The 57,671-nt window shown below is 41.9% G+C and carries 22 protein-coding genes and 1 riboswitch (2 of these 23 only partly in view); all 22 genes read left to right on the forward strand.

Features of this window, described 5'->3' with window-relative positions:
* Positions 1-331, forward strand: the 3' portion of a protein-coding gene (locus tag CD03_RS0103635) for a hypothetical protein (protein ID WP_027292472.1). 740 nt of this gene lie to the left of the window's left edge; only the last 331 of its 1,071 coding nucleotides appear in the window; its start codon lies off the left edge, out of view; its stop codon occupies positions 329-331.
* A gap of 111 nt (positions 332-442) precedes the next feature.
* A complete protein-coding gene (locus CD03_RS0103640) occupies positions 443-1,132 on the forward strand; it encodes a hypothetical protein (RefSeq protein ID WP_027292473.1) in 690 nt (229 codons plus the stop codon).
* A 17-nt stretch (positions 1,133-1,149) separates the two neighbouring features.
* Entirely contained in the window at positions 1,150-1,821 is a 672-nt protein-coding gene (locus CD03_RS0103645) for a hypothetical protein (protein WP_027292474.1), read from the forward strand.
* Positions 1,821-2,576 (forward strand): prepilin peptidase, encoded by a 756-nt coding sequence (locus CD03_RS0103650; protein WP_027292475.1) that lies wholly within the window; start codon positions 1,821-1,823, stop codon positions 2,574-2,576. The genes CD03_RS0103645 and CD03_RS0103650 overlap by 1 nt, the downstream gene beginning before the upstream one ends.
* 12 nt (positions 2,577-2,588) lie before the next feature.
* Positions 2,589-4,286 carry a GspE/PulE family protein gene (locus CD03_RS0103655; RefSeq protein WP_027292476.1) on the forward strand — a complete coding sequence of 566 codons (1,698 nt, stop codon included), beginning with the start codon at positions 2,589-2,591 and terminating at the stop codon, positions 4,284-4,286.
* 14 nt (positions 4,287-4,300) lie between these two features.
* Complete coding sequence (locus CD03_RS0103660) at positions 4,301-5,383, forward strand: type IV pilus twitching motility protein PilT (protein ID WP_044288878.1); 1,083 nt, start codon at positions 4,301-4,303, stop codon at positions 5,381-5,383.
* A 281-nt stretch (positions 5,384-5,664) separates the two neighbouring features.
* Positions 5,665-6,237 carry a prepilin-type N-terminal cleavage/methylation domain-containing protein gene (locus CD03_RS32240; protein WP_044288880.1) on the forward strand — a complete coding sequence of 191 codons (573 nt, stop codon included), beginning with the start codon at positions 5,665-5,667 and terminating at the stop codon, positions 6,235-6,237.
* 47 nt (positions 6,238-6,284) lie between these two features.
* Positions 6,285-6,863 carry a prepilin-type N-terminal cleavage/methylation domain-containing protein gene (locus CD03_RS35730; protein ID WP_052377645.1) on the forward strand — a complete coding sequence of 193 codons (579 nt, stop codon included), beginning with the start codon at positions 6,285-6,287 and terminating at the stop codon, positions 6,861-6,863.
* A gap of 230 nt (positions 6,864-7,093) precedes the next feature.
* The gene (locus CD03_RS0103675; protein ID WP_027292478.1) at positions 7,094-29,944 is read left to right on the forward strand and encodes an NlpC/P60 family protein; all 22,851 of its coding nucleotides are present in this window, start codon (positions 7,094-7,096) and stop codon (positions 29,942-29,944) included.
* A gap of 96 nt (positions 29,945-30,040) precedes the next feature.
* Positions 30,041-30,415, forward strand: a complete 375-nt coding sequence (locus CD03_RS0103680) for a hypothetical protein (RefSeq protein ID WP_027292479.1) — start codon at positions 30,041-30,043, stop codon at positions 30,413-30,415.
* Positions 30,416-30,687: 272 nt separating this feature from the next.
* Positions 30,688-39,243, forward strand: a complete 8,556-nt coding sequence (locus CD03_RS0103685) for a leucine-rich repeat domain-containing protein (RefSeq protein ID WP_027292480.1) — start codon at positions 30,688-30,690, stop codon at positions 39,241-39,243.
* Between the two features lie 259 nt (positions 39,244-39,502).
* Positions 39,503-40,735 (forward strand): fibronectin type III domain-containing protein, encoded by a 1,233-nt coding sequence (locus CD03_RS0103690; protein ID WP_027292481.1) that lies wholly within the window; start codon positions 39,503-39,505, stop codon positions 40,733-40,735.
* Positions 40,736-40,769: 34 nt separating this feature from the next.
* Positions 40,770-40,913, forward strand: a complete 144-nt coding sequence (locus CD03_RS37705) for a hypothetical protein (protein WP_156042758.1) — start codon at positions 40,770-40,772, stop codon at positions 40,911-40,913.
* A 145-nt stretch (positions 40,914-41,058) separates the two neighbouring features.
* Entirely contained in the window at positions 41,059-41,676 is a 618-nt protein-coding gene (locus CD03_RS0103700) for a recombinase family protein (RefSeq protein ID WP_027292482.1), read from the forward strand.
* 120 nt (positions 41,677-41,796) lie between these two features.
* A riboswitch (cyclic di-GMP riboswitch) is annotated at positions 41,797-41,873 on the reverse strand.
* Positions 41,874-42,033: 160 nt separating this feature from the next.
* A complete protein-coding gene (locus CD03_RS0103705) occupies positions 42,034-53,031 on the forward strand; it encodes a hypothetical protein (RefSeq protein WP_027292483.1) in 10,998 nt (3,665 codons plus the stop codon).
* Positions 53,032-53,048: 17 nt separating this feature from the next.
* The gene (locus CD03_RS35735) at positions 53,049-53,573 is read left to right on the forward strand and encodes a hypothetical protein (RefSeq protein ID WP_052377646.1); all 525 of its coding nucleotides are present in this window, start codon (positions 53,049-53,051) and stop codon (positions 53,571-53,573) included.
* An 81-nt stretch (positions 53,574-53,654) separates the two neighbouring features.
* A complete protein-coding gene (locus CD03_RS0103715) occupies positions 53,655-54,491 on the forward strand; it encodes a hypothetical protein (protein ID WP_027292484.1) in 837 nt (278 codons plus the stop codon).
* 266 nt (positions 54,492-54,757) lie between these two features.
* Positions 54,758-55,555, forward strand: a complete 798-nt coding sequence (locus CD03_RS0103725; RefSeq protein ID WP_027292485.1) for a hypothetical protein — start codon at positions 54,758-54,760, stop codon at positions 55,553-55,555.
* 52 nt (positions 55,556-55,607) lie between these two features.
* The gene (locus CD03_RS0103730) at positions 55,608-56,144 is read left to right on the forward strand and encodes a hypothetical protein (RefSeq protein ID WP_027292486.1); all 537 of its coding nucleotides are present in this window, start codon (positions 55,608-55,610) and stop codon (positions 56,142-56,144) included.
* Complete coding sequence (locus CD03_RS0103735; protein ID WP_027292487.1) at positions 56,141-56,650, forward strand: hypothetical protein; 510 nt, start codon at positions 56,141-56,143, stop codon at positions 56,648-56,650. The genes CD03_RS0103730 and CD03_RS0103735 overlap by 4 nt, the downstream gene beginning before the upstream one ends.
* 15 nt (positions 56,651-56,665) lie before the next feature.
* Positions 56,666-57,487: an LPXTG cell wall anchor domain-containing protein gene (locus CD03_RS0103740; RefSeq protein WP_027292488.1), complete on the forward strand. Its 822-nt coding sequence runs from the start codon at positions 56,666-56,668 to the stop codon at positions 57,485-57,487.
* Positions 57,474-57,671, forward strand: partial view of a class B sortase gene (srtB, locus tag CD03_RS32255; protein ID WP_052377647.1) — the beginning only. It continues 531 nt past the right edge of the window; 198 of the gene's 729 nt are visible here — the first part of the coding sequence; it begins with the start codon at positions 57,474-57,476; the stop codon falls past the right edge of the window. Before CD03_RS0103740 ends, srtB begins: the two co-directional genes overlap by 14 nt.

A 57,671-nucleotide genomic window follows, 5' to 3' on the forward strand; every position in this document is an offset into this window, starting at 1 on the left:
AAAAACAATCATGCTGGAGGGGATGAATCTGGATCTTGGAGGTGATACAGAGTACGAATCAGAGATGGAGGAGGAAAAGAATATGATGATACTTTATATGAAGGAAATAAAACAATTCCTGGCATTTCAGAAAAGTGTATTACCGGATCAGCCTGTGGAGAGCATCTATCTATACGGTGAATTTTCCATGCTGTCTAGAATGTGTGAACTGACTGCAGCAATGGTCGATATCCCCACCTCCCATCTTCCTGTTCCCAAAGGGGTAAGAGGGATATATGAAACAGATTATCCAAAGTACGCAGGGGCAATTGGCTGTCTTTTAAAAAGTTAACAGGTTGGAAGAAAAATATGTAAATGGAAGGAAGCCACGCTGTTGTTTTTCCAACTCAATTTATTTGTGGCAGTATAGCAGATGCTTTGCTATATGCATGGGTTATAAATTATGAAAATAAATAGAAGAGATAAAGATATCAATTTTTATGTCAGTTTGCATGAGAATGAAAATCCGGATAAATTTAAAGCACGCCGTTCCAGTAATGCAGTATTTCTCGTTTGTGCATTAATGCTGGGAAGCGTTTTGATCGTATATGCAATGGCGTGGAATCAAAACCTGATGGTAGAACGCGATATTACAGCATCTAAAGCGTACATACAGGATGAAAATAACGTCAAACAGTATAATGAAAAACTGGCAATAAAAGCAAAAACAAAAAAAATAGAAGATTATAATAATGCTTCTTCACAATATTTGAAGCAGTTAGAAGACAGTGCCCGGTTCTCAAGTAAATGGGTGGATTTTTTTACTGCAGAAATGGATAAGGCAATTGGAGATGGCAGTGAAATTACGAATTATAATTATGGAGGTAATTCCTTAACGTTAAATTGCTCTGCTGATGATGAGAAAAAGCCTAAGCTTTTTGCCCAGCATTTAAGTGAATTGAAGAAAAAGGACGGAACACAGATGTTCTCGGATGTGCAGTACACAGGGTTTAAAAATCAGACTGATGTCTTTGGCGATATGGTTTATATTTATGATTTAAAAATAACGCTTTGGCAAGTGGATACTGAGACAGCAGAAGAATCTGAACCAGCAGTTGCTGAAACACAAGTTCAATCTGAAACGGTACAATAAAGAAAGGGGGTTAAATATTGAGTTTTTCTATTACGGAGAGTCAAAAAAAGCTTATCATGCTGCTGTTTACGATTATGTTCAGTGCTTTGATTATCACAATGGGTGTTCAGTCCGTCTATGACAAAATTAAATTAAATAAAGAAGAGCTGGAGACCTTAAAGATCCAGGAAGACGGAATCCGCAGCGTAATTGAAGATGTTACGATAGAACCCAATTATGAAAAGATCAAAAAAGACAGTAAAATGACCTTTGAACAAAATTATAAAAGCTTTAAGGCTAATGAAAAAATCGAAGAAATTGTTACCAGCCTGGGATTGAAACTGAATTCCATAAATATATCTCCTTATACAGAAGTCGATGCTGTTACCTATGAAAGCAGTATTGTACAGCCAAAGAATGCTAAGGACTATACAAAGATGCAGGCGGATATGGGAGGAGAATTAATTAATCTTTTTCTCGTTTCACAAATATCTATATCATTGGATGTAAACGATTCCCAGTGTCTGCAGGTAATTAATGCTATTAATAATATACCACCGGAAGGATTAGGAGAAAAAAATAAAGAGCGCTACTGTCTTCAGATACCTACTGTCGAATTTGAACCTCAGGGGGAAACAGTCAGAGAAGTGTCATTGCAGGTAAATATGTATGGGATGACACCGCCGCCGATAGAGGAGGAAAAACAGTAATGGATTTGAATTATATCATTGCATATGCAGTTATAGCAGGAATTATCGTCGGCAGTTTCTTAAATGTATGTATATACAGAATTCCAAGAGAAATTTCAGTTAATGGAAATCATGGAAGGTCCATGTGTACTTATTGTAAAAAGACACTAAAATGGTATGATCTGGTACCGGTAATCAGCTATTGTGTTCTAGGCGGAAAATGCAGATTTTGCAAAAAGCATATTTCCCTTCGTTATCCGGTTATTGAACTTTTAAATGGCGTTCTGTGGGGAGCGGCTGCATATATTTGGGGAAAGAGTTTAAATACAGTTCTATACTGTATTTTCTTTTCTGTATTGATTGTAATCTGTATGATTGACTGGGATACGATGGAGATTCCATACAGGTTTGAAATCATCATTATTGGATTAGGTATAGCTTCCGTTTTTATAAATGGAACAGATAACATTTGGGATAAAGTAATTGGTATATTTGCAATCAGTGTGCCCATGATTCTCATCACTCTGTTATGCGGAGGGTTTGGAGGAGGAGATATCCAGCTAATGGCTGTTGCCGGATTCCTGCTTGGGTGGAAGGCAAATATTGTTGCTATGATGGCAGCAGTAATTATCGCTGGAATCTATGGAATTATGATACTCATTCATAAGAAAAAAAGAAAATTGAAGATGCCGTTTGGACCTTTTCTTTCTTTTGGCCTGATAATAGCCTCGATCTGGGGAAATATGATTTTTGACTGGTATCTGGGATTATATTAAGGGGAGGTAACGATGGAAAAAGAACAAAATCAAAGTTTGGAAATGATTCTGGTTAAAATGGGTCTTCTAAATGAAGAGGGACTGCTGAAAGCTGCTGAGGCAAAAAAAGCTTACCCGAAGAAGATGCTGAGTACTATTTTACTGGAAAAAAATATAATATCTGAGTTTGATTATATACGGGCTATGGGTGTTAAATATAATCTTCCGCTGGTTAATCTTGCAGCCCAGAAAATATCTCCTGTCATACTGCGGTATATTTCGGAAGAAGATGCCAAAAAGAATGTAATTATTCCTGTACATGAAACAGAATATATGCTGCATGTTGCTACCGACAATCCTTTTAAGCAGGTATTATTTGAAAAACTCAGTCAGTTATGCGGTAAACAGGTTTCTGTGCTCCTGGCCACTAAGAACGATATTGAAGAAGCTATCCGGCAAAATTATATACAACAAAGTGTTAATAATATAATGGCACAGATTGAGGATGAGTTTGGAAAAGGAGAAGAAGAACAGGAAGAAATCTTTGCATTTGATGACGAAAGCCTCCAGAATGATTCTATTGTAAAGGCGGTAGGAGTTATTCTGGAACAGGGATATCAGAGAAAAGCAAGCGACATCCATATTGAGCCTGTAGAAAATCATGTAACTGTAAGGCTCAGGATAGATGGAGAACTAATAGAGACGATGTCTTTTGCCAAAACAGCTTTTGGGCATCTGTTGAGCCGCTTTAAGGTGCTAGGGGGATTAGACATTGCAGAAAAAAGACTGCCCCAGGATGGTAGAATGAATGTGCTTTTAGATGGAGAAAAAGTAAACATGAGAATTTCCACTCTCCCGACGATATTCGGGGAGAAGATTGTTATTCGAATTCTGGGGACCAGTAACCCTGAGGATATTCTCGGAATAGAGGATCTTCATATGGGTCAGAATCAGAAAAAGTTTGAAAAGGGACTGAGTGCGCCGAATGGGATTGTGCTGATTACAGGACCTACCGGAAGTGGTAAGACCACAACCGTATATGCAGCTTTGAAAATGCTGGCAAAACCTACTATTAATGTAATTACGGTAGAAGATCCTGTGGAAAAAATATTACCGAAAATTAATCAGGTGCAGGTAAATATAAAAAGCGGTCTTACGTTTGCAGCCGGATTGAGATCGATACTAAGGCAGGATCCGGATATTGTAATGATAGGTGAAATCAGAGATGCAGAGACTGCCGAGATAGGAGCACGTGCGGCGATAACCGGTCACCTGGTTATTGCAACCATGCATACAAATGATGCGGCATCGGCATTTATGCGTTTAATAGATATGGGGGTGGAGCCATATATGGTTGCATCCTCAATTGCCTGTGTTGTGGCGCAGAGACTGGTAAAAAAAATCTGCAAATACTGTAAAGAAGAGTATTCTCCTGAACCAGAGGAGTTGGAGGAATGGGAAGGAGAGAAACCTGAAAAATTACACCATGGAAGAGGATGTCCAATGTGTAATAATACTGGCTATCTTGGCAGAATGGCAGTCTATGAAATCATAGAAATAGATAATAAGGTAAAAAGGTTTGTTGTACAAAAGGCAGAGAGTAATGTCATAAAAGAATACCTGAAGGAGGAAAAGGGATTTCTGGATCTGGGATTACATATGCAGGAGCTGGTGAACCAGGGCGTTACAACTACTCAGGAAATGAAAAAAATAAAAACATCATTAGACTAAAAGGGGTTGGAATCATGGGTAACGAAATTGAAAAAAGGCAGATAATAGATATTCTTTTGGAGACCTGCAGGGAATGGAAGGTATCTGACCTGCATTTTACAAAAGGACTTTCGCCTATTATGAGAATTCATGGGAGTTTGGAGAAAATGAAAGAAGTGGGTATTCTGAATGAAAATCAGATACGTGCTTTGGCTGATTCTATGCTGGTTCAGGTAAAAAAAAGATATGTATTTGGACAGGATGTGGACTTTTGTTATGTTTCAGCTGACGGTAACCGGAATCGTGTCAATATTTACACACAGTATGGGAGTCCTGGTATAGCAATACGTTTGCTAAATGATACGATTCCCACAATTGATGAACTGCATCTTCCTGAGCTGTTTAAAAAGCTGGCAATGTTCCCGAGAGGGCTGCTTTTGGTTACAGGACCCACCGGGAGCGGTAAATCCACTACACTGGCATCTATGATTAATTATATTAACATGAATAAACAATGCCATATTTTGACATTTGAGGATCCGATAGAGTATAAACATGAGCACAAGAGGTCTATGGTTAATCAAAGAGAGGTAGGAAGGGATGTGGAGTCTTTTGCAGGTGCATTGAAAAGTGCCCTTCGAGAAGATCCTGATGTCATACAGGTAGGAGAAATGCGAGACCTCGAAACTACATCATCAGCCATAACTGCCGCAGAAACAGGGCATTATGTATTGTCTACTTTACATACAACCGGCGCTGCCAGTACGCTTAGCCGTATCATAGACCAATACCCTGCAAGCCAGCAAGACGAAATACGGATACTTTTAGCACAGGTTTTATGTGGTGTTATTACTCAGACTTTGATTCCGAAAGCGGATGGGACAGGCCGGGTGGCAGCATTTGAGATTTTGCTGTGTAATGATGCAGTTTCTAATATGATAAGGGAAAATAAATGCCATCAGATTGCATCAGTGCTTCAAACAGGTCAAAAAGTAGGGATGCAGTCATTGGATTACCATATTGCGAAACTGATACAGGCGAATATTATAACTTATGATGCAGGTATTGAAAGGTGTGTTGATAAGCAAATGGTGAATAAATACTTGGTTAATAAGTAAAAAAAGACGAAAAAAGTCATGAAAAAGTAAAAAGAAGTAAATTAATGTCAAAAAAACTGCATTTCAGTACATGATAGATAAAAATATGACATAGAAAGAGTATTTGAATACAAAAATGATAACTATTCCATTTTTTTTGTTATTTTATTAATGTAGCTGACAGTAATACATTTACTGCGGCATAGAAAAATTGTACCTAAACATAGAAATGGAGGGAGGAAGAAAAACAAGAGGTACAGATAAAAAATATATAATAAAATAGAAAATAATGGAGGAATAAAATGCAAAAATTAAGAGAAAAATTGAAGAACAGAAAGGGTTTCACGTTGGTTGAAATGATTGTGGTTTTAGCTATTATTGGTATCCTAATTGCCTTGATAGCACCTAATATGGCAAGAATTATTAAAGACGGACAGGAAACTTCTGATGCTGCTAAAGCTAAAACAGCATTGACGGCTGCACAGGCATATGGAACACGTCAGGTTTCAGCTGGCCAAACAGTTGTTCCGACTATTGGTACAGCGGTTGGAGATGCTTTTGCTATGGAATTAACAAATGATAACATGAAACAAGCTTATAGCCGTCCAATTACAGCTGGAAGCGGTGAAGATTTTATGAGTAATACGGGCGATGCTTATTTAAACACTAATGTTGTAAAAGGTTCCGATCATTTATATATTTATATAAGTAAAGAAGGTGCTGCAATGGGAATTGTATATACTAATGGAGATAAAATTAAGGCTGTTGCTGGATTTGCCCCAACTGGAGCATTGCCTACAGGTCTTGAATTTACTACAGCATCATTAAAAGATTGCACATATACTGCCGGTGCTATTACCGCACCTACACCGTAAATTTATTTTTAGAGCAATATTTTTATTAAAGAAATGGAGAATAGTAAATGCAAAAGTTTAAAGAAAAATTGAAAAATAAAAAGGGTTTCACATTGGTTGAAATGATCGTAGTATTAGCGATTATCGGTATTTTAATTGCCTTAATAGCACCAAACATGGCAAGAATTATTAAAGATGGACAGGAAACATCTGATGCTGCAAAAGCAAAAACAGCATTAACAGCAGCGCAGGCATATGGAACACGACAGGTTTCTGCTGGGCAGACTGTAGTGCCAGGAACTGCTGTTGGAAGTAGTGGCGCTTTCTTTGTAGAATTAAATAATACTGCAGTAAAAGCTGTTTATAGCCAAGCAACACCTGGTAAAGAAGATTTTATGAGTAATACAGGAGATGCATATTTAAATACTAATATAGTGAAAGGGCAGGATAAATTATATGTCTATATTAGTAAAGAAGGCGCTGCAATGGGAATTGTATATGCTAATGGTAGTGGAACTGCTTTAAATATAAAAGCTGTTGCAGGTTTTGCGCCAGATGGGGTTTTTGGAACGACTACAGGACTTGAATTTACAACTGCTTCTTTAAAAGATAAAAAGTTTACTGTGGCATCGGGTGTAATTGGTTAATTATTAATTGATATTTACATAAACAGCAAGCGGCTTCAGACTACCAGTTGGAAACCGCCTGCTGGCTTTAAATGAATGTTTCGCAAATCTTCCCCTTTCTCCCTGTACAACGGGGAGGGCGGAGCATTCATTTAAAGCCAGCAACTCAAGTGTAACAAAATGGCATGTGACAGAAATTATCAGCATCTAAAAAATGCAGCGCTGACTGCTTTGAAAGGAGGTGACTGTATATGATGCCATTTATGCACAGGTACAAGAAAAGGGTTAAAAATAAAAAAGGCTTTACAATTACTGAATTAGCTGTAGTTTTAGGTGTGCTTAGTATATTGATTGGTATAGTTGCATTTAATGCAGTGAGAATCGCTAATCAGGCATACATGGCAAGGGCAGATGATACTGCTCAGGTAATTTATATGGCGATGCAGTCTTCGCTGACAGATCTGAAAGTTCAGGGCAAGTTTGATGAGGAGTTTTCGGATGCAAACCGGGGAACGGAATTCTTTGATGTTCCCGAGGAGGCGATTAAGGGAGGTACTGTGGATGGAGTTGATTATCCCGGCGTGACATTTCCTGGAGTTGCCGAAGGCAGTGCAGATGAAACTGCTAAAAAGCAAGAACTGATCGATTCAAAAAAATTAGTTTACATGGAATTGAGCAAAGATGACTCGGATGAATCTGCTTTGCTTTACCGTCTGTTAGAACCTTATATCAGTGATAAGAGTATTCTCGATTACAGCATTCTGGTAGAAGTTAATCTAAATAATAAAACGGTTCGTTGCGCATTTTATTCAGAACGTACAGATAGCTTATCTTATAATGAAACAAGTTTAAGCGAAAGTGTATTAAAGAGTAAAGAAAATGTGCTTCTGAGGGACCGGGGTGCCCTGGAAGATAAAAGACAGGGCTACTATGGCGCTCAGGGGATTGGAGAACCGGAAAATTTAGGACTTTTGGAGAATGCATATGTAAAAGTTAATAATGATGATATGCTTACTATTGAGTGGGGGGAAATCGGTCCGGAAAATGATGCAGGTGGAGTAACGGATGATAAGAGGAAAAAATTCACCAAAATGACTTATGATATATCCATTGTAAATGCTGTGGATACGTCGAAGGTCTATTATAAGATAAAAGACGTTACCGCATATAACAGCGGAGATGGTTATATAACGCCAGGAAGTACTGTGACAACAGGAGCATCCGGCGATGTCCGTGGTCCAATGCCGGTTTATGATCTGTATTCTTATGATAAAAATAAAGGCGTGAATAACTCTCTGAAAACGAATTTAATGGTTCCTTTTTATACGGAAGAACTCCAGGGTGATGGAACAATGAAGAGCTATGACGGCTCTGATGAGACCAGTACCTTTAAGCACCGGCTGTCATACTATGTACCTGCGGATAAAGCAGGGAAGAAACAATATGGAGTGTTCCGGCTTGTTCTCGACAGTATAACGGATGACAGTGATGATAAATTATCGGTCAATAAAAAATATCCCTCAATACCATGGAATGAAAACTTTAAAGTCATAGTAGAAGGAAAGTATAAAGGTGAAGGATTTACCGGATCCATGAGTGTTTCATCCGGAGAAGAAAATGCCTATACGGAAGCAAAGACGGTCAATCCCGCAGAAAATATCTATGTAACAGGTGTGCGGGGCGGCACGTTATGGGAAGAAGCAAAAGCGTATCTGGCTAACAGGGAGAACCCGGACTTATCTAATATGTGGTACGGTTTAGGGTATGCAAGACACCTGAGTAATCTTCGGTACATACTAAATGATAAAGCAGATCCGACAGATCCGGCTTATGTGCAAAATAAAGCCGGCAATTTCCAGAACTTCATGCTGAATGATGACATTGACTGGAGTTTACAGAAGCTTGGAAGAGAAGAGGTTATACAGCCAGGAGGTGGTAACAAAGTATATCACCGGCTGGTAGTGTCAAATGCGTCGGGAAATGATCTGACCACAACAGATGTCTTGAAACTGCGGATTTTACAGCCGATTTCGGCAAATGAACATGATGCGTTAGAGGCAGACAGAACTAGAGGGTTTGAAGGATCATTTACTTCCACGGTTAAAAAAGATACATCAGGGAAGATCGAATACCAGAAAAGGGCGGACGGAACGGATCTAGAATATGAAGTTACGGATTCCCATGGTGTGGTAAATAATGAAAAAATTCCTGTTTATCAAAACTATAAATTATCAAACTTAAAAATAAGTAATACATATACAGATCCGGATAATCCGACTGATACAGCAAAGGAAAACAGAGTAGGTCTTTTTGAAATTGTTGGACAAAATGCATCTGTTAAGAATTTTACCATTGAAGGCATCACGGCTAAGGGAAATGATTATGTAGGCAGTGTTGCCGGCGAGTTTCAGGGATTTGGAAAGAATATTACACTCCTGAAAAACGAGAAAAATAATTATCACACGAAAATGGTAGAATTGGCAAGCGGAGAAAAAAGTGAAGAACGACTGAAGGATAGCAGTGGAAATGAAATTGTTCTAAAACCTTACGCATATGGAGCAGCGGATACTGGATTTAACGGCAATACCATAAAAGCAGCAGGTAATTATGCCGGAGGAATTGCAGGTATACTTGCAATAGGAATTGAGGACACAGTTCCCGGTGATGCAAAATCAGGAATGTTGGTAGACACTGCAAACGGAACCCGTTTTATCAGTCTGTATGACGGTAAGATTAACGAAGTGAATCAAACCCAGAATCCTGCTCTTGGAAATGCCAGCCGAAAAGATTTGAATGGTATATCCGTAAAGGCAGATAACAATGCCGGAGGAATCGCCGGTGTGGCAGACAAAAAGACAGTCATAACGAAAGCGGTTAACACCGGAGAAGTTACAGCTAAGCAGTATAATGCCGGAGGAATCGCCGGAAGTATAGAAGAAGGAAGCACTTTTTCTGGACTTGATAAAGCAGCGGGTTCAACCAATGAGCAATATGTTATCCGGGATTACGAATATGTTACAAGTGCCGGGACGACTGCGGTGAAGACTTACAAAAGTGAATATTCCAATTATGGAATCATTCAGGCTGAAATAAATGCCGGAGGAATTACAGGTTCTGCAGAAGGACCGTTGAATCCAAAACTGCATTATGATGTAGTAATCGAAAATACAGCAAATGCCGGCCCGGTGCTGGCAACAGACAGTTATGCCGGAGGAATTGCAGGACAGATACAAGGTTATCAGGTATCCCTGCAGAATATAGTAAATAAGGCCGATGTGGCTGCTGTTGGTTTGACAGCGACTGGTGGAGCAGGAATAAAAGGTTATGCCGGAGGTATTACAGCTGCCGCAGGAAATGAGTTTTTAATAAGCGGAGCTGTAAATCTGAAAACGGAAACAGGAAAGATCATTGAAGATATTAAAATCGGAACAGTGCCTGTTATGAAGCCTGGTATTTCAGCGGTATCGTATGCCGGAGGAATTATAGGCTTGGCAGATGATCAGGTGGAAATATCAAACCTTTCATTACCTTATAATATTGGAAACCTGACGGCAAATGCCATAATTCAGGTCAGCAACAGTGCGAATGTAACCACTCAGGGCAGTTATGCCGGAGGGATCGCCGGTGCTTTGACAAAAAATGTAAAACTTAATGTGGGGACTACTCAGGTGCAGGAAAAACCGGTCTATAATGAAGGAACGGTTAGTGCCGGAGGCAGTTATGCCGGAGGAATCACAGGTGTGGCAGCCGGAAAAGTTGAGATTCAAAATGTGGAGAACCGTTATAATACGGTGACCACACCTAAGATTGAAGCTGCCGGCAGTTATGCCGGAGGAATCGCAGGTAGTGTCACTTCCGAAGCAGATGCAGGTTTGTTCCCGGGGGACACCCAATCTCCAGATACTGAAGTAAGGATTGTAATCTTAAAAAGTCTGCCAAGTATTACGGTGGATCCTATAACAGATGAAATAGATCCTGTTCTGGGGTATTACACAAATACAATGCCGGTTAGCACAACCGGTACAACCGGCAATAATGCCGGAGGTATTGCAGGAAAACTAAATACCACAGGAGAAATCCGAAATGTATTTAATGCCGGAGCTGTAACCGCATCACAGGCAAATGCAGGTGGAATAGCCGGTTACATCAGCTCAGCAGTTACGATTATATATGATGAAAAATTAATAGAAGCAAGAATGAATCATGTCAACTCCATGGCTACCAATGAAGGAACTGTAAATGCATACAGAAATGCCGGAGGAATCGCAGGAAATATTTCAGATGGGGATGCAGTTGTTCATAATGCATTTAACCGTGGAAATATTACAGCGACTAATGAAGATGCCGGAGGAATTGCAGGGCTGATCCAGGAGAGACAGCCAAGGGGTACCAACGCACTGCCGGATAAATTTATTCTGTCATACAGCCAGGATATCTTAGATAATGTTGTGATACCGGCTGAAGCAGGTAAAGGTATTTTTTATACGAACAGCGGCTCGGTACAGGCGGCAAATAATGCCGGAGGAATTATTGGCGATTCCCACGCAGATGTAAAGAATGTGTTTAACCGGGGATCGGTAAGTACACGTACTTATGGGAATGCCGGAGGTATCGTGGGCAATATGAACAGGGATACAGCAACTGCTGCATTGCCAATGGTTATATTCAATGAGGGGCATATCGCAAAGCGTATGATCTCCAGGGCAGAAGCAGGAGCAGTGCCGATTTATAATAATGCTGGAAATGTATGGACGAATACCGAAAATGCCGGAGGAGTTGCAGGGCACAGTGAACACACCGATATTTTAAATATGTTCAACCGTGGAAATGTAACTGCTTATACCTACAGTGCAGGAGGACTTGCCGGAAGTATTACCGAAGGAAACATCCGTCATGATGCGGATGTAGCCGAAAAAGTTTTTGCCGGCAGGATATTCACCAATCAGGGTAACATCACAGCCTCAATAGATAACGCAGGAGGCGTGGTTGGCGCAGGTGTAGATACGAATATTAACAATGTATTTAACAATGGTACTGTCCAGACTTCCAATAGAGATAATGCCGGAGGTATTGCCGGTGATCTAAAGGGTGATATGCAGAATATTGCCATCAGCGTGGACAATGCAATTGCAATAAGCATGTTAGAATATGGCATGTATACCAACCAGGGAAATATTACGGCAAGAAACAGTAATGCCGGAGGTATTGTGGGAAGAGCAGCAAATGCAGTATCGATAACGGATACTTACAATACCGGTACAGTAAAATCGTTATACAATAGCAACGCCGGAGGAATTGCCGGACAGGTGATCGGAGAAATCCAGATCGAGAGCAGGGAAGCTACGGCTTCTAAAACCCTGGAGAAAAAAGTAAGTACCAACCAGGGAAATATTACTGCGAATCAGAGTAATGCAGGAGGTATTGTCGGAAGTGCAGAAGGCCATGTGACAATCAGAGATGTATTCAACCGGGGAACCGTAAATGCAGCTGCCGGGAATAATGCCGGTGGTGTAGCAGGATTTTTAAGCGGAAAAGGAACGATTGAACATCGCAAAAACATTGTCATTGGAGGCATAGGCAACCCGGACAGCGTCCTGAATGATTACTTCATGACCAACCAGGCAAGCGTCACCGCAGGCGGAGACAACGCCGGAGGAATTGCAGGTAAGGTAGTCGGCGTTGGTTCAGCAGATGCAGACAGAGCGATCATAAAAGATGTCTACAGTGGAAGTTCAACAGCAGCTGGAGCATTGCCGCTTAGCGTAAATGCCAGAAGCAATGCAGGCGGTATGGTAGGAAGACTGATCGATACTGATATTACAAACGATGTCAGTGTAGATACAGCAATCAGTAAAGGAATTTACACAAATAATTCTACTGTAACAGCAAGCCGCAGCAATGCCGGAGGAATTGTCGGCAATGCGGATGGCAGGGACAGAGCAGATGACAGATTTAATAATATGTCATACGCAGGAATAGACAGCATTAAGATAGGTTCCGGACTGGAACAGAACAGCTTTAACATCTCTGATGTCTATAACGCAGGAAATGTTACTGCGGAAAGGATGAATGCCGGGGGAATCTTCGGTATAGGCGGTGACGGAAAATACAGTAATAAGGACAATCGTGTGGTAAACATGATTGCAAAGGGTATGAGTACGAATACGGGAAATGTATGGGCGAAAATTGCAAATGCCGGAGGAATCTTCGGTTATGCAAGTGAAAAGTTTGAGATTTCCACAACCGCAAAAGACTATCAGGGAAATGATATAGATGCAGATATCACCGATTTATTTAACAGAGGAAGCATCAGGGCACAGTACAATGCCGGAGGAGTAGCAGGAAAAGCGGTAAAGCTGGATCTGAAATATTCCAGGAAAGTACTGACAGATGCTATGAATGCGAATGATCCTGATAATTTCCTTTTTACGAATACAAATCGGGTAACCGCAGATTATGACAACGCCGGAGGAATCATTGGCGATGCGGACATCTGTATTTTACAGGATGTATTTAACAGCGGAATGACAGGAACCTATGAACAGGTTCAGAATAGTGGCGCCCAGGGAGTGATCAGTGCCGGCCAGGACAATGCCGGAGGTCTGGTGGGAAGAGCAGATGCAATGAGCATTTCTTATTCCAAATTAATATCAGACCAGATTATAAATAACCGTGCATATGTCTATACCAACCTGGCTAATATTCGCGCAGGAAGGGACAATGCCGGAGGAATTATCGGTAACGGCCGGGGAAGTGTGCAGCTGCTGGATACCTATAATATGGGTCAGATCACCGCAGGAAGAAATAATGCCGGAGGAATTGCCGGACAATTATATGATAAGGGAACCGGAGATATTGTCAGCGACAAAAAAGACAGCGCCGACAAAAATGTGGCAGACTTAAGCGGAATTGATGTGAAATTAAATCAGACCGTGAAGGCAGAAGATACCAATATAGGAGGTACTGCTGTTAAGGATCTGAAAAAAGCCAAAAAAGTCAGCTATATTACCTATCAGACAATCACGACAGGTCCGGATACACCGGATGCACCTTATCAGAACCGTTATACCAATGCTCCGAAAGCTGCAACAGTAAAAGCATCGGCAGAGGATAATATAACGGCAGGCAACAATAATGCCGGAGGAATTGCAGGATTCGTTACTGGTAATCCGGGAAATATCCGCGTTGAGAACACCTTTAACACAGGTGCGGAGAAGAGCGGCAATGCAATCTGCGGTATTCGTGCGAGAAACAGCAATGCCGGAGGTTTGGTAGGAAATTCAGTTTATGCAGATATTACCTACACATTTGATATTAATCCCGGACCGTCAAATCTGAATACTACAGATAAAGGCGATCACAGTACATTTGCACCGGCGTTTAACGATGAAGCAGTACGTAAAGATCCGTATGCAATCCGTATTGGCGGGAGCATGACGGGACTTCACATGGTTGCCAACAATGCCCAGGTAAGGGCAAGTTCCATAGACAAGGGTGCCAGCCAGACAACTGCTCAGGGATTGGTTGATTTTAGTACAGGAGACCAGTATAACCTGACCAGTCAGAACGCAGGCGGTGCAGTCGGATATATGGAAGGCGGCAGAATTGAAAGAGTTTATTCGCTGAAAGGAGAAGTTGTTTCTCCGGAAAATGTAGGCGGAGTAGTAGGATTTGCAAAGAATGCACTTGTGAAACAGGTTACCAGAATGGATGGAGAAGACATTTCCCTTGGGACAAAAGTTGCAAAGGGAAGCGGAAACTTTATTCAGAGGGGAAGCAGGAATGTGGGCGGAATCATCGGCTATGCCTATGATGGAACCCAGGTACTGGATACCCGTAATTACAACAGTGTAACCGGAAGAACAAACGTAGGCGGTATTATTGGATATGCAGGAACAAGCGTAGAAGTAACGCTTGCCCAGAATCTGAAAGCTGTTACCGGTAAGGCATACAGCGCCGAAGATTTAAAAACGGATACTGCGTCCATAACTTTACCGGGTTACGAATCTGCACAGCTTGATAAGAGTAACGTAGACGGAAGCTATATCGGTGGAATCGTGGGCCGGGGTGACAATAGTGTTATTGTTACCATGAGTAAAAATGACCCGTTGATCACCGAAGAATTTAAAGATTTACAGGAAGATGCGAAGTTTGCCGGAAAGTATACCCTTGGCGGCAACCAGTCTAACGCAGTCAGTGGAAAAAGCTATGTAGGCGGTATCACAGGAGCATACGGTATTATCAATTATACAGTCAATACCGGACAGATATCTGCGGTGCAGCGTGCAGGCGGTATCAGCGGAAGCGGGTACCGGATCACAAATACATACAACACGGGTGATGTGATTGGTGAAAACAGGGTGATTTACATTCATGATGTAGGACATGTTCCGGGAAATTCAACATTGACAGAATATACACAGGCAACACATATCGGCGGTATAGCCGGTGAGCTTGGTGAACGTACCGGCAACGGAATTGTTCAGAAGCCGGAGACAGGTGTCTATATCCAGAGTGTATTCAACAGTTCACAGATTGTCAGAGGAGCCAGTTACATAGGCGGTATTGCAGGCTATGCAGTCGGTCCTGTGGATGTATCTTATAACAGTGCAACCATATCTGCAAAACAGACGGATACCGGACTGGATGACTTAGGAGTATCCGGTACAAAAGTAGGCGGGCTGGTAGGCGTAATGGCCCAGGACCGCAATAAGACCATAAAAATAACAAACAGCTATAACACAGGAGAAATAATAGGTACCAACGACCGGGGAACCCTGATTGGATTCCTGGAAGGATATACCGATGAAGTAATTAAATCAGAACGTATTGAGAACAGCTATTATCTCAGTGACAACGAACTGAAGTATTGGAATAGTTCCACCTCACAGATCGACTCCACCTTCAACTATGGGTTAAAACCAATTTCACTGCCAAGCAGTACAGACTATGAAACATTTGTACAGAAAACGCAGCAGTTGAAAAAGGATGGAGATCCGGCAGATAATACAACTCCGTTGGATGAAAAGAGAACGGACAGTGAATATGGTCTGCGAAATTACAGCAATATGGTACGCCAGTATGCAAAGGTAAATTCCAGCGTCAGCGTATCTATGGAATATCCGGCCAAAGGGGAAGAAAATTTAAAAACCCCTCTTAACAATAAAATTATGGGAACCGGTTCGGCAGATGTGGCAGCTTCTTCAGGCAGCCTTGCAGCCCAAAAGGCAAGATCGGCTAAATTTGTTTATCCATGGACAGAGGATGAATTAACTCTGGGAATGGATTATGAATTTCCACAGCTGGATCTGGCAGGTGCTTCTGCGGATGACAGCGGTATATCCCAAGTCAGCCTGGGCAGTTTTACAACAAACGGAGGACAGGCACTGCCGGGTAATAACCAGTCGTTTACGTCTCTTGATAATACGAAGGTTTCCTATTATTACAACTATTGGCCAACAAAAGTCGTTGATTATATGCAGTCATCCGTGGAATACCATGATGGAGGAAATAATGACAATTCATCGTATACAGACGGTACCTGGACAGCAGATAACACCAACAATACCGGAGTAGAAATAAAATTCAGAGACAATGATAAGTATCCGGTAAAGAGAGTTACACAGGAAAATGTTGATTTATTAGCCAGGTTCAAACTGAGCAGCGGCGCATTGCCAAATTATATGAACTTCTCCGTTTATGACGGACACAGCAGAGGAACCTATAATTATAATAATACAGTCTTTACAAATACGATATTGCCAAAATCGCCGGTTAAAGTTTACACACTGGCTAAGGCATCCAGTTATGAGTATGACGTCCCCAATAAAAAACAGGATATTATGGTAAACGGGGAATTGTATTATTTCTATGCAAAAGATACGGCAGGAAATGATCCGGATAAATTTGATTCTGTAGATGATATTACGGTATCCGTAAATCTCACAGGAGCAACTAATATGACCATCCGAATAAATCTTCCTTGTGAAGAGATGGATTCTTATCTGCCGGCTTCCAGTGGTTATTTTACATTAGAGGCAACCAAGATTTATGATAAGGAATTAGGAATCAAGCCGGAAAATTTAGCGGCATATGACAGAACCAGCAGAATGTTCAGTATGCATTTTTCAAATACTGAAATAGATGATGTTCATAATGACAGTATACTGGATGAAATCCCATCAATAGATTTTGATGATCTGGATGATCTGGAATATTATCCGCAGACAACAGCGGCATTGGGAAGCACATTGCTTGCAGAAGATGAGGCAGCAGCCCAGCCGGATACATACCGGGTAGAGACAGAGAACAAGCTGCAGATCCGGAATGAACGTCATTTATATAACATGAACCTGGGTGAAAACATGGGTTATGCAGCAATCGGAAGTTCCTATCTGAAATATCTCACAAGAGATATAGAATTAATGAATAATATTCAGTTGTCCACAAGTGATGACGGATACAATGGATTTGTAATTGGTGCATCCAATAAACGTATGTACCGTATGACGGGATCTCTGGACGGAAATGGTTATACCATTGGAAGAATCAGGGTAAACCGTATACAAAATCCCGGTAATTTCGAGGCCGGGGCATCCATACCGAATACACATTATGCTCTGATTTATGATCTGAGCGGCGGTGTGGTGAAGAATTTAAATATCGGAAGTGACAGCAAAATTGTTGCCGATGAAGCAGCAGGGCTGGCATATTACGTAAGTAATGGCAGGACGGCCAGGAACCCGGATCCTTATCAGGATTACGACAATGCTTTATTTGAGAACTTAAGTCCGCAGCTGCCGATGGAAACCGGCGCAGATGCAAAAATCTATGATACAAGGGTATCTGCAAGGATAAGTGCCAGCAGGGCAGGAGGTTTTGCACTGTATACGGCAAGGCGTTTCAGCGGAAGCGGGGATGTTCCTACAACAGCATCCGGAAGAGAGGCAGTTAAAAAAGCGGTTACTTTTACAGATGATACTTTTGCCGGAAAGATTAACGGTATCTATGGAGGAAATGATCCATTTATGAATGCCGGAGATGCACTGGCAAGAAATTCATCCAGATCAGCAGGTATCTTAGTATTTGTTTCCGGTACCCGTAAGTCGGAAGATATTGACGAGACAAAGCCAGGTTTGAATTTGTATCAGAATTACAGAACCGAGGCGGAAGTAAATGGGTGCCAGGTAGACAGAGAAGGATATGTATTTGCAAATAATGTATCTGCCGGAATGATCTGCGAGGCATTATATCCCCAAAATCGGGTGGGACAGATCGGAACAATCCGTAAATCATCCAATAACGGGGCAGTCGTTGCCCATGAACAGGCAAACGGCATCACGCAGGGTATTGTCAGCTTTGGTACAGGTGACACGGTACAGCAGGCAGACTGCAGAAATGAAAGCAGGATACAGGTTACTTATTCTTATAATAACGGTATCGTACAGACGCCGGACGGCAACGGACTGGCAAGCGGAATCGGAAACTATGTAAGTGAAGCTTCTTATTGTACGAATAATGGAAGTGTATTTGGAAAAATTGCTTCCGGAATCAGTAACTATGGAGATAAACATACCGTTGTTGACCTCTGTGTAAATAATGGTTATGTACAGGGAACGCTGGCAGCAGCAGGTATTGTGGCAGTTCCTTCCGGGTATGGCGGAACAGCCGTACCGAATCAGGATGTCCAGCTGAAACTGAGTAATTGCTACAACACAGGAAATGTTGCAGTCACTACGAATACGGATAATAAAAAGGCAATAGAAAATTCTTACGCCGGAGGTATCGTAGCTTATGCATCCAGTCCAAGACCGGACAGCTACAGCTGGGATACGTTAAAACCAACAGATATTACGGATAACGATGACAGAAAGACCATAATCAGGAATTGTTATAATGTAGGAACCGTTCACTATATCAAAGATTACACTGCGGATTCTTATATTTCTGGTACTTTCTCAGATAACAACCGGAATATCGGCGGAATAGCCGGAGGAGGATTAAACCGGTTCGTAGATATACAAAACTGCTACAGTCTGTCTGATCCGGAACTGAGCATCAAACAGCTCCACCAGGCTTACAAGCTGGTAATAAATGGAGCAACGACGGATTTCACCTGGAATCAGGTAGTAGTAAACCAGGATCCTGACGCAAAAGGTTATAATTACAAACTGGATGCGGTTGGAAATACAACCTATGGAAATAACGTAACAACAATGACTTATATGGATATGATGTCCGGAGATAATTTCAAAGGCTTTGATCCTGATATCTGGACTCTGGATAATCAAACCAGGGACGATGACGGAGATGTCTTGTATCCATTCCCACAGTTTGTGAAGAGGCAGCAGACAGCGGAATACGTCGGGGATCAATTCCTGGCAGATAAACCGGACTTTGCATTCAACGCAGACTTTAATAGGCGCAAGAACAATATTGATATAGAAACCCCGAAAACCACGATAGAAAACGCACAGGTTACGGTTAAAGATGCTGTATCCAGTACAATCAGCTATCAGAGTACACCTTCCAATTATTCCATTCAGATAGATGGATATGATCCGGCAGCCTCTTATCAGGTCACAATCTATGATGGTGATGCATATGAGAAGGCAGATTATGCCCCGATTACCATCCGGAAATTTGAAATAGCACCGGGAGGTGCGGTAACTTCAGGCGGCAAACTTCCGAATTATGAGTCAACCACCACAACGGCGGGAACGATGAAGTTCTTTAATCCGGCAAATGTTGTATTTAACGCAGGAACAGGAACGCTTCAGATTCTCGATGAAGAAGAAACCGGCTGGTATATGCCAATTAAGGGATACTATACAGCAATTGTAACAAAATCCACAGGAAACGCCACGACAGCGGATATTGAATCTAAAGTCAGTGATTTCCAGGATAAAAACGGAACGGTAAATGGTATTGCAAAATCTGCAATAAAAGGAAACACCTCTGAGCGGTTCCAGGTACATTTTGGAGGGGATAATGCTGATGGAAGTAATATTGATTCCCAGACAACCTTCTTTGGTCTGCTGCCAACCGGATATTCATACGGTACACAGGCGAAGCCTTATTATGTAACAGACCAGTACAGCATAATCGGCATGACTACATCCGGTATTGCACAGGATGCCACAACAGGGCGTTATTACAGGCAGAGCCAAGATTTCAAAATCGATCAGCCGTTCTATGAAATGTTTGAGTTTAACGGTGATTACGATGGCGATGGCCATAAGATCACTCAGGACAACAAAGATATTGGATTTATATCCTATTTAAGAAGTAAGGATAAAGCATCATTTACAGCCAGTGTACACAATTTACAGATGCAGGTAAAAGCAACGGATACGTCCGGTAAAAAGCTTAAGAACCTTGGAAAATACCAGGAAGCATCCAACTATACAGCAAACCTCGGACTGATTGCAGATTATGCGGACGATGCGTGTCTGGATAAGATTACGGTAAGCGGAGAGGTACGTGCTCAGGGATTTAACAGCCTTGCCAATGTAAAGAGATATTTAAATAACAGTTATACACTTGGCGGTGTGGCAGGATTTATCAGAGATTCAGAAGTAACCGATACAAGAAATAACGCGACTCTTGGAGTGAATTTAACCAGACCGGAAGCAGATGTTCCCCTTGGAAATGGGGACACGCTGAAAGTAAAATATGATCTCCCGGCAGCACTCAGTATCGAAACAGCCGGAATTGCAGCGTATGCAAAAGATACAAAATTCGTGAAAGTTTCCAATAATGGCGAAATTATTGCCAGTCAGGGAAATCATCACGCAGCAGGTCTGGTGCATACCATGGAAGGAAGTAAATCACAGATTTCACAGAGCATGAATGGCGGCTATATCAGAGCACACAACGGTACGGCGGCAGGACTTGTAAAGGATTTAAGAAGCGGCCAGATCAAACAGGCTTATAATACCGGTAAAGTAACAGCTCTGGCAGTTGCTTCAGCCGGAGGCAGCGGAACCGCAGTTGGTATTGCCGCAGATGTTACAGGCAGCGTAACGGAAGTTTATAACGCAGGATTTGTAAGCGGAAAATATCAGGGAAGCTTATCCAGGAACAAAGGGTCCAGAGGACGGTTTACAAATGCATACTATCTGAAGGACGAAAATTTCTACTGGGGAGATTCCACACAGCTGCCCGGATTGCCGGGATCCATGGTGGTGACAGACGATAAGGATCTGGAACTGTACCTGGGATTTGGCAGGGCACCGAATGAATATTGGGCTTTCGCAGACAATAAACACGAAGATTATGTGACAACACCGGCAGACCCGGACAATGGTATTGATGAAGTTTACCAGGATACCTACGCATTGACTTATGCAGAAATCACGGATGCAGCCGCAATGGCGGCAAAGGGATTCGATATGACAACAGGAGGTGCGGACAAAACCTGGAAGCTGGATCCGAATCCGGCAAATGATACCATTAACAGCAGTAACCTCTTATTGAGGGATTATGCTAAAGATCCATATCCACTGCCGCAGTTTACGCAGTATGAACATAAGACAAGAAAAGACCTGAACTTCCCGCTTCTGTTCGGAGCGGCACAGGAAACCGGGAAAACGCCGTATGGAAGCAGCGATAAGAAGCTGAAATACGAACCTTATGATCCGGTGGCTGACAAAGGGAAAACAGAGACATTTAAGGATACCATCAAGGTAGATCTGAATAATGTGAGTACCACAGCCAGATATAAAGTCCTGGTTTATGAAGGCGATGCGATTGCAGAGGATATAAAGAAACAGGAGAAACAAAAACTATTCGTTACCATAGAGAAGAAATATGTGGATCTTCGTAATCCGGGCAACCTGTCCAATATCAGCAATCTGAACAATATGCAGTACAGTAAGATTTATGTAGACGGGCAGAGCGGATACTATTATGAGGTCCTGGTAAGGGATGGGTATGGAAATGAAGTACCGGCGATTTTCGCCAATAAAGAATTTATCAATAACAAAAATGAGATTTTATTCAATAACAATGTATTAGACAGGCTGGAAGAGCCTCAGAAGGAGAAGCCATACTACAGTGCAACCGTGGTGGAATATCAGGTTCCGGGCAAAGAGGAGACAGATAAGAACAACTTCTACTCTAAGTTTAGTCCGCATTTTGCAAAAGCAACAGAAACGCAGAGTGCTGCATGGGAATTTGGAACTCCGGCAAAACCTTATGAGATCATGACTCAGAGAAACCTCTATAACATCAGTCTTGGGGGAATCAAACACGGGGACAGCCATTATCTGAAATCTCATTATGCACAGACACAGGATCTGGAATTAAAAGATAAGAAATTATCTGTGCCTGTACAAACGAACCAGGAAGGAACCATGCAGGAATTCTGGAAACGGGGCATTGGAACCCCGGCACAGGACTTCTCAGGAACCTATACTGGGGCGGCAGCGGGAGGAACGAATCACAAGATTCTGGATAACAGGTCGGCATCAGCAGCGAAACCGGTTGGATACAGCATTTTTAACGGAATGACTAAGACCGCTAAAGTATCAAATCTGGATTACATTATCAATAAAGCGGATTACCGTATCAGTGCAGATGCTATCCTTGTGAAGACAGGAGCAGGTACCATTTCCGGTATCAACCTCACTTCTGCCGCAGCGGACACCTTAGTAAAAGTAACAACCACAAGCCCAGACCGGTTTGGTCTGATTGCGGGTGAAATAAAAGCGGAACCAGGAGCAGCCGAGATACCGGTTGTAGAAAAGATTGATATCAGGAAAGAAATTTCAGTGGAAAATCAGGTTTCGAATAAAGAGGACATAGGCAGTACGGTTGGCAAGATCACCGGTTCTGCAAATCTGGCAGATGTAACTTCGGCAGCATCTATAAACCATACCGGAGCAAGCAGCAGTCTGGCTTCTACAGGCGGAATTGCAGGACGTGTAACAGCACCTGCAGGTTCTACAGAGCAGGCAGCGTTAAGCTTGAAGAATGTACATTACCGCGGAGGAAAACTGGTTCTTACAAATGCAGGCAACCAGAGGACAGGCGGAATCGTGGGTCTGATTGAACAGGCTGATACCGTTATGGATAACGTTTCCTCATCTGCGGATATCATCTTGAACCGTACAAACGGACAGGGTGCTTACGGTGGATTAGCCGGAAAGCTAATTAAGTCCGGCATTGAACTGAAAAATGGCACTGCTTCGGGGAATATTGTTCAGAATAACACAACCCAGAGCAGCAACCTGGGCGGAAGCTTTGGTGGAATCATTGGAGAAGTTCAGGAAACACCGGATATTGCATTTACAAATGTAACGGCAGGCAGCTATGATGCTGCAGCCGGAAGCTCTGTTACTAAGATACAGGCTGTAAACAATGGCAGCAGTGAAGCAGTGGCAGGCGGGATCATTGGTAAAGCAGTTATGGCATCACCTGGAAGTGCAGATGCACCGAACAGTCTGGTTATGAAAAATGTGACAGGCAATAGCGCGCTGAACCTGAGCTATGTATCAGGAAGCAGCAGAATCGGCGGAATACTGGGATATGCAGTCAATTACGCGGTGGAGATGGAAGATATCACAAACCGTGGAGATATTGCAATCGACAGGAACCAAACCGGCGGATTGGGAACCTATGGAGGTCTGATCGGAAAATTAGAAAAATCAACGATCTCCCTTACAAATGGAACGGCATCCGGCAGTATTGCAGAGAACAGCAGTGACCAGAGTTATAATCATGGAGGTGTATTTGGAGGAATTATCGGAGAGGCATCAGAAGTACCGGATATTGCATTTACAAATGTAACGGCGGGAAGCTTTGATACCACAGCCGGAAATTCTGTTACAAAGATACAATCAGTAAACAATGGGAATTATGAGACATTACTGGGTGGAATCATCGGAAAAGCCGTAATGGCGGCGCCGGGTAGTACAGGTGTACCAAACAGGCTGGTGATGAAAACAGTAACGAACAACAGCGGACTGAGCCTTACAAATGCAAAAGGAAACAGCAGAATCGGTGGAATACTGGGGTATGCGGTTAATTATACGGTGGAAATGGAAGATACAACAAACCGTGGAAATATTGACATCAATAGAAATTATACTAATGGGCTGGGAACTTATGGAGGTATGATCGGTAAGTTAGAAAAATCAACGATCTCCCTTACAAATGGAACCGCATCCGGAAGTATAACAGAAAGCAGCAGCACCCAGAGTTATAACCGCGGAGGATCTTATGGAGGAATCATTGGTGAGACTTCGGCAGTACCGGATATTGCATTTAAAAATGTAAGAACAGGAAGCTTTGATGCAGGAACAGGTACGTCCATTTCACAGATACAGGTGGTGAACAGTGGAAGTTATGAAGCCATAATTGGCGGTATGATCGGAAAAGCCGTAATGGCAGCCTCGGGAAGCGCAGACGCACCGAACAAGCTGGTCATGGAAGATGTAATCAATAACAGCAGCCTTAATCTGAATTATGCGGTTAATAACAGCCGTATAGGAGGAATATTAGGATATGCCGTAAATTACTCGGTTGAAATGAAAGAAATGAAGAACCTGGGTAATATCAACATTATCCGTAATCAGACCAATGGTCTGGGAACTTATGGAGGCATAATCGGTAAGTTAGAAAAATCCGATATAAAGCTGACAAATGCAGCAGCATCTGCAAACATTACAGTAAGCGGAACGCAAAGCTATAATCAGGGCGGATCATTCGGTGGAATCATCGGTGAAACCGCAGGCGTTAGTTCAATTACAATGAAAGACGTGTCTGCAGGCAGCTATGATGATGCAGCAGCAGCGGGCACAACACAGATTGTCATTCCGGACAGCGGTCAAAGAGTTATAAATGCAGGCGGAATCATTGGCAAGGCGGCAGCAGATACAACAGCTGCATCCAATACCATACAAATGGAAGGTATTGTAAATAACAGTACCATTCAGATAACGTCTTCTGCAAATGACAGCAAGATGGGCGGTATCATCGGTACAGAAAAGGGATTTGCGGTTGAGTTAAAAGATGTACAAAACCGTGGAAACCTAAATGCTTCTCAGGTAAGTGATACAAATTCACTTTACAGCGGCGGATTTATTGGAAAAGCCGAAGGCGGAAGCGTTGTAATCGAAGATACGGACAGCACTGGCAAGAGCAATGTGGTGAACCAGGGACATACATCAATAAAAAATGCCTATGTAAATACTGGTGCAGATGTAACTACCGTATATGCGGCAGGAGCGATAGGAAATATTGTATCAGCACCTCTGTCAGTCAAAGGTTTTGAAAACATAGGAAATATAGAAATTTCAGGACAGGGTAAGACAGGCAAGATGGCAGGCGGTATTGTAGGTCTGTCAGATCAGTCGGAAGTTACAATACAGGACAGTGTGTCAAGTGGCGATATCAGCCTAAAACAGATCAGCGGCAAAGGTTCTTTTGGAGGACTTGCCGGAAAAATCTCAAAAGCGGATATATCGGTTACAGACAGTACAGCCTCTGGAAATATTACACATAAGGATACTGCTTATGCTGTAAGCCAGGAAGGAACCTATGGAGGCATTATCGGCGAAACATCAGAAGTATCTGAGATTACGCTGAGCGGTGTTACAGCCGGAAGCTACAATACGGCGGACATGAAACCGGCTACCCAGATCGATATCAGCAATAGTAATAAACATGCTGTATCTGTGGGAGGCATCATTGGTAAAGTATCAAATCCGTCAACGGCAGCAGATGCCAAGAATAAGGTGACGATGGATGGCGTTGTAAATAACAGTTCCATTCAACTGGCGAATCCTCAGACTGAAAGCAGGCTGGGAGGAATCCTTGGAGAAATGCAGAGCTATTCCGTGATTATGAAAAATACGCAGAACCGTGGGGATCTGAGCGTAACAGGACTGGGTGATGAATCCGTTCTTTACAGCGGTGGATTTATCGGAAAAGCGCAGAACGGCGATGTGGAAATCACAGACACCGATGACACGGATGTAAGCAATGTACTAAACGAGGGTAACATCTCTGTCGGAAAAACACCAAGGTCTGCAACAACAGCAGGTTATCTATATACCGGAGGTGCAGTCGGCTATGCGGACCATACTCCTCTTACGGTTCATGGATTCCAGAATACAGGAAGTATGGCTGTTACAGGATCATCAGCTGGCACAAACTTCTATGGAAGTACAGCTGCAGGTGGAATTCTGGGTAATGTGATACAATCTGACGTTGAAATGGATGAAAATATTTCTGCAGGAAATATCGCTGTCAGCAATACGAACGGACAGGGAAGCTATGGCGGACTTGTGGGCAGAAGTGAACAGGGTAAACTAAATATCAAGAATTCGGCAGCTACAGGCAGTATCGAACAAAACGGAAGTAATCCGGTGAATACACTGGGAACATCCATTGGAGGAATCATTGGAGAACTGAATGAGGCAGCAGAAGTAAAACTGAAAAAAGTAACAGCCGGAAGCTACGATGATACGGATCCGGACAGCCAGACAAAACTGTATGTTAAGAATACAGACAGGCACATGATAAATCTGGGTGGTATTATTGGAAAAGCATCGGCATCAGATAACAGCGCGAATGTCATTACTTTGCAGGGAGTGACCAATAACAGCAATTTATTCCTGGAGAAACCTGCGACAGAAAGTAAACTTGGCGGAATCATGGGACATCTGCAAGGTTATACCGTGAACATGAAAAACACTGTGAATATCGGAAACCTTGAAGTATCCAAGCTGGGCGATGAATCTGTGTTTTACAGCGGCGGGTTTATCGGAAAAGCAGAAAATGGAAATGTTCATATGGAAGACAGCGATGATACTGGAAACAGCAACATCAGAAATACCGGAAATACAGTAATTGATTTAGAAGTTCAGAATCCAAAGGCTGATACCTTTACTCCTGGTACTGTTTACGGTGCCGGAGCAGTGGGATATGCGGCTGAGACCATGCTTGAACTGTTTGGAGTGAGAAACGAAGGTAATGTAGAAGTAACAGGTGAAAACCGACATGTTAATTTCTACGGAGCAGGAATTGCAGCCTATGCGGCAGATAGCGCATATCCAACAGCGCCGCCAACCACACGTTTCATAGTTCAGAATACACTGAATCAGGGAAATATCCAGGATAACCGGGATAAATCTGATCCGGATGAAGTGCCGGCAAGGGCAGACGGAATTGCAAAAGCGGGTGGAATCTCAGCAGAGATCCTCTATAAGAGCGACGTGGATATCCAATATAACCACAATGCAGGAGGAATCAAAGCAGATATGGCGGCAGGTATAGTTCACACTTTGGATGAAGACAGCCTTCCGTTCAGTACGGTTAGGTATAACATCAACGTGGGAACCATCGATGCAGGAACGCATGAAAACGGAGCAGATATAACTGCAATGTGGCAGCTTCCGGTAAAAGTGGATGTAAACGGTGATGAGTATAACGGGCGGGGCGAGAAAATGACAACAGCTCCGCCGGATGAAGGGGAAGGGGATGCCGAAACCCCGGAAACTACATCTGTAAAAGCAAAAAAACAAAAAAATAAGGCAGATAAAAAAGCTGAGACAACAGCGCAGACAACAGAAAGCCCCGCTGAAAAGCAAACCGGGCAGGACACAGAAAGCGAAGAAGAAGCAAAACAACCGCTGTCGGGCGAAAGCGCAGCCGAAACAAAGAATATACCGGAAACCGAAGATGTAACTGATACAAAAAAAACATCAGAAACAGAAAGTATAAAGGAAACAAAGGCAACGCCGGAGGCGGAGAGCCAGAAAGCAACGAAGAAGGCACCGGAGACGGAGAGCCAGACGAAAGCAAAGAAGGCACCAGAGACGGAAAGCCAGACAGCAACGAAGAAGGCGCCGGAGACGGAAAGCCAGACAGCAGCGAAGAAGGCGCCGGAAACGGAGAGCCAGACGAAAGCAAAGAAGGCACCGGAGACGGAAAGTCAGACAAAAGTAATAAAAGAACCGGAAACAGAAAAAGTGAAGAAGTCGAATGCGGCGTTGAGATCTGCTGCGGTAACGGAAATACAAACGGTACCGGAGACAGAAGAAGAATCCAATATGGATTCAACTTTGGAAGTAGAAAGTTCAGAATACAGGAGATCCGGTTCCAAATCCGGAGAGGTATCTGTCATAGATATTCATCCGGAAACGGAAATAGAAGATTCCAAAGATAGTGCCGAAACATACCCTGAAATACAGGAAAATGAAACCAGATCCAAGAGCCGTACAGGTTCAGGCAGTGGCGCAGCTACTGAGGGAACTTCAGAAACAGAAAGCAGTTCGAAATCTGAAATGGAATCTGAAACCCTTAAGGAAACAGAGACGGAGACTGAAACAGTAACAGAATCCGAAAGTGTGTCTGAAACAGAAAGTGAATCGGAATCCGAAACTGGTTATGAAACGGAGAGCAACACAGAATCCGAAACAGAAACAGAAACGGAAACTGAAACAGAGACAGATCCACCTGAACCACCGAAACCGGCCATTGCCCAGTATTATAACATTGGGCTGGAAGATATGGTTCGTCCGGAGCAGACGGAAGAAACAGATATGACCAATACAGGTACTACCGATACAGGTACCACCGAAACGGATGAGTCTGAGGAAGATGAACCGGAAGCAGAAAGTGCAATCTTGTTAAGTCTTGCACAGATGCAGGATCTAGATACCTTAAAAGATAAATCCGGCTGGGACGATACACTGATTGAAGGAATTAACCCGGCAGATCCGGATGCACCGGCAAAATGGATGATGCATACCGCAGATGAGTCAGAAGGACAGTATACATTGCCTGTATTAAGAGGAAATGAATATGTACCGGACGATGATACCCATTATATGGTGCAGGCGGTCAATAATGTATCCATTACAAATGATCCGGCTTCCGGTGATTATGTAGTGAATTGGAGTTACACAGAACAGACGGATCCGTCTGTGGATGGATTTGCAATTATGCTATATGATGCAGATCAAAATCCAAAGAGGATACTTACTTTAAGACCCGGACTGGCTGACCAGTCCGGAACACCAAAAGCAACTTCTTACAGTTACCATTTCAGTCCGGAGTACTGGGCTGATATCACAAACCGTTTGACGGAGGATACACCATTCCTATTAGGTGTAGCTGCAGTGAGAGATGGAAATGACAGAAGAATGCGCGGGGAGTCAATAGATATCACTCTGGGTAAGACAGAGGGGCTGATAGAAGCAGGAGACTCTTTGGTAATGGAAGCGGATCCCCTAATCCTGAACAGCAGGAGAGGTAAAATGAGATTTTCCCGGGGATACAGCGGAACGATCGGAGATACGGTGGTTCAATATGCTTATACCCGTTTAGGGGATCCTTATTCCATGCCATTAGCAGGACAGGGAGACTACCTGGATTGCAGTTATCTTGTAATGACAGCTTATGATCTTGCAGGTGTATCAGTACCTCGTGTAGCAGCTTGGCAGGCACAGTTCTGTGCCGAACAGGGAAGCGTAGTTTCCAGAGAGGAACTGCAGCCCGGTGATTTAATTTTTTACAGTTATGAAGCTAATGGAGATTATATGAATATCAGTCATGTAGCAATCTATGTAGGTGACGGGATGATGATTCATGCGGCTAATTCCGCCAGAGGTACCGTATTAGATCCAATTGTTGATTCTAATATTAACTTCTACGGAAGACCATATACTGCTGATGCAAATATCAATGCGAATGCAGATATGATGCCAATTGGAACCAATGATTCTGAAATTTATCTGGTTGCACAAATTGTAGGTTTGGAAGCCGGTGGAACAGGAGTAGAAGGAATGACAGCTGTAGCAGAAGTTATTCGTAACAGAGTAATGTCACCGCTATTCCCGGATACAGCAACAGGAGTTGTAGCGGCACCAGGGCAGTTTACAACCTATGCCATGATTGACAGTTATGTACCAACAGCAGAACAGATTTCAATCGTCACCCAGGTGATGAGCGGAGAACTATCTGTATTAAATAATTCAGATTGTCTGTATTTCTGCAGCAAAGGTTTCTATGAATCACAGGGAATACATGATGGGTTCTGGGGAAACATGAGTTTGATAGCAGAATATGGAAATTGTTTCTTCGTACCTTAATGGTACAAGTACAAATCAGAGGCACTATGATTATATGATTATTATAATTATAGTGCCTTTTATAATAATACGGTTATACAAAGGAGAAAAGGTTATATGGAGAGCAGAATATTATTAAAAATTACCAGTATTCTCATGATTATTATGGGCGGGGTTACCCTGGTTTACCATCTTGTGCTGTTTGATGGAATTGGATTATTTGCAGAAGGATTGTTATCAAAAATTGTTTTAACAACGTTATTTATATACAGCGGCTATGCTATTTTTATGATGGTATCCGGTATTTTAGGATTAGTATTTAACAGGCGGGATGACAGAATGAATGTTATCCGAATACTGGGAACTATCATGTTTATCCTGCAGTTATTAGGTTTTGTCGGAGTGCTGCTGTCGGGAGATAATATTTTGACGAGTATACTGGGGCTATTATTACCTGGTCTGTATATTTTAGGAGCAAAAGACTATTATTAAATTTAAATTTGAAAATAACCGGTAAAATATCTGCCGGATTCTATAGATTTGAGTGGGTATGAAAATTGTTGGTGCCTTCCGTTGTATCAACGCCGGGAGGCACTAGGGAAAATTTGAAGTGTGGGATCGGCGTATTGATAAACTCATCTGCTGCAGTCATTTTGCTGTGATCTATGCAGGTGATTTTATAAATTTTAATCAAAGGGGATGATTATATGAGTGTATTTACATGAAACCGTAAGTTGAGCATTACATAAGAAAAGGAGAGAAACATGGAAAACCGAAAGAGACAATTAATAGTGTTAATTTGTTTTCTGGCAGTTTTTGTATGCGGAATCTGTCTGATGAAAACGGATACACTTGCAGCTCCATCTCAAAAAAGCTTCTGGGATGTAGCGGATATCAATCCGGTATCCAATCCTGCAACAGAAAACTGGTTGACTACATTAATTGCAAAACAGATTGTGGGTTCGCCGAAGCCCACGCCTTCACAGCTTACCCAGGCGCAATTTGATTCGATTGAGACACTTGTGATCAAAACGGTTCCCGGAAGTGGGAAAAACCCCTGGGAAGCGCCAAAAGAACTGGCTAATCTCAGGAATCTGAAAGAAATTGAATTTCAGGCGTTAACAACAGAAAGCGTTTTTAATAATACGCCAGATGAAATGTTTGAGATTCCATCCCTGAAAAAACTTAAGATCACCTATTACAAGGGGAATTTTCCGGCTAAATTATGTTTGGCTACTCAGATTGAAGAACTTGAGATACTGAATGGATCCGGTACTTTAGGAAGTAGTAAACAAACGGTAATACCACAGGAATTTGGTAATTTAGTAAATCTCAGGCGTCTAAACATTCAGGAGACGATGAGCAATATAACATTTCCGGAATCAATAGGAAACCTGGTAAATTTACAGTCTGTTGAAATTTCTGACGGAGAAGGAGTTATATTTCCGGAAGAACTGGGAAAACTGCAGCAACTGGAAATTTTCAATGCTGCAAATGTGGTAATGGATGAATTTCCGGGAGGACTTACTAACTGTAGAAGTTTAAAAGAATTGTCCCTGTATGGTAGAAATTATGCTGAAATACCAGAACAGATCTCTAACCTTGCAAATCTGGAGAGGCTGGAATTACTATTTCTCCCGACGGGATGCAAGATCCCTGAAAGTATTGGAGAGCTGTCAAAACTAAAATATTTATCCACGTACAGTGTATATTATAATGACCTGGATAAAGAAGTCGGGATAACACAGCTTCCGGAAAGTATTGGGAATTGTACCGAGCTGGAAGAGATAAATTTAACAGGGGCATCCATAACCTCCCTGCCAAAATCAATTACGAAACTGAAAAAACTGACGAAGCTGGATTTGAGCCAATGCTTAAATCTGAAGAGCCTTCCGGCAGATATTGGCGGTATGTCAGCACTGACACAACTGGATCTGGAAGTTGTCCTGCCGGATATCGGACAGATCAGCGTGTTGCCGGATTCCATTGTAAACCTGACGAACCTGACTGAATTAAAAGCAGGACAGCAGCAGCTGAAAACTCTGCCGGATAAAATCGGAGAAATGAGCGGATTAACAGCAATTTACGTGGAAGGAAACCAGCTTACCCAGCTTCCGGACTCTATTGGACAGTTGAAAAATCTGGGTATTCTTCATGCACAGAGAAATAATTTAACAGAGATACCGGGATCAATCGGCAATCTGTCTCTGGGGCAGTTATTTCTACAGGGTAATCAGCTGACCTCCCTGCCGAAGGAAATTTCTGAGCTGGAAGGAAGCAGCTGGATGGGGCAGGTAGCAATTGATTTGAGTAACAATAAGTTCAAAACCGTTCCGGATATTTCACTTTTTAAGAAAGCCACAGTGGCTTCTTTGGATTTATCAAATTGTGAAATTGAGGACTTAGGAGAATGGACGGGGGAGGATGGAAGTCCCGGTGCGCTCAACGGATTTTATGCTAAGCAGAGAGTTGGCGTATCCGTAAACTTATCCGGCAACCGTATTTTAAACATACCGGAATCCTGGGAAGGCAAGGTTGTACCATCCAGTACAGTGTTAAAGGGACAGACAACTAAAGTAACAGCACAGTATAATTCAGGTACAAAAAAAGCAGTATTAACTAACCCACTGCAATATCATGGCGGAAAGCTGCCGATTGATAAATATACCATTTCCGGCGGTGGCAAATACGACTATAATACCTATACATTTACCTGGGATAATGCAAAACCAGGAGATATGTATACCATTACTTTTGATGCAAAATCTATTTATAATTCCCAGGGAGAGAAGCTGTACCAATATTCCGGAACACTTTACGTCAGCGTAGGCGATGGAGTACAGACCGGACATACACTCAAACTGACAGCCAGAAATTCCAAGGGAGAGGATTTAACCAGCCAATGGCCAAAGAGCTTCAAGAGCAGCTACGAAGTATTCCCGGATGAAACAATCCGATTTAAATTACCGGGTATCGCAGGATATACACTGGCATCCCCGATCGGTGATTTCGTACAGGGAAGCGGAGGAAACATATCGGCAGCCGATGGATTCGTAACTATTTCCAAAATTACGCAGAATAGTGAAGTTGTATTCCATTATGCAAAGGGATTGCATCGTATTCAGGTAGTACCATTAGAATATGGAACGGGTACAGATCTGACAGAACTGGCAGCAGATCCGAATTATCAATTTAATTATGAAGTAGAAGAAAACGGATCCATAACTATTCAAGCGCCTCTGATAAAAGGTTATACCATAAAAGGAGCTAGTCAAGTCACTCTGAATGAAGTAACTTCAGATCGTTCAGTGGAATTCACCTACACCAGAAATCCTGTAGAAGAAAAAGTGAATATAATAATTCAGGTAAAGGATGCAGATGGAAGAGACTTGAGTGCACTTGTAGACCAAGATGTTACACCTTTAAATAGAGAAGTTACAAAGGGAAGCAGCGTAAGAGTAGAGGCACCAGTGATAGGCGGATATAAAGTCCAGGGAGATAGTTTCCAGGAATTCAATCCAATCACGAAAGACGAGACAGTAACATTTACGTACAAGGAACAGCTGCAAGTCACAATTAAGGTAAAGGATAGTGCAGGAAAAGACTTGTCAAATCTGGTAAACCAGGAAACGACACCGTTAGTAATACCAGTGCTGAAAGGTGACAACGTAAGAGTAGAGGCGCCAGTGATAGGCGGATATAAAGTCCAGGGAGAAAACTTCCAGGTATTCAATCCAATCACGAAAGACGAGACAGTAACATTTACGTACAAGGAACAGCTGCAAGTCACGATCAAGGTAAAAGATAGCGCAGGAAAAGACTTATCCAATCTGGTGAATCAGGAAACAACACCACTCGTGATACCAGTGCTGAAAGGTGACAATGTAAGAGTACAAGCACCAGTGATAGATGGTTATGAAGTTCAGGGAGATAATTTCCAGGAATTCAATCCAATCACGAAAGACGAGATAGTAACATTTACGTACAAGGAACAGCTGCAAGTCACAATTAAGGTAAAGGATAGCGCAGGAAAAGACTTATCCAATCTGGTGAATCAGGAAACGACGCCACTCGTGATACCAGTGCTGAAAGGTGACTACGTAAGAGTAGAGGCGCCAGTGATAGATGGATATAAAGTCCAGGGAGAAAACTTCCAGGTATTCAATCCTATCGCCCAAAATGAAACAGTAACATTTACGTACAAGGAACAGCTGCAAGTCACAATTAAGGTAAAGGATAGCGCAGGAAAAGACTTATCCAATCTGGTGAATCAGGAAACAACACCACTCGTGATACCAGTGCTGAAAGGTGACAATGTAAGAGTAGAGGCGCCAGTGATAGATGGATATAAAGCTCAGGGAGATAATTTCCAGGAATTCAATCCAATCACGAAAGACGAGACAGTAACATTTACTTACAAGGAACAGCTGCAAGTCACAATTAAGGTAAAGGATAGCGCAGGAAAAGACTTATCCAATCTGGTGAATCAGGAAACAACGCCACTCGTGATACCAGTGCTAAAAGGTGACAATGTAAGAGTAGAGGCGCCAGTGATAGGCGGATATAAAGTCCAGGGAGAAAACTTCCAGGAATTCAATCCAATCACCAAAAATGAAACAGTAACATTTACTTACAAGGAACAGCTGCAAGTCACAATTAAGGTAAAAGATAGCGCCGGAAAAGACTTATCCAATCTGGTGAATCAGGAAACAACACCACTCGTGATACCAGTACTGAAAGGTGACAATGTAAGAGTACAAGCACCCGTGATAGATGGATATAAAGTTCAGGGAGATAATTTCCAGGAATTCAATCCAATCACGAAAGACGAGATAGTAACATTTACGTACAAGGAACAGCTGAACGTGACGATCAAGGTAAAAGATAGCACCGGAAAAGACTTATCCAATCTGGTGAATCAGGAAACAACACCACTCGTGATACCAGTACTGAAAGGTGACAATGTAAGAGTACAAGCACCCGTGATAGATGGATATAAAGTCCAGGGAGATAGTTTCAAGGTATTCAATCCAATCACGAAAGACGAGACAGTAACATTTACGTACAAGGAACAGCTGCAAGTCACAATTAAGGTAAAGGATAGTGCAGGAAACGACTTATCCAATCTTGTAAATCAGGAAACGACACCGTTAGTAATACCAGTGCTGAAAGGTGACAACGTAAGAGTAGAGGCGCCAGTGATAGGCGGATATAAAGTCCAGGGAGAAAACTTCCAGGTAATAAATCCAATCACGAAAGACGAGACAGTAACATTTACATACAAGGAACAGCTGCAAGTCACAATTAAGGTAAAGGATAGTGCAGGAAAAGACTTGTCAAATCTGGTAAACCAGGAAACGACACCACTGGTAATACCAGTGCTGAAAGGTGACAATGTAAGAGTACAAGCACCAGTGATAGATGGATATAAAGTTCAGGGAGAAAACTTCCAGGTATTCAATCCTATCACCAAAAATGAAACAGTAACATTTACGTACAAGGAACAGCTGAGCGTGACGATTAAGGTAAAAGATAGCGCAGGAAAAGACTTGTCAAATCTGGTGAATCAGGAAACAACGCCACTCGTGATATCAGCCCTGAAAGGTGACAACGTAAGAGTAGAGGCACCAGTGATAGACGGATATAAAGTCCAGGGAGAAAATTTCCAGGAATTCAATCCAATCACGAAAGACGAGACAGTAACATTTACGTATAAAGAACAACTGCAAGTCACAATTAAGGTAAAGGACAGCGCAGGAAAAGACTTATCCAATCTGGTGAATCAGGAAACAACACCACTCGTGATACCAGTACTGAAAGGTGACAATGTAAGAGTACAAGCACCCGTGATAGATGGATATAAAGTCCAGGGAGAAAATTTCCAGGAATTCAATCCAATCACGAAAGACGAGACAGTAACATTTACGTATAAAGAACAACTGCAAGTCACAATTAAGGTAAAGGACAGCGCAGGAAAAGACTTATCCAATCTGGTGAATCAGGAAACGACGCCACTGGTAATTCCGGCACTGAAAGGTGACAACGTAAGAGTACAAGCACCAGTGATAGATGGATATAAAGTCCAGGGAAATAATTTCCAGGAATTCAATCCAATCACGAAAAACGAGACGGTAACATTTACGTACAAGGAACAGCTGAGCGTGACGATCAAGGTAAAAGACAGCGCAGGAAACGACTTATCCAATCTGGTAAATCAGGAAACGACACCACTGATAGTTCCGGCACTGAAAGGTGACAACGTAAGAGTACAAGCACCAGTGATAGACGGATATAAAGTCCAGGGAAATAATTTCCAGGAATTCAATCCAATCACGAAAGACGAGACAGTAACATTTACGTACAAGGAACAGCTGCAAGTCACAATTAAGGTAAAGGACAGCGCAGGAAACGACTTATCCGATCTGGTAAATCAGGAAACAACACCACTGGTAATTTCGGCACTAAAAGGTGACAACGTAAGAGTAAAAGCACCAGTGATAGACGGATATAAAGTCCAGGGAGAAAATTTCCAGGAATTCAATCCAATCGCGAAAGACGAGACGGTAGAGTTTATTTATCAGGAAGAAATAAAACCAATTGAAAAAGTAATGGTTACCATCCACGTAAATGATACTACAGGAAAAGATCTAAGTAATCTGGTAGATCAAAACGTAAATCCTTTATCCTTAGAAGTGGAGAAAGGGAGCGATATTACGGTTACGGCACCTGTAATTGAGGGATATAAACTACAGGGAAAGGGTAATATTAATTTCTTCCCGATTCAAAAGGATGAAATAGTAGAATTCATTTATGAGGAAGAAGTGAAACCTGCAGAAAAAGTTACCGTGACCATTCTTCCTGTGGATACAGAGGGCAATGATTTAAGCAGCCTTGTGAACACGGAAGACAGACCATTAGTTTGGGAAGTGGAAAAAGGCAGCAATGTGAAAGTAGAAGCGCCTGAGATTGATGGGTATGTTCTTCAGGGAGAAAGTTCTAAAGATTTTTCACCAATTAAGCAGGATGAGAACATTGTATTCACATATGCAAAAGAAGTAAAGCCGGTAGAAAAAGTAAATATAATCATTATACCGATAGATGAACAGGGCAGGGATTTAAGCAGTCTTGTAAATCAGGAAGAAACACCGCTGCATCAGTCAGTGGAGAAAAATAGTAATGTGATTGTTTCTGCTCCTGTAATTGAAGGATACAAAATCCAGGGAGAAAGCTTTCAAGAATTTAAACCCATTTATCAGGATGAAACCGTGGTCTTTGAATATAAAGAAGCGGAGAAGCCTGTGGAAAAAGTAAACATTACAATTCTTTTAAAGGATGAGTCAGGAAATGATTTAAGCAGTCTTATAGACCAGGATATTTATCCATTGGCGAGGACAGCAGAAAAGGGAAGTAATGTGAGAATAGAGTATCCGGAAATGGAAGGGTATGAAATTCAGGGAGATAAAGTGAAAGACTTCTCACCGATTCTTCAGAATGAAGAGATCACATTTATTTACCGCAAAGAAGTAAAACCGGTGGAAAAAGTTTTTGTCACCATACTTGTGAAGAATGAGCAGGGAAGAGACCTTAGCAGTCTGGTAGACCAGTCGGTTACACCATTAGTGGTGGAAGCGGAAAAAGGCAGTGAGGTCAGAATAGAAGCTCCATTCATAGATGGTTATGTAGTGACAGGCGAAGATGTGCAACTGTTTTATCCAATTGTCAGAGATGAAACGGTAGAATTTATTTACAGAGAAAAGGAAAAACCGGTTGAAAAAGTTAAAATTCACATTTTGGTAAAAGATGAGAATAACAAAGATTTATCCGGTCTGGTTGACCAGTCTGTATCACCGTTGGAAATAGAAGCGGTTAAGGGGGACAGCATAAAGATCTATGCACCGTCCATTGATGGTTACAACGTAAACGGTCAGCCATATTATGTGATTTCACCGATTACAGGAGATCAATCTGTAACTTTCTATTATAAACAAAAGGTAATACCGGTAGAGAAGGTGAAGATATATGTAAAAGTTTTTGATGAGTACGATCATAATATTAGTAATTTAGTTGATCAGTCCATTTATAAAATGGTGTATGAAATTGACAAAGGAAGCAGTATCGTCATCAATGCTCCATCTATTAAAGGATACGAGGTGATAAGCCAGTCTAAGATTCATTTACAGAATGTTAGATATGAGCAGTCCGCAGCATTTTGTTATCGTAAAGTGCAGGAAAAACCAAAAAATCCTAAGCTTGTATTGAAACAAGATCGGGCAGAGATTTTTGTGGGAGACAATCTGCTGTTAGGACAGATGGTATCAGTTGCCACCGACTCCACAAACCAGGATCTTAGATATAGTTTGAGGTATACGGTATTGCCATCGTTCCTGATTAATGGACAAATATTCTGCTCTCCTATTGCAGGGGAATTCAGAGTAGCCATAACATTGCCACATGCAGCAGGGAATGTAACAAAATATCTGCTGGTAAAGGTGAAAGATCGTCCGAAACCTGATTATGCAAAGCTTACTTTGAAAAAGAGTAAAGTAACAATCAAAGTTGGTAAGAAATTAGATTTAAGAACTCTAATCTCTGTGGCTCAGGATTCCAACGGAAAGAATATCAAAGATAAAGTAACATTCATTGCAGATAAAAAGAAAATGATCAAAAAGAATTACTTTGCAGCATCAAAAACAGGAACTTTCAAAGTTACCTTTAAAATGCCATATCAGAAAGGTACTATGAAAAAGCAGTTAAAAGTTGTAGTTAAACCTGCAAGTCCGGTTCTGCGCTTAAAGAAAACTGAGATTACGGTTAAATCCGGAGAAACAGTAAATCTGAATCAGTATATCAAAGAAGCATTGCAGTATAAGGGCGGTAAAAATGCTATGAAATTAGTAAAATGCAAAGTAGGCTCAGAAAATTTGTCAGAGAATATGAAGTTTAAAGCTGATAAGGCAGGTAAATATAAAGTAATGTATTCTTTGACAAATAAGTATGGTATCACCGTTAAGAAATCCATGTACATTATTGTAAAAGCGAAAAAGCAACTTCCTGTTCTTAAATTATCTACGGATAATTTAAGCATCACTCCTGGTAAACGCGTATATTTGAAAGATTTCATAAAAACAGCCAGTGATGAAAAAGACGGTCCGAACTTAAAGAGTAAAGTCATATGTACATTGAATGGTGAACGGCTTTTGGGCGATACATTCTATAGCTATAATACCGGAAGTTACACTATTTTATATCGGTTAACTAATCAGGCCGGACAGACCGCCATGGCAGAGTTAGTAATTAATGTAAAGCCCTGGAGAAGCTAAAATTTAGTATATTAATAAATTCTCCAAATGTTTAAAGGGATCCGCTGTACACAAATACAGCGGATCTTTTTGTCAAATATCCTCTGACTGGAAAGAAGTTTTTTTGCACTGAAATTCTGTTTTTAAGGGTTAAAAGAATTAGAATATATTGAAAAAAACAATTCATGCAGATAAATAGGCATTTCAGGACAAGTCTGGTATTTCAGAAATGAATCTGTGATAAACTACCCTCAGAAAAGATTTAAGGAGGGAAATGAAAATGTATGATTACAATAAAATGAATCTGCACACAAAACGATATAAAAGAGCTGGAGCCATAATGGTGTTGGGATTTCTGCTTGCTTTGTTTTTTAGCATGTCAGCATTGGCTGCACCGGGCGTTCCCTCAGGATTGAGACAGACATATGCATCAGAAGGATCTGCCAAGGTCGTTTGGAATCAGGTTATGGGAAGCAGCATCCGATATGAGGTAGAATATTCACAAGACAACCGGAACTGGTATTCTGTTGGCTATACGATGACAAGTCTGGATTGCAGCAAGAGCGGACTTACCGCCGGAATGACATATTACTTTAGAGTCAGGGCTTATGAAAATCAATACCCCAATAAGATATATGGACCATGGTCAGCTGGAATAGCAGTTGCTACTACACCGGTTCAGATTCCATATCAGAAAGTAATACAGACAAATGCCGGTACATCAAGTGTAACACTGCAATGGGATAAATCAGCTGGAGCAACCGGATATAATGTATATCAGATTGAAAGCAATCAGGAGATCTATATAGGAAAGACGGCAGCAAATACTTATACCATTAATAATCTAAAGGCAGGCGGAACTTATAAGTATAAAGTATATCCGGAACGGAGCGCAGGCGGTTATACAGCGGTGGCCAGCTATGGTACAACAGTTTATGATGTAAAAACAGTACCGTCAAGTGTAAAGAATATTTTTACCGATTATGGATACGCAAATATCAAAAAAGCAAGTATTCAATGGGAAAGAGCAGAAAACGCAAATGGTTACGAAATTGCTTTATACTCTGCTAAAAACAAAAAAATAGGATCCACAAAAGTTATAAACTATAACACTAACAGCTATACATTTTCAAACATAAAAAAAGACTTTTATAAAGTAAAAGTACGTGCCTATATTCAGTTAAAAACAGGTAAGAAGTATAGTTCCTGGTCAACCTCCTACATTGCAATTCAACCAAAGGTGGAAGGTAAAAAATCCGGAACGGGAATTAAGGCCTCCTGGGACAAGATAAATGGAGCAACAAACTATACTGTATACATTTCAAGCAAACGTAATTCCGGTTATAAAAAAGCCACAACAACAAAATCAACAAAAACTATAATTAAAAAATATGGTAGCAGCAGGCTGAAAAAAGGCAGAACATATTATATTTACGTAGTAGCAAATAAGAAAGTTGGAAGTAAGACTTACAGAAGCAGTGATAATTACACTTATCAGGTTCGATACAGATAAACCTGTTGCGTAGTCTGATTGACAGGAGGAGAAAATGGCGGCAGCATTTGGGATTATGATATTAATTGGATTTATAATTATGCTATATGGATGTATTAAAATTAATACCCATTATGATATCATCATTGATGACTGGGAACAGGAAGCGTACTTAAAAATGATTAATAAAAAGTATTAGTTGATTTTATACTTTCAATAAGGTAGAAAGAATTGTAAATATACACAATTCTTTCTGCTTTTTTAATTTAAAAAAATATTCCAGTTCAAAAATATGAAAATTGTGGCATAATAATTCATGAATATTCACAAATGGAGGGAATGCAATGAAAAGCCAGAAATATGGATACGTACGCGTATCAACAAAAGATCAACACACAGACCGTCAACTGGCAGCTATGGAAAAAGCTGGTATATTATCAAGTCATATATTCGAAGACAAACAATCGGGTAAAGACTTTGATCGTCCGCAGTATAAAAAGCTAATAAAAAAATTAAAGGCTGGAGATGTATTATATGTAAAATCGATAGATCGCCTGGGAAGAGATTATGATGAGATAATATGCCAATGGCGCAGATTAACGAAAGAAATAAAAGCCGATATTGTCGTCATTGATTTTCCTCTGTTAGATACAAGAGTTAAAGAAAATGATATAACAGGTATCTTTATAGCAGACCTTGTTTTACAGATTTTGTCCTATGTTGCTCAGATAGAAAGAGAGAATATCCGGCAAAGGCAAAAGGAAGGAATTGAAGTTGCCAAGGTAAAAGGAGTACAGTTCGGTCGTCCCAGTAAAGAGCTACCGGCTGATTTTACAAACGTATATGAACAATGGTCTGAAAATAGAATCAGTGGCAGGGAAGCTGCCAGAAGATTAGAAGTAGATCATAAAACTTTTTTTAAATGGGCTTTACAAAGCAATCAATTGAATGAATCCCTATAATAAATTAATTGTAATATATTGTCGAAAATATATTGTTTTTGGAGAAAAAGGTAGACTTTTTTCCCCAGCTAAAAATACATAAAAATGACAGCCAGCATGCAGGCATAATCCAAGAAGGAAGTCGGCAGCTGGCTGTCATTTTACAGACCCTGATAGCTTTGCGTCACAGGCTTTCGCCTGTTTTGCTATTGTCATATATCACGTATTCTTTTGTTACAGTTTTCTTACTTGCCTTATTCTATCACATCTGAAGAAAAAAGTCTGATTTAATCACCAGTAATTTCCAGGAACCTATTAGAATGAATAAAAGAAAAGCCTTTGTTATAGGCAATATTTATAAAATCGGAGGGAGCACAAATGAATAAAAAAGTAAAAAAAATAGTGGCTGTTATGCTTTGCATCGGTATTATCATATGCAGTCCGGGAATAACAGAGGCTGCTGGAACAGCAACAGAAAAATACAATCTTATCGGAAAAGTAAATACGATAAGCGAGTATTCAGGTGAAGCAAAAAAATCAGTCTCGGAAAATGAAACAAAACTAGAAAAGGCAACAGATTCAGAAAAGGGGACTGAAATACAGAGGAAGACGGATACAGAAAAATCCACCACAGAAATAAATAAGACCCCTTTGACAGAAAAAAATATATCGAATACAGAAAAAAAGGCAGAAGCAGCAGGGACAGATAAAAAAACTCAGGAATCAAAAGACAGTATAAAGGAAACTACAAAAGAAAGTTCAAAAGATAGCACAAAAGAAAGTACAACAGACAGTACAACAGAAACTACAAAAGAAAGTGCAACAGACAGTACAACAGATAATGCAACAGAAAGTGCAAAAGATAGCACAAAGGAAACTCAGTCGGAATCCAAAGAGAACCAAAGCCAGGAGTCACCGGTGCTCTATTGGGATCCATCCGCTGCTGCAGACAAAAATACGGATGATAATAGTCGGGATGGTAAAAGCGCTCAGACTCCTTTGACAAATATAGAGGATATATTCAGTAAGGCAGCTGATTTGAAAAAGTTACCCGGAGATGAGGTTACAGTTTATGTTATGTCCTCAATGAAAATCAATGCTTCTGAAAAAGTAGAATTTGATGGAAGAGGCATCCGGTTTGTTAATTGGGCAGAAAGAAAAGGGGAAGACCAGTCGATATTTCTTATTGAAGAAGGAGGGGCTGTACTTTCTAATATGACATTAGCCTCAGCCGCCGGCAGAGAAAATCAGACACTTATCAGGGTTACGGGCGGAAGCCTTGGGATAGGAGTTGGGCTCAACGTTCAGGGTAATCTGGAATTGGACTACAGAAACAGCCAGGCGAATAAGCCTTCCATTCAGATTCTGAAAGAATTAGAAAAAGGCAGAACTTACACTATATCTGTACAGGCGGATGCAAATGTAAACGAGGAAATGGCGTTATCAGCACTCTATGAAAATGGGGAAAGCGGAGATAGCTTATTAAGTCATTTTACGTTGGAACAGAGCGCAAAAAATAATTGGAAACTTTGGGTTAAGGAGGACACAGCAAAAGAAATTTATTTAACGCTGCTGTCTAAAACAGATGATAAAGATACAACAAAAGATGAAACCAAAGATGTAGAAAAAGATGTTTCTAAAGCTTCTCCAAAAGATGAAGATAAGACAGACATAAAAGAGCCTGAAAACAATACGGAAAATAAAGTCCGTTCATCGGCTCGCGCAGTGGGCAGCCAGATCGTCTATTGGAATGTAAATAAGGATGCATCAAGTCCCGAAGGTGACCGACCTGCGATTCCGGGAGGCAATGATGGGAATTCGGGTATTGATGACCAGCATCCGGTTCAGAGTTGGGAAAAGGCGAAAGAATTGCTTGGCGGAGAAGGCGGAACTGTTATTGTAATGAGTCCGGTAGTTGTAGGTGATCCGGAGTTTACTCAGAATGGTGTGCCGATAACGGAGCTGGATGGTGAAAATAAGATTGCGTTGTCTCAATGGGAGAAATATCCTACGGAAGTTTTGATCATTCCTCCGGGTGAAACATTTAAAATGTCTAATATTGACGTAGCCTGTAAACAGGGTATCGGTATAAGGATTGCAGGAAGTTATGACGGCGCATCAGGTGATGTTCTTGGCAAGCTGGTGATCGGAGAAGGAATGACCATAACAGGAGGAAGCATCCAGACAGAATTGGATCCGGAATACAGGGACCGTCTGGCAGATTGTACGATAGAACTGGCCGCTGATCCGGGAAACCGTAAATTTAATGTTTATTTTTCGGGGTTAGACGACAATCAGGTATATCAGTATGCAGATGTAATTATGGGACCCGCCGGAAGCGACGCGTCAGATTACCTGGATGCATTTGTTCTCCACAGCCGTAATCAAAATTCCGGGTGGGGACTTCGTAAGGATACGTATGAGGATAGTGACGGTGTATTTGAAAATCATATTGAACTTTATCGTAAGTTTGTCTTTACCGGAGTCTATCTCAATGGACAGAAAGGAAACGATGCGTGGTTTGGAGGAAACTGTAACTGGCCGGTGAAAACCTTCGCCCAGGCAAAAAAGATATTATTAGAAAACTGGGATGAGATTGCGCCCGAAAACAGAGTGATCTATATCTGTGATACCGTTGACATTACCGGAACAGAGGTATGGAATTTCATCGATGATTCCGGGAAAGACAGAAGCAGTGAAGCGAAAATTACCTGCTGTAAGACAAATACTGATTACACGACACACCATAAAACGGTGCCGGGTACGCTGGTGTCAGTAAAAGACGGAGGAAACCTAACTACTTCCTCACTTCTGATGGAATATGACTATAAAAATAACAGTAATATCATGATAAATGTACTTCCCGGGGGAACCTATACCTCTGAGGATGGTACTGTTTTAAGAGGTTTTAACAGCTCTTATCTGGGGATCGGAGTTCAGGTTCAGGGAGCATCCGGCAAGGAAACAAGGTTTACAATGAACGGGGGGACGATAACCCGGAAATCACTGGGTGTATCTGTAACAGGTGTAAATAAAAATGATACGATTTTTACTTTAAATGGAGGTAGCATTACCGACAACAGCGGTGCGGACTCAGGCAGATACGGAGCCGGAGTTTATGTAAGCAATGCGCAGCTGGATATGACAGGGGGAACAATTAATTCCAATCTGTCGTTATCTGATTATTATAAAGGCTTTGGAGGCGGTATTTACGCTGCCGGTTCAAACAGTATCCTCAACATCAGTGGAGGAAGCATCACCAATAATGAGGCAAGAGGAACAGGTGCCACATCGGGAAGCAGCTCTTCTTACAATAGTTATGGCGCCGGAATCTATATAACTGGTGGAGAACTAAATGTAAGTGGAACCGCAGTAATATCAGATAATACTGGTACAGGCTATTACGTTTACGGAGGCGGTGTTTATCTGGGTTCCGGTGTGAAAATGGTAATGGATGGGGGAAAGATTTCCGGAAATAAAGCAATTGGAACAAGCAGCAGCAGTCGTTATGGCGGAGGAATCTACAGTACCGGAGGTAATTTAACTATCAAAGGGGGTATTATTGAAAATAATACAAATACTTATTATGGGGGAGGGGTCTATTCTACCGCTGGCAGTTTTTCGATGTCAGGAGGAACAATCCAGGGAAATGAAAGTTATTATGGAGGTGGATTGTATCTCAACGGCGGATACTCAAGCAGTCGTTATTCCATAACAGGCAGTGTCATACAAAAAAACTCCAGCCAGTATGGCGGCGGCATTTATACTTCCAACAGTTATTTAGATATTCTGCAGGGGGTGGAGATAAAAGAAAATAATGCAGTATCCAGTGGCGGAGGATTATATATTAGTGGAAATACGATAAAAGTAACAGAGTCGTATTTAAAAGATAACACAGCCCAGTATGGCGGAGGTGTTTGTACAGTCGGTGGAGTGATATATTTGGAGGATACAGAAGTTTCCGGCAATCAAGCAACTGAAAACGGTGGTGGTTTTTTCAACAATGGAGGAACTTCTTATATTGGAACAGGCTCTTCCCTTACAAATAACACCGCGGTGAATCAGGGCAGCAGCTGCTATATATCCAGTGCTATGTGGTTTTTAGGCGGAACCTATGATTCGAAAAATACAGAGGCTGGCAAGTTCGGGATATATCTGGATATAAGTACTACTTCTTCCTACAGGATTTACATTGATCCGGAAGCGCTTGATATGAAAGACAAGATCTTTTTAAATACGGCAACAAGTAAATTATATTTGCTTGAAAAAGTGCCGGTAACCGGTTCAGAAGGTAAAATGCCGTTATACTTAAACAAAAATGCTTTTGAAGTGGGCAGTGTAGTCGTTACGCCGGCAAAATATGGCGCAGTTAATGTAATTGATAAAACATATACGTATTCAAATATTCAGGATGCAGAGCCTTATGTTTCCTATTTTACAGGAGGTGAGATACCGCCGAAGACCCAATTGGGAGGATTTAATAAAAATATTATTCTGGTTGGAGAAGGGGTTTATCTGGATGGAACCAATGGAAGTGATTCAAACGCAGGGACCTCTCCGTCTAATGCAGTGCTTACATTTGAGAAGGCAAAAGATATTTTGAAAGACAGGATTGCAGAGGCAAAAATAAATGCCCAAAAGGCTGCGGGAGATCCGGGCTATGATCCGGATGGATTTGAGCCTTACATTTACATATGCGGGGAGGTAAGGATACCTGCAGACGCCGGAGATCAGAAATGGGAGCTGGATTATGAAGCAGAAGAGTTTGTTCAGTCTGACACGACTAATTCCCAAGGGAATGTCATTAATACAAATCTGGCACAGGTAAAACGGTTTGCCAGTTACTATGGCGTTATGGCCAGATTGTTAAACAATGGTTCCGGCAAATTTACCGTGGGCAAGCTTCTGATGGACGGAAATGCAGGCGCTGTAGACGGGGCTAATAATACGATTCAGGCTATGATTTATCTAACCTCCAATACATCGCTGATATTGGAAAACACAATTTTGCAAAATAACTACAGTTTTGGAGTTGAGAGCGCCGGGGGAAGCATTTTAATGAAGGGGCTTAATCCGGATCAATCGGACGGAGCGGTAATCCGTTGGCATGGGAACTGGGCAGTCAGGTTGTTAAGCGGCGGAACTCTAACGATGCAGGATCATTCGGGTATAGAAAATTACAGGTACCTGAATAATGACAGCAGTCAGGGGAACCTGCCAGGACTTAATAGCAGTACAGGCGGCATTGGCATACAAGGAGATAATTCCAAAGCTATTATGAATGATTCTTCATATATTCTGGCCCCGGGCAGGTATGGGGCAGGCCTGTTAGGAAGAACGACAGTATCGGATACGCCAATGCTGGAGATGAATCAGGATTCGTCCATTCTACAGTCTGATATAGGTATATACTTGTACGCAGCGAATAATGTTGCATCCTTACATGACAATGCCCGGATTCTGAAAAGCAGCAGAGGTGTTTATGCAACGTTGGTTTCAAAAAGCAGCCGTTTCAATATGGACGGAAACTCTGCCATTATAAATGAAAACAAAGATTATGGTATTTATTTATATAATATAACTGCTACAAATTCTGATGCTGATAATTTATCTGTTGTGTTGGATGGAAATGCAAAAATTGAAGGATCAAGCTACGGTGTGTATGGAAATTCTTCTTATGCGATCAATAACACCAGTATTATTTTGCGGGGTAAGTCCAGAATAGGTAAAAATAGCTATGGCATATACTTTGATTATTGTACCACTTCAACCAGTACCGCGGTACGTCCTAAAATTATACTGGAAGGCAATGCCGTTATTGGAGGGACTTCACGTTCGGAAGCAAATTCCAATTATGGAATCTGGTCCAAAAGATCATGTGCAGTGGAAATAAAAGACAGTGCCAAAGTTTCGAATAATGGATCATATGGGATTTATCTGGAGCGATATAAGACAACAAGTTCCAGTTATTATACCGGGCCCAGCAGTATTCTGATGTCAGGAGATGCATCGGTTAACGACAATGGTAATAACGGTATTTTTAATGATGATTATTTATATACAAGCAGTGGCATAACAACGATTTATCCAAATGAGATCGAGATGACTCTGGAAGGTACCGCTAAGGTTATCAATAATCAGGGGAAGGGGATTATCGTCGGTTCAAAGGGGACACTCACGCTTAAAGATGGTATTGAGATAAAGGGTAATCGCAGTACATCCATTGGAAATGCGGTGGACTGTGCCGGTAAGCTGAATCTGGGCGGTAAGGCTGAGGTATCAGGAGAGATCTATATACAGGATGTGAATAAGCCCGTTACGCTGTTAAGTGAACCGGATAATCAGAAGTTTAATATCGGGTGCAGCGATAACTTTATCGGACAGGTCTTAGTGGAACCGGATACAGCCCTTACTGCAGGTGCAGATCCTTTTATCGACAACTTTATAAAAACTGCTAATTTTCCAAAAGATAAATCTATTAAGGCACGGACACCGAATCTGATTGTTCAGGGTGAGAATAATGTATATCTGGCGGGACAGGGGGCGCTTACGCCCACTCTGGTACCGGGAAATGACAGTAATAACGGTGGGAGCCGGGGGGCGCCAGTGGCAACATTCGCCAAAGCAGCGGAAATATTAAAAACATTAGATGCCGGAGCCAGTATTATCATCTGCAATTATCCGGTAGATTTCTACTCGTCGTCTTCGGCTAAGCCCCAGGGGGATACCTGGAGCTTTGATGAGGGAGGATCCTTTACAAATGATAAAGGGGATACCTGGAAACCAAAAGTATTAAGGGATGAGCAATTTTTTGGCAATATGATACAGCTTGGCGGAAGTGCAGTATTCACGGTAAAAAACATTACAATTGATGGAAATAAAGAAAATATCCCGTTGAATACAGCAATTTCCGGTTCCATTATCAATGTCTATAGCAGCAGCGCCGTAGTCAATTTAGAACAGGGGGCGTATTTACAGAATAACCGTAAGACAAATTCTAATGAAGGCGGAGCAGCAATTTTAAATTCTGGCAATGTGAATATTAAGGGTGGAGGTATTGTTGGTAATGAATGCTATGGGCTGTCTTCTAGCTATGTATATGCTGCCGGCATCTATAATTACGGTAAGGTAATCATGACTTCCGGTCATATAGATGATAATGTAAACCGGTCTGCCAGCTATAGTTATGGAGTTGGTGTTTACAATTATAATGTCTATTCGACATTTGAATTTTCCGGTGGGACCATTTCCGGAAACAGAACTGAAAAAATAACATCAACGATCTCTGGAACGGCTTTTTATAATGCCGGAACACTGAATATGTCGGGAAGCGCAGCAATTACAGGGAACATCTCAGATTCGTCAAGCTATTCGGCAAACATAATGGGAACTGTATTTAACAATGGAACCATTACAGTCAACGGTGGAATAATTTCTGATAACGAATTGATCTACAGTGGTACCAATACCTCACCTACTTATGGTGCGCAGGGCGGCGGAATATTCGTTAACAGCGGCCAGGTAACGATAAATGGTGCGGAGATACAGAATAATATATGCAGAGCACTTAGAACGGAAAGCACATCTACTTCCTATAGCAAAGGTGGTGCTATCTCCGTAGTAGGGGGAACGTTAAAATTCCTCAGCGGAAACATCAGGGGAAACAAAGCTAACAGAGGTGCAGGAATCTATTATTACGGAAGTTCCTCTAAGGTGGATGTGGCGGGTGGAGTAATCCGCGATAACATACCACTGAGCACTGCAATACCTGCAGAAAAAATAAATGCCGGTATTTATATTGAGGGACCATCCTTCAATCTGAAGGGCGGCGGAAGTGTAATTTCTGACAGAATTTATCTTTCCAGTACATCCTATCCGTTGGTTTTGGGTGGATCCATATATCAGAGAAACAGGAAATACATGATTGACTGTTCCGGCAGTTTTCAAAAAGGCAGCGTTGTGGTAAAAGCGGATAATGATGTTATTTTAGATGCTACCGGTTACCTTGCATATTTTACAACTCAGGTAGCAGGCTATGTTCTGGAAAAGCAGGCACCAAATCTTGTACTTAAGCAATGTGTTTATATAGACAGTGAAAAAGGTTCAGACAGCAATAACGGTGCTAATCCGGACAGGGCTGTTAAGACTATGGCTAAAGCAATATCTTTGGGGGGCGGAAATAATTATGTAATATATGCCAGCGGTCCGATTGAAGTGAATAAACAAGAGACCTGGGATCTGCCTGATACAGCCTGGATAAGCCGTTATACCGGATTTCCAATTTATGGGGCAGGCAAAGAATGGGCAGCATATACAGGACCGGTTGTCCGGGCAGCTGCGGGTGCAGACCTGAGGCTTGAAAATATCCGGATATTGGGAAGAAGGGAAATAGATGACGTTATAGAAGGAGATTCCTTAATTCGGATAGATCCGGGAGCATCTGTCAGCATGAACACAGATACTAAGTTAAGGCTAAACAATCTCCCAGCGGGTAAAACAGGAGGTGCAGTAAATAATAATGGAGGTACCCTTACCGTAAATGGTGGGACCATACAGGACGTAAGCGCATTAAAAGGAAGTGCAGTCTATCAGGGCGGATCTATGAGCATTGCAGGCTCCTCAACTATTAACGGGGAAGTATATCTGACAGGCAGCGGTGCTGACGAAGCAGCCAGCAGTTACATCAGCGCAGACGAAACTTATAAACCTGTCAACGGTACGGTATTAAAACTGAACATGGACAATCCATATGGAGGACGCCGTGTAATCGAATATCCTGCAGGAGCGGTGCCTGACAGCAACACAAAGAAATATTTCAGCCTGGATTCCTCGATTTTGGCAATTTATCATTTGGAGAACAGAAGCAGCGATAAGAATATTCTGGAACTTCAGCAAAAAGGGGTTGTTTATCTCAATGGTGAAAGCGGAGATGACAGTGAGGATGGAAAGACGCCAAAAAAGGCAGTCCGTACACTGGAAAGGGCATATGAAATTCTAAAGGCAGGTGCTGAAGGAGGCGTAATCACAATCGTCGGAAAAGTTACCGTGGATGATGAAATCAAAATGAATAATATAAATGATTCAACAGGAGCACACGGATATTATGAAAACGTCGTCAAAGTAATTGATGCAAAAGGTCCGGTCTACTTCCAGAGATACGCACAGCCGGATGCATGGGAAGAATGGGAGGAAGAGCGGCCTGAAAAAGATCAGTATAAAACACCTACCTATACCGGCGTAATGATAGAAATAGCTGCTTCCGGAAAATTAACTGTTGATAATGTTTATTTCGACGGCCACAGCCAGGAAGTAGTAGGGAATCCATTATTTGCAGCAGGTAAAGTAGAAGCCGGGGCGCCGATCTTCCAGGTGAAGGGAAGCCTCATTATACCGGCAGGCGCAACGATATACCGAAATCATAATACGGCTGCTGATGCAAAGAGTGCAGGTGTCTATGTTGATGGAGGTACCTTCCAGGCTGTCAGTGTTGAAATCTCGGATGTGAAAACGCCAAACGGCAAAGGCAGCGCTATTTACCAGGACGGAACCTGTATCTTAGACAGGGCACCCAAAATAGAAGGAACGGTGCACCTGACCGGTAGCGGAAGCATCGGCAATACAGCGTCCAGTAAATTTATCGAAATCTCTCTGCGTGGCTTCAAACCGGTGAATGGTGAATTGCAGATAACGATGGATGATCCGTATCTTGGCAGACCGCTGGTACAGTATCCGGGACGGACAAGTACCCAGGAGCCCTATGAGCCAACCCTGGAAGAGGCATCCATGTACCAGCTTGAAAGGTCCGTTACCGACATTTATTCCAAAGGAAGCCGTACAGGAGAAGTAAACATGCTGGAGCTGCAGTTCCGCCGCAGAGTATATATTGATGGTGTGAATGGAGATGATGATACAAATAGCGGAGGGCTGCCTAATGATGCGGTTCGGACACTGAAAAAAGCGTATGAGCTGCTGAAGAATATCGGCGGAGGTTATCTGTATGTAGTAGATACGGTAAGCGTTGACAAAGATATTTCCTTATCGTCAACCTCTTATTCGGAGGCAGGCAGTCCGGGCGAAATCAGCATTATCGGGGGTTCCGTAGACATTCGAAGATACGTGGTTCCCGATGCCATGAAGGCAAATCCTAACTTTAGCAGTCCGGGCAGCCATACAAAAGAATTGTTTAAAGTAAAAGAAGGCAGCAGTTTGAGCCTGCAGCAGATTCTTATTGATGGGCACCGCTTGCCGGTTGCCAGCGGAGATCCTATGGAAGATGTTGCGGAAGCAACAAAGTCTGAGGCACCTCTGATTATTACAGAAACAAGAAGTACCCTGAATCTAAATGAGGGAACAATCCTGGAACACAATGATAATACGTTGTCATCAAATGGAAAAGAAGAAGGAGGAGCAATAGCGAATCATGGAAATCTGAACTTAGACGGAGCTGTGATAAAGAATAACAGTGCAGGAAAAGGTGCCGGTATTTACCAGGATGGATATTTTACCATCGTATATGGTGCAGCCAGACTGGCAAATCAGGAGATCTATCTGACAACAGAGAATACTGGGACACAGGACAATCCGGTCTGGGGAGCTGACCGGGTGATACATATCCAGGAAAAGCTGAATGCAAGTGATTATCTGGACATCGGTGCCGACAATCCGGTAAATGGAAGAGATATCGCAGTGTATGACATCAAGGAAGCATATGAGGATGCCGTTGACGATGAGTATTACCACTATAAGCTTGGGACGTCCATTACCTCGGTGAACCCGGCGCTTTATCTGGTGGAATCAACCACGGAGAATGACACTTTGGAACTATACAATTATGAAATTATGGATATTTCAGTGCCATTAGAGGTCTGCCTGGCGGCAGTGGAAAACCCGCTTCAGGCAAGTGCAAAAAACAAAAATATTCGTAATGCTTCATTAGATGCACCGGATTATACCATTACAAACGGTGGAAAATATAAGACAAAAGTCACTGTAGTGGCATTTAGAAATGACAATCATACCGAGGGAATTACGTGGGATCAGATGATACTGGTAGGAGATGAAACGGAACTGACAGGATCAGATCTGGATAAAAAGCTCTATCTGGCAGTAGCGGGAGCAGACCAGGAAAGCAGCAACGGTTTTGCAGGACTTTCGGAATCTGCCCTTTCAAAAGCGAATACCACACCCATAGAATTCGGGGAATTAGAAGCAGGTGCATCGGGAAAATTTACGTTTAAAGGAACAGCTGATACGGCATTTTTCGAAAAATATAATGATACTCTATTTGGTACCTCTTATACGGAGCCAGATACTTATGTAAAAGAAAATGCCAGGGCGAAATACCAGATGGTTTATAAATTTGAATTAGTCCGCTGACAGTAAAGGAGTAATTTATGGAAAAGAAAAAGAGAAAGGTCAAAAAATGGGCCGTTCTGCTGCTGCTCCTTCTTCTGGCGGCAGCAGCTGTGGCAGGGTATTTCCTGCTAAATAGAAATAACATGGATGATACCAGTAAATATTGGTTTGACAAGATGGCAAAGGACGGCACACTGGAGGGGAAAACCCCTACAGAGCTGCAGGGTATGCTGGACGGCATTGTACAAGAAGGGATGTTCAATGTTTCTATGAATGTAGAACCGGTGTTTGAAGATGGTAAAAGTGAAGGTAATCTGGGGATTGAAAATATAAAAGAGAATAGATATTACTGCCGTGTAACGCTTACTCTGGATAAAGACCATACAGTTCTTTATCAAAGTGACGGCTTAAAACCGGGTCAATACATAGACAAGGTAAAACTGGATCATAACCTGGAAGCAGGGGAGTATGACTGCACAGCAGTTGTAACTGCAACCGACCCGGAAAGCCTGGAGGATATCGGCCAGGTGAATGTCAAAGTCAGGGTTAAGATCCTGAACTGACGATCATTTGATTTAAATGGGTTTGCCATTTACCCTTTTAAAATATAAAAAAAATAAAAAATACTATTGGAGGAAATTATAATGAGAAGAAAAAACACAGCAAAGAAAGTATTAGGAACCTTAACAGCAGCAGCACTCTGCATGTCAATGACAATCCCGGCGATGGCAGCCACAACAAATTCAGGCGGTGATGTCGTTACTGTACCAGGCGGCACAGATGTGTATGCCGGTGTTGTAGTAGATGATGAGACAAATGCAGATGCACGTATTCGTGTTACTGTACCTACTGTTTTTGCATTTGTAGTAAACGGAACTTTGGATGCTGCAAAACAGAATAATCCGCTGTCATCCACAGACGGTACCATACTGCTTCCAAATGTGAAAGTAAACGTGTTAGATCCTACTTCAAATACCAGTGATTATGAGATTGCTGTTGAACAGGACAGCACCATGACCTTTACGAATTATTCTACAAAGGCAAATACAGGCGGCGGTCGTGATGGTATTCCGGTGAATCTGACAGGAGCTATTGAAAATAAAGGATCTGATAAAGACCGCAACTACTGGAAGCACAGTGCAAACGCACAGGGATTCAAAGAATTTACCCTCAGCCTGGAAAGCCAGAAATTCAGTAAGGCAGCAGGAGCGAATACTTTCGAAATGGCAAATGCGGTAGTACTGGATGCACCGGATGTATCTGATGCAGCTAATGTAGATGCTACTACGAAACTGGCTAAAACCGGCGCAGCTAAAGACCTGGCATTTGATGTACAGGTTGGCGGAAAACGCGGGGATTACAAACAGATTGAACAGTCTGCAAAAGTAGGAACTATCGTTTGGACGGTAGGATATGAGGTTGACAATACAACAAATAATATTCCTACAGCACCGGGTAATGATTTTTCTGAAACTAACTAATAAATAACAAGAATATGATTGAAATAAAAAACTTAAATAAAAAACTTAAATAAAAAACTGAAATAAAAATACTCAAATATTAAAATGGCATCATACCGGGGGATACCAATAAGCAGGTTGGGGCATATCCCAACACGGAATTATCCGTAATATGCTTTGGCATCCCCGGGAATGGAAAAAGTTTGTTGCAGGCAAATCTGAATGGATAGGTTTTTCTGCAAAAGGTTTTTTCCATAAAATTCTGTTGGAAAGAAGGGATAAACAAAATGAAGATAAAAAGGAAAATAACATTTGCCATGGGAATTTGTATGGCAGCCGGTTTTATGGCGGGAGATGTGTTGTGTATACAGGCAGCCGACCCTGGTCCCAGCCAGAATATATGGCTTGATGTAGCAAAAAAAGATTACAGCCCCCGGATCTCCGTTACCGTTCCCACTACGTTTGCCTTCGTGGTAAACGGGACGTTAGATGCGGGCAGCAGAGTGAAGATATCTGTCGATAACGGGACGCTGCTTTTGCCAAATATCGTTGTAAACGTATTGGACCATGACAATCCGGCAAGCGATTATGAGATTGGTGTGGTGGGAGATTCCAGACTTTGGGTGAAAAATTATTCCACCCAGACTGCGGATCAGGATGCAGATGGAAATGAAAACTACAATCCTGCAGTAAGGCAGGGAAAGGCAGTCCGTTTAAATGCCTGTGTGGAAGGCATCGAAAATCCCGGTGAAGAGCAGGGATACTGGAAAGCAGCGGCAGAAGACAGTAAACTAACCACGGACCAGGGGAATTATAAAAACTTTCGTGTAAGTCTTACAGATGAAAGCAGTTCATACATTTTTAACAGTCCGGATACCGCAGATAAAAGCATCTGGCTGGATCAGGAGATATCTTTGCAGGCACCCTTGAATAAAGAGGGCTTCACCCCTTCGGGGACGGCAAATAAACCGTATGAAAAAGAATTGAAACTGGGAGTGGAGGTAGGCGGATACCGGGGACAGTATTCGCAGATTGAGGAATCCGTCAAAGCCGGCAAGATTATATGGCAGGTAAATACTGATTAATTCTGTAGTTACAGCAGCAGAGGACAGAATCAGAAAGGAGCAGACATAAGGTATGGAGCAGAAGAAAAAGGGCAAAAAGTGGCTCATTGTCCTTGCCCTGATCTTAATTCTGGGAGGAATCGCAGGAGGTTTCTATTATCAATCCCAGAAGTCTCAGGGAAAGGACAGGCTTACAAGAGATGAAGACGCCCTGGGCGGGCTTCTTCCGGGAAAAAGCCCTTCGGAGATGGCAGAGCTTCTCAGCCAAAAGGTAGAAGAAGGAATGGTAGATATCGGTATCGCAGCAGAACCGGTATTTGAAGAAGGAGGTAAAAAAGGAAAACTGGGCATAGAAAATGTTCCGGGAAACCGCTACTCTCTTCAGATCGATCTGGTATTAGATGAAACAGGGGAGATAATTTATCAATCGGGTCTGATTGATCCCGGTTATTACATTGAATATGTAGAGCTTAATAAACAGTTAAAGAGCGGAAATTATCATGCAACAGCGGTATTCACCACATACGCCCTGGATGAAACAGAAGATGAAATAGCAAAAACAAAAGTAAATATTTTACTGCAAATTAAAGATGGAAAAGTTTATTCATGATAAGGATCAGACAGGCATGGAAAAACAAGCTATTAATAGCGGCTTCTGCCATGTGTATGCTGGCAGGAGGATTCTATACCGGACTTGGCATCTACACTGTCTGGAATCCCTCAGAACTTCCTCTGGTCAGGGACAACACAGCCAGAGAAAGAGAGAATGACAGAAAAGAAGAACAGAACAGTCTTCTGGCGGATGCCATGCAATATATAAATATAGAATCCGTTATCTATTTTCAGAACCCGGATGATAAAGGAACAATCCGTTTAGCCAATGACAGCCGGAACAGGTTCTGCATCAAAGGAACCATTCTTTCAGACCGGGATGGAAGTGTACTATATGAATCAGATGGGATAGATCCCGGATTTTACATAGATTCCGTATATTTGAATACAAAACTGGAACCGGGTGTTTATCCCTGTACAGTGCTGATACAGTTTTATCAGACGGAAGATGACAGATATATCGGAGAAACAGCCAGAAAAGCAGTTGTGATAATAGAGAGATGAGGTGGTTATGAGGTGATGGTATTATTGAAAAAAACACGTGGTTTTGCAGTTTTGCTGTTAACGGCACTTTTGGCATGGTGCTGCTGCAGTAACGGTGTATCAGCGAAATCAGGAACATCAGGAGAAGTAAGGCCAACTGAGTCCTACACACCGGGCAAAAGCAGCACGGATATAACAGCGGGAGTAGTCGTTGATTATATGGGAAAGCTTAAATTCATTGTCAGGGATGAGGAAACAGCAAAGCCTGTTGAAGGAGCTTCTGTGGAATTGTATGTTCCGGAACTTGGCAGATACGTATTATTTGGACAAAGCGGTACAGACGGTATTTACCAATTGGATGTGGCTTATGGGACAGGAACAGATGCACAAAAGCAATATTTACAGGGGGAAAGCAAGTCCGGGGAAAAAGGGACACTGGCAGAGTTTGAAAATAACCAGATCCGGTGGAAAGTCTATAAGAAGGATTATCTTCCATACCCGGCAGAAGGAGAAGTTCTCCTGGATGCCATTACCCTGCCATACGAAATCGAGGTCAGCCTTTATAAGGAGCCCAGGGAAACGGATGAAACAAAGGCAACAGAGGAACCCGGTGATACGGATGATACAGATGATACAGAAGGAACCGAACCGGCAGAATCAAATAAAACCACGGAGACCACAAAGACAACTGTTACATATCCCCCCGGTAATAACAATCCACCACACAGCGGACAGATACCCAAGACAGGAGTAGAACAGGCAATTGGTTATGGGGTCATAGGACTTGGATTTTGTGTGGCGGCCATATTATTAATCATACTTTACCTATATAGAAAGAAGGAAAATGAAAAGAAATAAAATTCCAAAGATTCTTCTGGCAGCCTGCCTTGTGATTCTTTTGGCGGGCGCTGTATATTTTGGAAAAAGTATCTGGGAGGATGCCGCACCGCTCCTCGCGTCGGAGGGTTATTACAAGAATCTTCGAAAAGAGATATATATTCAGAGGGAAAACGGTCAGACACCGGATATGGAAAAGTTAAAC

This window comes from Robinsoniella sp. KNHs210 (assembly GCF_000686105.1).
GTDB lineage: Bacteria > Bacillota > Clostridia > Lachnospirales > Lachnospiraceae > Robinsoniella > Robinsoniella peoriensis.

Bases quoted from the DNA above. Each gene is read 5' to 3' on its own strand.
- CD03_RS0103640 (WP_027292473.1), top strand. From the start codon at position 443: ATGAAAATAAATAGAAGAGATAAAGATATCAATTTTTATGTCAGTTTG.
- CD03_RS0103650 (WP_027292475.1), top strand. From the start codon at position 1,821: ATGGATTTGAATTATATCATTGCATATGCAGTTATAGCAGGAATTATC.
- CD03_RS0103655 (WP_027292476.1), top strand. From the start codon at position 2,589: ATGGAAAAAGAACAAAATCAAAGTTTGGAAATGATTCTGGTTAAAATG.
- CD03_RS0103660 (WP_044288878.1), top strand. From the start codon at position 4,301: ATGGGTAACGAAATTGAAAAAAGGCAGATAATAGATATTCTTTTGGAG.
- CD03_RS32240 (WP_044288880.1), top strand. From the start codon at position 5,665: ATGCAAAAATTAAGAGAAAAATTGAAGAACAGAAAGGGTTTCACGTTG.
- CD03_RS35730 (WP_052377645.1), top strand. From the start codon at position 6,285: ATGCAAAAGTTTAAAGAAAAATTGAAAAATAAAAAGGGTTTCACATTG.
- CD03_RS0103675 (WP_027292478.1), top strand. From the start codon at position 7,094: ATGATGCCATTTATGCACAGGTACAAGAAAAGGGTTAAAAATAAAAAA.
- CD03_RS0103680 (WP_027292479.1), top strand. From the start codon at position 30,041: ATGGAGAGCAGAATATTATTAAAAATTACCAGTATTCTCATGATTATT.
- CD03_RS0103685 (WP_027292480.1), top strand. From the start codon at position 30,688: ATGGAAAACCGAAAGAGACAATTAATAGTGTTAATTTGTTTTCTGGCA.
- CD03_RS0103690 (WP_027292481.1), top strand. From the start codon at position 39,503: ATGTATGATTACAATAAAATGAATCTGCACACAAAACGATATAAAAGA.
- CD03_RS37705 (WP_156042758.1), top strand. From the start codon at position 40,770: ATGGCGGCAGCATTTGGGATTATGATATTAATTGGATTTATAATTATG.
- CD03_RS0103700 (WP_027292482.1), top strand. From the start codon at position 41,059: ATGAAAAGCCAGAAATATGGATACGTACGCGTATCAACAAAAGATCAA.
- CD03_RS0103705 (WP_027292483.1), top strand. From the start codon at position 42,034: ATGAATAAAAAAGTAAAAAAAATAGTGGCTGTTATGCTTTGCATCGGT.
- CD03_RS35735 (WP_052377646.1), top strand. From the start codon at position 53,049: ATGGAAAAGAAAAAGAGAAAGGTCAAAAAATGGGCCGTTCTGCTGCTG.
- CD03_RS0103715 (WP_027292484.1), top strand. From the start codon at position 53,655: ATGAGAAGAAAAAACACAGCAAAGAAAGTATTAGGAACCTTAACAGCA.
- CD03_RS0103725 (WP_027292485.1), top strand. From the start codon at position 54,758: ATGAAGATAAAAAGGAAAATAACATTTGCCATGGGAATTTGTATGGCA.
- CD03_RS0103730 (WP_027292486.1), top strand. From the start codon at position 55,608: ATGGAGCAGAAGAAAAAGGGCAAAAAGTGGCTCATTGTCCTTGCCCTG.
- CD03_RS0103735 (WP_027292487.1), top strand. From the start codon at position 56,141: ATGATAAGGATCAGACAGGCATGGAAAAACAAGCTATTAATAGCGGCT.
- CD03_RS0103740 (WP_027292488.1), top strand. From the start codon at position 56,666: ATGGTATTATTGAAAAAAACACGTGGTTTTGCAGTTTTGCTGTTAACG.